We start from the raw sequence: 57,243 nt of genomic DNA on the forward strand, positions 1-57,243 counted from the left end.
ATGACTATGGCATCTACGTGCAGCCGATCAATTTCCCAACCGTTCCCCGCGGCACCGAACGCCTGCGATTTACCCCCTCTCCGGTGCATGGACCTGACGAAATGAACCGATTGGTACAGGCGATGGACGAACTTTGGTCACATTGTGCGCTAAATCGCGCCGAACTTGCCGGTTAACCTCACGCTAAAGTGTGCAACGAGTTTGCTGCGTGTTAGGCTTACGCTAACAAAAGAGACGGACGAATCATTTAGGGTTGATTCGACGTTGGCGCGTAACACGCGACGGGCAAAGATGGGGCAGCAGGAATGATTGGGCGCAGATCACAGCGCGATTCCGAAGAAGACATGGACGTCAGACCGAAAGGTTTTGATGACTATGAGGTACGGCTTGGCGATGTGATGCGCGGCGAACGCGCGACAATGGGCAAGTCGCTTCTGGATGTGCAGCGCGAACTGCGGATCAAGGCCAACTACATCGCCGCCATCGAAAACGCCGATCCCGACGCTTTTGACACACCCGGCTTCATAGCCGGGTATGTGCGTTCATATGCCCGCTATCTGGGCATGAACCCGGATGAGACCTTTGCAATCTTCTGTGAGGAAAGCGGCTTTGAAGTCGCGCATGGCATGTCGGCCGAGGCCTCGGTGGTTAAGAAGGCGCAAGGTGGTCTGCCTGCACGCGGGCCGATGGGGCGTGATCCCTTTGTCTCGCCGAACACACCTTATATTCCGGGCCGTCAATCTGTTGTCAGCCAGATCGAACCACGTGCGATTGGATCGACGCTGGTGCTGTTGGCCGTTATCGGCGGCATTGGATATGGTGGCTGGTCGGTATTGAATCGTATTCAGCAGGTTCAGGTCAGTCCGGTCGAGCAAGCGCCGGTTGTCCTGACCGATCTTGATCCCTTGGATGCAGCACGAGCGCGCTCGGATGAGACTGAACTGGCCAGCGTAGATGTGCCAAGTTCTGACGCTTTGGATCGTTTGTATCGTCCGCAGGCTTTGGATGTACCCGTACTAGTGGCGCGCGATGCACCGATTTCCACCCTTGATCCACGCAATGTCGGCGCATTCCGCGCGCCTGAACCTCCGCAGATCAAAGTGACCGAAGTTCATACGGTTGAACGCCCGGCTTTGCCGCAGGTGGTTGAAAAACTGGATACCACTCTGAAGATTGTGGCCGTGAATCCCGCTTGGATGCGTGTCACCGCAGCCGATGGCAGCGTGATCTTCGAAGGCACGTTGGGCACTGTTGAACAAGGCAATACATTCGAAGTTCCGCTGACCGAAGAACCCCCGCAACTGCGTGCTGGTGCTTCGGGTTCCGTATATTTCTCGATGAATGGCGAACATTTTGGTCCCGTCGGTGCTCCGGGTACCGTAGCCAAAGGTGTGGTCCTGTCTAAAGATTCAGTCGCAGAAAACTTCACGGTCGCCGATCTTGAAGCTGATCAGAACAGCGCGCTCAAGCAATTGGTGGCCGAGTTGCAGACACAGGCGGCAGAAGCGCCCGTCGAGTGATCTTGGCATTGCTCCTATTGGGTAGGCGAACTATCTAAGGGGCAACTCAGGCTGAACCGGACCAATCCTCATGTCCCTCAATCACGTGCGTCCGTGGCGCAACATCTATCGCCGTAAATCTCGCCAGATCATGGTCGGCAATGTGCCCGTCGGTGGCGACTCGCCGATTGCGGTTCAGACCATGACCAACACGCTGACCACTGACGTGGCCGCGACTGTTGCACAGGTGCAAGCGGCGGCAGAGGCGGGTGCGGATATCGTGCGGGTCTCGGTCCCGGATGAGGCGTCGTCAAAAGCGCTCAAAGAGGTCGTGCGCGAAAGCCCTGTGCCCATCGTGGCGGATATCCATTTCCACTATCGCCGTGGTATCGAATCCGCCGAGGCGGGTGCGGCCTGTCTGCGCATCAACCCGGGCAACATCGGTGATGAGAAACGGGTTCAAGAGGTCATCAAGGCGGCGCGGGACCACGATTGCTCGATCCGGATTGGGGTCAACGCGGGGTCTCTGGAGAAACATCTGCTGGAGAAATACGGCGAGCCTTGCCCCGAAGCGATGGTCGAAAGCGGGCTCGAACATATCCGGATTCTTGAGGATAACGACTTTCAAAACTTCAAGATCAGCGTGAAGGCCAGTGACGTGTTCCTGTCAGCCGCGGCATATCAGGGCATTGCTGAGGCGACGGATGCACCGATTCATCTGGGTATCACCGAGGCTGGAGGACTGGTCAGTGGCACCATCAAATCGGCCATCGGTCTGGGCAATCTGCTGTGGATGGGAATAGGCGACACGATCCGCGTCAGCCTGTCCGCCGATCCGGTCGAAGAGGTGAAAGTTGGCTATGAGATTCTGAAATCCTTGGGCCTGCGTCATCGCGGTGTGAACATCATCTCGTGCCCCTCCTGCGCGCGGCAGGGATTTGACGTGATCAAAACGGTTGAGGAATTGGAGCATCGACTGGAACACATCAAGACGCCCATGAGCTTGTCGATCATCGGCTGTGTGGTGAACGGTCCGGGTGAAGCGCTGATGACCGATGTTGGCTTTACCGGCGGCGGAGCAGGCTCGGGTATGGTCTATCTCGCGGGTAAGGCCAGCCACAAGATGTCGAACGATCAGATGATCGACCACATCGTTGAAGAGGTTGAGAAGAAGGCAGCGGAATTGGACGCCGCAGCTGAGGCTGCAGAATAAGTCGTCAGCAAAAATTCAGGTTAATTTGAAATGCGCCATGATGTAGCCTGATTTGTCGCCATAAGTGGCGTCAGAGGCAGGCATTTCTGGAGCAGGGAATTTTGAAAACCAAAGTATTTTTTGCGGGTTTCATGATGACGGTATTGGGGGCATGCAGCAGCACTTCGAGCGAATACGACAAACGGCCGGGCTTCATAAATGTCCCTGTTCCGCCAACTCAAGGGACCCAGCTTGGCTATTTATCTGTACACGTGACGGGCTTGAATAAAGACGGTACGACAACGAAAAGCGATGTGCGTATCAGTCCGGGTGGTCAGGGCAAGCCACGGGGAAAGACTCCAGTCATGTATTTTGACTCGCAACTGAGCTCGCGCGTTGCATTGTCTTTGCGCGATGGGCGAGATTCGGCTGCAGCATTCGCGTTTGCCCAGCAAGTTGCCCGCGCGACCTATTGCCCGTCAGGACCGATCACTAAAAACACCGGAATTCGAAAGTACTCCCGCCCTGAAGATTTGCGGGCCATTCTTGCCGAAAGCCAGCGGCAAGGTCGCGATGTTATTCCTGCAGGCGTCAAAGGCGAAGCAATTTCAGCTACCGATTTCAGAAGAGACGGCACCCCGACTTGGGTGGTGTCGATGAAATGTGACGCGCCTTTTCCGTATGATTGAGATAGTAGGCGGAAGTCAGATCGCACTTTGCCAATCATAAACGGAGAATTGTTCCTGTTCCGCGTAAACGCCTTCGCGGGTTCGCTGCATCAGCTTTACAATCCAGTACCTAGCAGTCCCCCATCCCCAGAGAAAGCCAGCGGAACAGCACGCGGGGGCAAACGGTATCGGTAGGGAAGTGGTATAGATCGCTAAGCTGGCGGTGAGTAAGCAAGTGCAGAAGCTAAAGAAATGAAGTTTCCATCGCGCACTTTATCCTTCGGTTTTGAAAGCAAAAAAACTAGAACTACTCACCGATCTTCGGATAAATAAAGCCGTTCACCGGGTAGTGGCTGCCATACTGCCCCGGCCGGCTTTCGACACGCACCAACGTCCAGTCGTTGTTTTTGGAGACGTCTCTGACACCCATTTTCAAAGACACCTTGTTGCGGTGCCAATTGGCGTGATTGATGATCACTTCGCGCTCGGTGACAATATCGGATACGACCGCCACATGGCCCAAGGGCATTCCGCCAGTTGCTCTAAATGACATGACTGCGCCAACAACGGGTTCATTGCCCCGGCCAAAGCTATTGCGCGCCTTGCCCCACCAATCCTTTGCATTGCCGCGAATTTGGATGCCGCTGAGGTCGCGTGCATAGGGTACGCACCATACGCGTTGACCCCGGGAATGCTTTCTTGAGACCTCTTGTAGCGCCATAGCCTGACGTTCGGGATCAAGGTCCGCGTCGTTCGGGTTTTGAGCGCAGGCAGAGACAAGCGTGAACAGCCCCAGCGCAATCGAAGCGCGGGCAAAGCCGGTCATGCGCGGCCAGATTGTATTCGCTTTGCTTGTGGTGGTGTGCAAGGAACTTTGTTGCCGGTTTGAGTGGTGTCAAACTTGTACGGCGATCTTATGCGCTCTGAAAAGAGTTCAATCGGCCGACGGCAAGATTTTGCCTGTTTCCTTCGACACAGAATGTTTGGAGGCCGGGCTTGAAACGCCCGGCACACTTACCAAAGCAATTTTTGGGGCGGCCATGCCGCCCCTCGTGCTTAGCCTTGTTCGGCCCGCACACCATTTGCGATCTGCAGCATCTGGTCGGCGGGCAGGTAACCGCGCAGCATTTCGGTGCCCAGAACGAAGGACGGAGTGCCGGAAATCTGCAGTTTTTGCGCCAGCTCGCGGGTTTTTGTGATCTCTTCCGTGACTTCATCGCTGCCCATCGCCGCGATGATCGCGTCGCTGTCCAGACTCAAACCATCTGAAATCCTGCGCAGAGTCACCTCAGAGGGTTCACCGCTGAACTCCAGCAGGGCGTCATGGACCTGCTTATATGCATCGTCTCCGGCAACCTGTTTGGTGGCGATGGCAAAGCGGGATGACACCAGCGAGGCATCACCCAGAATCGGCAATTCCTTGATCACAAGGCGGATGTTGCCGTCCTCGGCCAGCAGATTGGCCACTTCGGGCACGGCGCGACGGCAATAGCCGCAGCGATAGTCCATGAACTCGACCAGAGTGATGTCGCCGTCCGGGTTGCCACCGACCCAACTGTAGCCATCATTGAACAGGTCATCTGCATTGGCAGCGACCAGTTCCTTGTCGGCCAACGCCTCGGCTGCGGCATTGCGCTCTTCAAGGATATTGATTGCCTCGATGATCACTTCGGGATTTTGCAGAAGATACTCGCGCACCTGCGCGCCAAATTCTGCTTTTTCGGCATCGCTCATCGCGTTTAGATCCAGCGCGTGCGCCGGGGCGGTGATCAGGGAAAGACCCAAAAGGGCCGGTGCAGCATGTTTCAGGATCATTTCCGTTTCCTCTTTTTGTCTTTCTTTGCGCGCTCCGAGGCAATCAGCACATCCTGTGCCCTTTGCCAACCCGGAGAGCCTTCGGGAAGCTGTGCAACAGCCCGTTTGGCATGTATGCCCGCATCTTCAAGACGGCCCTGCAGGGCAAAGCGCTCAGCGGTTACTGCCGAAGCCATTCCGTTATTGCCCACCTGCGAATAGGCCGAGCCCAAATCCCGCATCAAGCGGGCGTTTCGGTAGTCACGCGCACGCGCCTTTTCAAGCACTTGCAGCGCTTTCTTCGTCTGCCCATCCGCCAGTAGTGCACGCCCATATCCCGCAAGGATCAGGGCATTATTGGGCGCCATGTCAACCGCTGCGCCATAGGCTTCGACAGCCTCGCGCACGCGCCGGTTTTCCAGTAGGATCTGGCCTTTCAACTCATAGTAATATGGATCGTCTGGCCGGATTTCCAGCGCGCCATCGATTGCAGCACGGGCGCGGGACAGATCGCGGTTCTGATGATGGGCCGAAGCTTCTCGCATCAAACGGATATCGCGGTCCTTCTCTTCGGCCGCCCGGCGCATCGTCCAGGTAGGCGATCGCAGAAAGGCCGAAAGCTTGCCCTTGATCCGCGCGAACCAATAGTCGGCATTTGCGTTTTGCTCGGCCTGGTCACCGAATTCGTCCAGAAAAGCCTCGGCCGCGCGCAGACGTTCGCGACTGGTGGGGTGCGAACGCATATAGGGATCTTGATTGATCGGGTTCAACAGCTCTTGCCCCGCGAATTTGCGGTGCAGGTTAACCATCCCACGTGGCGATATCCCTGCCCAACGCAAATAGCTGGCAGCACTTCGGTCGGCCGAAGATTCTTCGGCCCGCGTGTGGCCCAAAAAGCTGCGCAGGGCTGAGGCTCGTGTGCCTGCAGCGATCCCTGCAGCGGCCTCTCCGCCACCAGCGGCGGCGGCAGCCAGTGCCAGAAGGGTCCCGAGTTGAGCATTACGTTGCGCCGCGCGCAGGTTTTCCGAGCGCCGGGCAAGATGGCCGTTCGCGATATGAGCAGCCTCATGCGCGATTACCGCCTGCAACATCTCGGGTGTATCAACGCTCAGGATCAGGCCGTAGTTTACGTAGATGGTGTTGTAGTCGATCACGAAAGCATTGAACGTGCTGTCATTGACGACCAGAACCCGAACGCGGTTGGTGTTCAGGCCAGCGGCGCGCAGGATCGGAAAGGCTAGTTCTTGCAGTCCGTGTTCGATGTCAGGATCTCGGATCAGGCTTTGCGCGCTGGCCTGCATGGCGCTGATCAACCATGTCGCTGCCAACAGCAACACGGCCGGGATTGACGCCAGCCGGGATACGCGTTCAAAAGCCATGGCTGCAACATGGGAGATGGCCATGAGAAACTCAACCCGTTCCGGTGTCGATCCCTTCATCGTGATGGACGTGATGGAGGCCGCGCGCAAGGCGGAAGAGGGCGGACGGCATGTCGTACACATGGAGGTGGGGCAACCGGGAACCGGAGCGCCAAAGGGGGCAACCGCAGCTCTGGCAAAGGCTATGGAGCAAGGGCCCTTGGGGTACACTGTAGCATTGGGCCTTCCCGCACTTCGCCAGCGGATCGCGCAGATGTATGGCGAATGGTATGACGTTGATCTCAACCCAGAACGCGTGGTGATCACGCCGGGATCGTCGGGCGGATTTCTGCTGGCCTTTACTGCCTTGTTCGACAGCGGGGATCGCGTGGGGATCGGAGCACCAGGCTATCCCTCGTATCGGCAAATCCTGAAGGCGCTTGGGTTGGTTCCGGTTGATCTGCCGACAGCGCCGGAAAACCGTCTGCAGCCGGTGCCTTCTGATTTTGCGGGGCTTGATCTGCAGGGTTTGATGGTGGCCTCGCCTGCCAATCCCACCGGGACGATGCTGGACCATGCTGCGATGCGCGCGCTCATAGACGCAGCGCGTGGGCAAGGTGCCTCATTCATAAGTGACGAGATTTATCACGGGCTGGAATATGAAGCCAAAGCTGTCACTGCGCTGGAACTGACGGACGAGTGTTATGTGATCAACTCGTTCTCCAAGTATTTCTCGATGACCGGCTGGCGGGTTGGCTGGATGGTTGTGCCCGAAGATCAGGTGCGTGTGGTCGAGCGAATTGCCCAGAACATGTTCATCTGCGCGCCTCATGCCAGCCAGGTGGCCGCGTTGGCCGCGATGGATTGCGAGGATGAACTGCAGGCCAATCTGGATGTGTATCGCCGAAATCGTCTGTTGATGCTCGACGGGTTGCCCAAGGCCGGATTTACCAATATCGCACCACCAGATGGGGCGTTTTACGTCTATGCGGATGTCTCGGGCTTGACCGATGACAGCCGTGCGTTTGCGGACGAGATACTCGACAAGGCTGGGGTCGCGGTGACGCCGGGGTTGGATTTCGATCCGGAACGCGGGCACACGACGCTGCGGTTTTCCTATGCGCGTTCGACCGAAGACATACAGGATGGGTTGGATCGTCTGCAGCGTTTCATGGCTGAGCGTGGCGCGATCCCGCAAACGGCCTAAAGCGTTCACAAAGGCAGGGGATTGCTATAGGCTCTGCCTCAAACGATCTCGGGATAACTTGAGGCTATGAGCAGGATTTTCTACGCAATCGCCCTGATCTGGGCGCTGACTGGTGTTGCTATCGCGCAGGACTTCAGCGCGCTTGCACGCGCCCTTCCGGACCAGAGCCGCATTGTGGATGAGGGAAATACCGGCGTACGGGTCGATCTTGGCCTCAGCCAGGGTGTGCCTTACCGCGTGTTTACTCTGCGCGATCCCTACCGCATGGTGCTGGATTTTCAGGAGGTCGACTGGTCTGGATTGGATCGCGAGACCTTCCTGCAAAGCGACCGCATCAGCGGGGTGCAATATGGGGCTTACGTACCCGGTTGGTCGCGTTTGGTGTTAGAGCTGGGTGCGCCTCTGGCGGTGGAGACCGCTGATTTGCGAGTGGATCAAGTCACCGGTGCCGCTCATTTATCGCTGCACCTGAAGGGCACCGATTTTGACAGTTTTGCCGCCAGCGCAGGCGCCCCTCGGCAACCGGGTTGGGATTTGCCGGAACCCGCCGTCACACCGGCCCTGCCTCGGCGTGATGGGGCACGCGCTGTGAGGGTCATGCTGGACCCCGGTCATGGTGGCATTGATCCTGGCGCAGAAGTTTCTGAAACAAATGAGAAAACCCTGATGCTGGTCTTCGCGCGCGAACTGCGCGAGGCGCTGCTGCGGGCGGGTGGTTTCGAAGTCGTCATGACCCGTGTTGACGATCAGTTTGTCTCGCTAGAACGGCGTATCGCATTGGCGCATCGGGCCGGGGCCGACGTGTTCATCTCGCTGCACGCAGATTCGCTTTCCGAAGGGCTGGCGCATGGGGCTGTCGTCTACACGCTGTCAGAAGAGGCCTCGGACGTTGCCAGCCAAAAGCTGGCCGAACGGCATGATCGGGGTGATTTGATCGCGGGCCTTGATCTGAGCGGTGCCGACGATCAGGTCGCTGATGTGCTGCTTGATCTGGCCCGACAAGAGACCAAACCGCGCAGCAAGGCGCTGGCCCGTGCGTTGGTCGATGGCATGGCACAGCAGGGAGGCCCGATGAATCGTCGCCCCCTGCGATCCGCTTCATTCTCGGTGCTCAAGGCCGCGGATATCCCGTCGGTTCTGGTAGAGCTGGGGTTTTTGTCCAGCCCACGTGATTTCAAGAATATCTCTAACCCGGATTGGCGCGCTTCGATGGCGCAAGGTCTTGTGCAAGGGCTTGAGAACTGGAGGCAGGACGATTTGGTGAAACGATCCTTGATCGGACAATAACGCAGCGGCGCAAAACGGCCATTGTAGCCTTTCGTGTTTTGACCCTGCGAGGGGGCGACACTATATAGGCGTCACCGCGAGTAAAAGGCAGTAACGTGATCCGGTTCATTCTTTCGTTTTTCGGGGCGATCTTCAGCCTCGTTACCTTGGGTATCTTCATGGCCGCGCTGGTCGTCGGCGCGGTGTTCTGGATGTACGGGCGCGATCTGCCCAGCCATGAATCACTGGCTCAGTACAAGCCGCCGACTATCAGTCGGATTTATTCGGGCGAAGGTCAGTTGATCGACGAATTCGCACAGGAACGCCGCTTGTTCACACCGTCCGAGGAAATTCCCGATCTGGTGAAGCAGGCGTTTATCTCGGCGGAAGACAAGAATTTCTATACGCATCAGGGCTATGACCCGCGCGGGATTATTGCCGCTGGGGTTGAGGCGGTGCGGACTAAAGGTGAAACTGTCCGTGGTGCGTCAACCATCACGCAGCAGGTGATGAAAAACTTCCTGCTATCCGGCGACCGTCGCGCCGAGCGCAAGATCAAAGAGATCATCCTCGCCACGAGGCTTGAGGATACGCTCGACAAAGAACAAATCCTCGAGCTTTACATGAACGAGATTTTTCTGGGCCAGAACTCTTATGGTGTGACTGCTGCTGCCCAGACCTATTTCAACAAGACTCTGCAGGAACTGGCCCCGCATGAGGCCGCGATGCTGGCCGCCATGCCCAAGGCGCCGTCGGACTACCATCCAGTGCGGCAAAAAGAGCGCCTGCTGAACCGCCGCAACTATGTGCTGCGCGAAATGCAGCAGAACGGCTACATCGATCAGGCGACTTATGAGACGGAGGTCGATATGCCTCTGCGCTCGGTCCAGAATGGTGACTTCGAAAGCTTCCGCACTGCATTGCCGCCGCGTGACTATTTCACTGATGAAATCCGCCGCCAGCTGAGCGAAGATTTTGGCGAGGGCGAGTTCTTTACCGGCGGTTTCACCGTTCGGGCATCAGTCGATGAGGAAATGCAGGTCGAAGCGGCCAAGGCCCTGCGCACCGCATTGCAGAAATACGACCGATCACGCGGGCGTTGGCGCGGCACAGGTGAAGTGATCGCCGAAGAAAAGCTGGCCGACGAAGCGCAATGGCGTGAAGCTCTTGCCATCATGGAAATTCCCCGCGATGTGGTGCTGCCGACGCGATGGTATCCGGCTGTCGTTCTGAACGTGGCTGACCAATCGCTGACCGTCGGGATCGAGGATGGCCCTGCAGATGGCACCATCCCGCGCGCCGACATTAAATGGATGCAGGGTAACTTTCAGGACAATTTCAAACGCGGTGATGTCATTCTGGTAATGGCCGGGGAAGAGGGGCAATGGTCTGCCCGCCAGGTGCCCGAAGTGCAGGGCGGTTTTGTCGCGATGGATGTGAACTCGGGCCGCGTTCTGGCGATGCAGGGCGGGTTCTCGTATCAGGACACCGTATTCAACCGTGCCACACAGGCGCAGCGCCAGCCGGGGTCCAGCTTCAAACCCTTCGTTTACGCGGCCGCGCTGGACAGTGGTTACAGCCCGGCGACCATCGTTGTGGATGCGCCGATCGAGGTGAACACACCGCAGGGCCTGTGGCGGCCTAAGAATTCGACCAACAAGTTTTATGGCCCGACACCGTTGCGCACCGGGATCGAACAATCGCGGAACCTGATGACCATCCGTCTGGCGCAAGAGGTCACGATGCCCGTTGTCGCCGGCTATGCCGAGCGGTTCGGCGTTTATGACCGGATGGGCGCGTTCCTTGCAAACTCGCTGGGGTCGGAAGAGACGACGCTCTACAAGATGGTCGCGGCCTACGCGATGTTCGCCAATGGCGGCGAACGGGTCGAGCCGACGCTGGTCGACCGAATTCAGGACAGGTTCGGCAAAACGATCTATCGCCATGACGACCGCCAGTGTGTGGACTGTAACTCTAGCTGGCTTGAGCCCGATGAATCGCCCACGATCCTGACTGATCGCAGCCAGGTCATGGATGCCATTACGGCCTATCAGCTGACCTCGATGATGAAAGGCGTTGTAGATCGCGGCACCGCGTCAAGCGTTGTAAATCTGCCTGTGCCCACCGCAGGTAAGACCGGCACGACCAATGAATCCAAGGATGCGTGGTTCATCGGCTTTACCTCGAATATCGTTGCGGGCTGCTACATCGGCTATGATCGGCCTCGCCCGATGGGGCGGGGGGCTTATGGCGGCACTCTATGTGGCCCAGTGTTCCAGAGCTTCATGGAAACAGCCGTCGAGAAATACGGCGGTGGCCCTTTCGAAGTGCCCCCAGGCGGCCATTTCATCAAGATCGACCGCTTCAGCGGCGCGCGCCTGCCTGAAGATGCGAGTGGTGCATATGTGGTCGCCGAGTATTTCCGTGATGGCGTCGACGGCTTTATCGACCGTATCTATGACGGTGGCTTTGCAATGGGTTCGGATCTGCCTCTGTTTGAAGAAGCGAGCTCAGGCCGTCAGGTGACCACATCAACAGGTGACACGATCACGGTTGGCCCGAATGCCAGCCAGGGTGAACTGCAGGGTGGCGGGCTTTACTGACCGCCCAACTTCTCGATTTAGTCGTCTTGTGGTGGCCTGCACCTCTTGCTATCACGCAACCCTGATTGAGCAAGTTGGGACCTGACCATGCGCGCCGAAACCCAGAATATTGTGGCGGAAATCGAAAAGTCGCTGGAGCTGCTGGCGCAGCGCATGGACTATGAAACCGCACCGCACCGGTTGGAGGAATTCAACGCGCGTGTCGAGGATCCGAACCTGTGGGACAATCCTGAGAACGCGCAGAAACTGATGCGCGAACGGCAGTTGCTGGTCGATGCCATCGAGACCTACGAATCCATCAAGACCGATCTCAGCGACAATATCGAGCTGATTGAACTGGGCGAGATGGAAGAGGACGAAGAGGTCGTCACCGACGCCGAAGACGCGATCAAAAAGCTGCAGACCAAGGCCGCGAAGAAAGAGCTTGAGGCGCTGCTTGATGGCGAAGCGGACGGCAATGACACCTTCCTTGAAATCAACTCGGGCGCGGGCGGGACGGAAAGCTGCGACTGGGCCTCGATGCTGGCGCGGATGTATGTCCGCTGGGCCGAGAAAAAGGGCTATACGGTTGAGCTGCAATCCGAGACGGCGGGCGAAGAGGCAGGGATCAAATCCGCGGCCTACAAGATTTCAGGTCACAACGCCTATGGCTGGTTGAAATCCGAAAGCGGCGTGCATCGGCTGGTGCGTATCTCTCCGTTCGACTCGGCGGCCAAGCGGCATACTTCGTTCAGCTCGGTCTGGGTCTATCCGGTGGTGGACGACAATATCGAGATTGAGGTGAACCCCTCGGATATCCGCGTCGACACCTATCGCTCGTCCGGTGCGGGTGGTCAGCACGTGAACACGACGGACTCGGCTGTTCGGATCACGCACATTCCAACCGGGATCGTCGTGACCAGTTCCGAAAAGTCGCAGCACCAAAACCGCGACATTGCCATGAAGGCGCTGAAATCGCGTCTGTATCAGCAAGAGTTGGATCGCAGAAACGCCGAGATCAATGCCGCCCACGAAGCCAAGGGCGATGCGGGATGGGGCAACCAGATCCGGTCCTACGTGCTGCAGCCCTATCAGATGGTCAAGGACTTGAGGACCAATCACGAGACATCCGACACCAAGGGTGTGCTGGATGGCGATCTGGATGGTTTCATGGCGGCGACGCTGGCCCTGAATGTCTCAGGCAAAAGCCGGTCCGAGGCGCAGGGCGAGGGCTAATTGCGGCGGTCACTGACCTCGGCTGCGAACCTGATCAAGGGCCACTGGCAATTGATCGCAATCGTCGTGTTGGTATTTGTGTTCTGGAACACGTTTGTTGTTCTGCCGCTGAAGCTTCTGATCGTTTACCTGCACGAACTATCCCATGCGATTGCCATCATTCTGACTGGCGGCTCGGTCGAGAGCTTGTCGGTCTCGACACGGCAGGGCGGGCTGGTCATCGGGCGCGGCGGTAACCGGTTTATCAGCCTGACTGCTGGGTATTTGGGTTCGCTGCTGCTGGGTATGGGGCTGCTGTTGATCGCGCTGCGCACCAATGCCGATAAGGCGGTGCTTGGCGTGTTTGGCGGGGTCATGGTGTTGGTCACTCTGCTTTACGTGCGCGATCCCTTTGCCATAGCCTTTTGCGCGGGCACGGGTGCGGTGATGCTGGCGGTGGCCTGGTACCTCAGCCGTAATCTGTGCGATTTGATTTTGCGCGTCATCGGGCTGACGAGCATGATCTATGTCCCCTTCGACATCTTCGACGATACGATCCGACGCTCAGGGGTCCGCTCTGATGCTTACATGCTCGCCGAAGAGTTTGGCGGTACCACGATGATGTGGGGCGGGCTGTGGCTGGTGCTAAGTCTGCTTATGATCGGATTTGGCTTGAAGAACATGCTGGGCCGCGACAGCAATGTGCGGATTGATCTTAGGATCAAGTGATCCTGGGCTTCGGCCCATGTCCTTCTCAAGCATCGCAAAAAGATACATCTAAACAGTGGCTTTAAATGGCTCAGCCACGCCGCTAGGCTGATGAAACGCAGCCAAAGGACCAGCCCGAATGGATTTGACCAGAGCATCCGCAAAAGACATTCTTGATGCCTTGTCCAGCCGGCGGCTTTCAGCGGCAGAGCTGATGCGCGCGACGCTGGATCGGATTGCCCAGGTGAATGGTGAGGTCAACGCGATCGTGGCCTTGCAAGATCAGGATGCGCTGATGGCCGAGGCGCAGGCGGCGGATGCCACGTCTCCTGTAGGTCCGTTGCACGGACTACCCATCGCAGTGAAGGATCTGGTGAACGTTTCCGGGATTGTGTCGACCCAAGGCTCGCCCTTGTTCAAGGATCATGTCCCGAAATCCGATGATCTGCTGGCCGCACGGCTGCGCGCGGCTGGGGCGATCCTGATCGGCAAGACCAACACGCCAGAGTTCGGGCTGGGCTCGCACACGTTTAACCCTGTCTATGGTGCGACCCGCAATCCCTATGATCCGGCAAAGTCTTGCGGTGGTTCTTCCGGGGGCGCTGCCGTGGCGCTGGCGACCGGGATGCTGGCGCTGGCGGACGGCTCTGACATGATGGGCAGCCTGCGCAACCCGGCTGCGTGGAACAATGTCTATGGGTTCAGACCCACTTGGGGGCGGGTACCGTCGGAACCGGTGGGGGACAGCTATCTGCATCAGTTGTCGACCCTAGGACCCATGGCGCGCAGCCCCGAAGATATCGGGATTCTTCTAGACGCCATTTCCGGACCCGATCCAAGGATGCCTCTGAGCACAGAGGTTGAAACCGTATCGCCTGTACGGCCTGCGGATCTGCAAGGCCTGCGCATAGGCTGGCTGAGTGATTGGGGTGGGGCATTCCCTTGTGAGACAGGTGTGCTCGAACTTTGTCGAGATGCGTTGCGGGTTTTCGAGGATCAAGGCGCGAAGGTTGAGCCACTTGCACCGCCCTTTGATGCGGATCTAATCTGGGACAGTTGGATCACCTTGCGTTCGTGGAGCGTTGCAACGGGATTGCAGCCTCTGGCTGATAAGCACGCTCAGCTCAAGGACACAGCGAAATGGGAGCTAGAGCGTGGGCTGTCCTTCAGCGCAATGGATGTGCATCGTGCAAGCGTCATTCGGTCAGATTGGCACCGGCGCGCGGCAGAGGTTTTTGCCGACTATGATGCCTTGGTGTTGCCCGCCGCGCAGGTCTGGCCATTCAAGATCGAGATCCCATACCCAACTGAAATTAAGGGTTTAGTGATGGATACCTACCATCGCTGGATGCAGGTTGTGACACCGGTCAGTCTGCTGGGCCTTCCCTGTTTGGGGATGCCTGCCAGATTCGGAGCAGATGGATTACCGATGGGGCTGCAACTGTTTGGCCCGCGCGGATCGGATGCGAAAATCTTGTCGATGGGGTCTGCCTATCACGCCGAAACGCATTGGCCGCAGAAGCGACCCGCAATGTAGAAGAACCGCCTGGGAGGAGCGTACAAGGATGGACAAACCCTTTGGTGTGCCGACATTGAAACCGGTCGATACTGAGATGCTGAAAGAAGCGCTGAGCCGCGCTTGGCAGGACTATCGCCGCGCACCGCTCTTCGGGCTTTTCTTCGCCGGTTTTTATGTGTTGGCAGGTTGGCTTATGGCCTGGGTCACGCTGAAAACGGGAACCTCCTTCTGGCTTGTGCTGGCCGCAATCGGGTTCCCTCTGATCGGCCCGTTCGCCGCGGTGGGGTTGTACGAGGTTTCACACCGTCTGGAACAGGGTGAGCCGTTGAACCCCGGCGCGATATTTGGCGTTGTTGTTCAACAAAGCCGTAGGCAATTGCCTTCGATCTGCGCCATTATCGTGGTGATCTTCCTGTTCTGGTTTTTTTTGGGCCACATGATCTTTGCCCTGTTCATGGGGCTGTCAACGATGACCAATATCTCAACCTCCTTCGAGGTGTTCTTGACCCCCAATGGGTTAAGCATGTTGGCCTTGGGCACGCTGGTCGGGGCGGTATTTGCGATCATCCTGTATATGATCACTGTGCTTTCCATCCCGATGCTGCTGGATCGTGAGCTGGATTTCGTAACCGCCATGATCTCAAGCTTTGCTTATGTCAAAGCGAACATGCACGTCATGCTGGGTTGGGGGGCCTTTATCGCCATCGTTACTTTTCTGGCGATGATCCCATGGTTTCTGGGCCTGCTTGTGGTGCTGCCCTTGCTTGGGCACGCCAGTTGGCATCTATATCGTCTGATCGCAGCAGATGGCGTGGCAAAGGGTTCGCAGTCTGCATCTGCCTAACGCTGGCTGTTCAGCTTAGGGCGCTTCTTTGCATGGATTCTTCGGGGGCAACTTGTGTATGCCGCCTTACTTGCAGGGCGGCAGAAAGATCGTGCCCAAGATATCGCAGACTAAGCGGATTGGAACCCGACCTTGGTGTGCCGCCTTGTGCAATCCGATAAACATGACCTGACCAAGTCTGACCTGTCTGTTCAGAGGGCTCACTCAAGATCATCATCCGGCAATCCTGTGCGCCCGGTCGGGACATCAGGGCGCAAATCTGGCCACCAATATGGGAAACGATCCCCTGAATTTCGCGTGCTGAGGCCATGCAATTTGGCATATGCAAACGGGGTTCATAACTGCGCAACAACGTGCAATGTCGAATACGTCGGACAAACAGCAACCGGTGCCGTGCTGTTTCGTGCCCTTTAGGGGTGTCTTCGATCACATGATAGAATCCGGGGGAGAGAGTCTTTTCGGTCCCTGTGGCGAGAAACTTGTCGATGAATTCCGATGCAGGGTGGTGGGTATGCGGTTCTATTTCCTCCAGTGGTTTCAGGAGGATACGCGCGTCTACCCGGAAAAAGCGGCACATCCGGTCCAACACATCCGGCCTTGGAAAGCTTTCGCCTGCCAAATAGCGATTGAATTGAGTGCGGTTAATTCCCAACTGGCGGCAAAGTTCGGAAATTGATCGGTATTCACCTGCGAGCTGCTTGAGATTGGCACCGAACATGCTGCGCAATTCTGCAGGGCTGCGATTATTGTCGGTCACTTCGATCCAGATTTCCGTTTGTATTTTCAGAAAATAACAGCACAGGCGGCAGCACTCAGGCCGCAAGCCTTTGAAAAATCGCAAAGATGACCCCAACGGGCACCGCAAGGCGCTCCGCTACACGCCATACGCTAGTGCGATGACGTGCAAAATCAACAGTATTTTGGCTAATTTGCATGATCTTTTTCATGCTTTGGCTCATACATGAGCTGAGCCGAAACCGCAATTTATGCGTGCAGCGCTGCGGAAGGACGCTGAAACCGCCCCGAAATGACAAGCAATCCAGGGCGGGGCGCTATTACTTAGTCACCACGCAACAATGCGGCAACCCCGGTACGAGCAATCTCAATCAAACCAAGAGGGCGCATCAGATCGGCAAAGGCATCAATCTTGTCTGGGGCGCCGGTGATCTCAAAGATGAACGAGTTCAACGTGCTGTCGACAACATTGGCGCGGAAGATATCTGCCAAACGCAACGCTTCGACGCGTTTGTCGCCTTCACCCACAACCTTGATGATCGCCAACTCGCGTTCAACCGAAGAACCTTCGACCGTCAGATCGTGCACATCACGGACCGAAACGATACGACCGAGCTGAGCCTTGATCTGTTCGATCACCTGCGGCGTGCCGGTTGTGACGATGGTAATGCGGCTGAGGTGCCCAGTGTGGTCCACTTCGGCAACCGTAAGGCTTTCGATGTTGTAGCCCCGACCCGAAAACAGACCGATCACTCGCGCCAGCACCCCGGGTTCATTTTCCACCATAACAGCAATGGTGTGCTTTTCCTGAACGTCCGAGAATGTCGGGCGTAGGTTATATGCAGAATGACGGGTTGCACCTTTTTTGATATGCAGGGCAGACATTTATGTCCCTTCCATGATCTCGAGAAAGCCGGGCGCCATCCTGCGCCCGACAAAATTCGTCGAATTTCGTTAAACCAGAACCGATCCCTTGCTATCGATAACACCCTGCGTTTCGGCTTCGCCCAGCAGCATTTCGTTATGCGCCTTGCCCGAAGGGATCATCGGGAAGCAGTTCTCGTGCTTTTCGACCACGCAATCAAACAGAACAGGGCCGTCGTAGTTGATCATCTCCATGATCGCGTCGTCCAGATCTGCGGGGTCTGAACAGAGGATACCTTTGGCCCCGAACGCTTCGGCGAGTTTGACGAAATCGGGCAGGGCTTCTGACCAGGAGTGCGAATAGCGCTCGCCATGCAGCAATTCCTGCCACTGACGCACCATGCCAAGGCGCTCATTGTTCAGGATGAACTGCTTTACTGGCAGGCGGTACTGCGCGGCAGTGCCCATTTCCTGCATGTTCATCAACCAGGAGGCTTCGCCGGCCACGTTGATAACCAGCGCATCCGGGTGCGCCATCTGCACACCGATTGAAGCGGGGAAGCCGTAGCCCATCGTGCCCAGCCCGCCCGAAGTCATCCAGCGGTTAGGGTCTTCGAACCCAAGATATTGCGCCGCCCACATCTGGTGTTGGCCCACCTCGGTGGTGATGTAGCGGTCATGCTTTTTGGTCAACTCTTCGAGCCGTTGCAGCGCATATTGCGGCTTGATGGTTTTTTCGCTGTTGGTGAAGGCGAGACAGTTGACCTTGCGCCATTCGTTGATCTGGTCTTGCCACTGTTTGACATTCGCCGCGTCCGTTTTGCGTCCGCGGGCTTTCCAGACCTTCAGAATATCCTCAAGCACATGGGCAACGTCGCCGACAATCGGGATATCCACCCGGATCACCTTGTTGATCGAAGACGGATCGATATCCACATGCGCCTTGATCGAATTCGGCGAGAACGCGTCAATCCGGCCAGTGATGCGGTCGTCAAAGCGGGCACCGATATTGATCATCAAATCGCAGCCGTGCATGGCCATGTTGGCCTCGTATAGCCCGTGCATTCCCAGCATACCGATCCAGTTCTCACCTGAGGCTGGATAAGCCCCAAGCCCCATCAGAGTCGACGTGACTGGAAAACCAGTTGAATCCACCAACTCGCGCAGCAACTGGCTGGCTGCTGGGCCAGAGTTGATAACGCCACCGCCCGTGTAGAACACCGGTTTCTTCGCGGTCTCCATGGCCGCGACCAATTCCGTGATCTCTTCCAGATCGCCCTTCACCACGGGCTGATAATGTGATGTCGACGGCTTGGGGCCGCTATAGTCACCCGTGGCAAACTGAACGTCCTTGGGGATGTCGACCAGAACCGGGCCGGGGCGGCCCGAAGTCGCAACATGGAAGGCCTCGTGCAGGGTGCCCGACAACGAGTCGGTGTCCTTGACCAGCCAATTGTGCTTGGTGCACGGTCGTGTGATCCCAACGGTGTCGGCCTCTTGAAAGGCGTCCGAACCGATCATGAATGTGGGCACCTGTCCGGTCAGGACGATGATCGGGATGGAATCCATCAGCGCATCGGTCAGGCCGGTGACTGCGTTGGTGGCGCCGGGCCCCGAGGTCACAAGCGCAACACCCGGTTTGCCGGTTGAACGTGCATAGCCTTCGGCTGCGTGAACCGCACCTTGTTCATGCCGTACCAGAATGTGACGAATGTCGTTCTGCAGAAAGATCTCATCATAGATCGGTAGGACGGCGCCACCGGGGTATCCGAATACCGTGTCCACGCCCTGATCCTTGAGGGCCTGAACCACCATCTTTGCGCCGGTCATCTCACGTGTCATCTGCTTTGCTCCGTTCGCGACATGTGTCTTGCGTGTTGCCAAAAAAAAGCCCCCGAGATTTTCGGAGGCGCATGGGTTCGATTATGGTTTACCGTTACCGGCCCATGCGCGTGTTTCCTACGATTACGACTAGCGCTTTCATCGCCAGAGGCTCCTTCTTTGCGTGCAGGGACATTATGGTTGAGGGGAAGGGGCGTCAACAGGCAAAAACAAAAATTTTGTAAGCCTGGGGTCATAAGTTTTGTCATTTTGTTGCGCAAAATGACGCAGGCTGGGAAATATCCGCGAATTTTGATCGTAATTTGGGGTGTGATCCGGTGATTTCAGGTGGTCCGATTACGTCAGGCCCATGTCTGAAACAGACCAGAGCAGCGTTTGATGCTGAGGCAGGCTGATGAAAACAGCGCTACATCAGGAGGTCAGACATGCTGCACGATCTTGTGGATCTAGGTCGCTATCCGATCGACCGCGCTGACTCGTACGCCTACAGGCAACTGATCAATGACCTGCGGCGAGATCTGGATGCCGACGGATGCGCAGTTCTGCCCGGTTTTGTTCATGAAGTTGGTCTGGATAAGTTGATCGCCGAGGCTGACTCGGTCGCGCCCAAAGCACATCGGTCATTCAACCGCACAAACGCTTATTTCACGCAGGACGATCCGAGCTATGGCATCGGGCATCCGATCCGGCGCTTTTTTGACCGGTCGAACGCTTTTGTGCCCGCGGATAACTTTTCTGCCACAAGCCCGCTGCGGCGAATTTATGAGTATGACGGCTTCATGCCATTTATTCGCGATGCTCTGAACGAGTCTGAAGAGCGGTTCTTCCGATATGATGATCCGCTGGCGGATGTGATCATAAATGTGGTCGAAAAAGGCGGGGGTTTCCCCTGGCATTTTGACACCAACAACTACACCGTGACGTTGGCTATTCAGAACGGCGAAGCGGGTGGTACATTCGAATACGCGCCAAATCTGCGAACAAGTGAGGACGAGAACTTCAAAGCGGTCGCTGAAATCCTCGACGGGGGCATGGATCGCGTTCACCAACTGGAGTTAAAGCCGGGTGATCTGCAGATTTTCAAAGGGCGGTACGCGCTGCACCGGGTGGCGCCGGTCGAGGGCGAGCGGAAGCGCTATGTGGGCATTTTCTCATTTGTCGAAACCGAAGGGATGTGCGGCGGGATTGAGCGCACACGGCAGTTATATGGGCGTGTTCTACCGCATCATTACGAACGCGCCGGGCTGCGCGGGGATGATCTGTTGGACTAACGCAGTTAGACTGAAACCGTATCCACTTGGGAGTCGAAGCTTATGCCACAGATATTGCAACTTACGCCTTTTGTCTTGTGTTCGTCTCTGGATGATCAGATTGAGTTTTATTGCACCCGGCTTGGATTTAGCTGCACTTTCAAGCAAGAGAATTATGCCTTTTTGAGGCTGGGTTCGGTTGCCATACGTCTGTTGGAATGCCCGCCGAGATCAGATGGCAAACCGCTGGGAGACAACCAATCTTTTTACATTGATGTCGATGAGATCGATGCGCTTTATGAAGAGTTGAGCGCAGGGCTTGCCGATCTGCCCGAGGGACGTGTGCGCCCGCCATTTGATCAGCCCTATCAACAGCGCGAATTCCACGTGATTGACGAGGATGGGACGCTTATCTTCTACGGCCAAGACATTCGCCCGCGTTAGGAAGCGCTCCCGCCCGTCATCAACGCGCCTTGCGGCGCATCTCTTCCGGTTGGGCAGGGCAGCGCGTGCCGCACTGCCGTCAAAGCCCGGGGCTGGTGCCCTGCAGAACACCATGTTCCAGCGCGTAGCGGGTTAGGCCAGCAGTGGAAGAGATGCCAAGCTTGCGCTTGATATTCTTGCGGTGCGTCTCAACCGTGCGCACCGAGATATCCAGCGCCAGAGCGACTTCCTTGTTGGATTTACCCTGCGCGAGTTCCAGCAAGATCGTCTGTTCGCGCCCAGTCAGCGCCTCACGCGTGCTGCCGTCTTTCGGTTCCAGCGATCCGCTGGCGCCGGTACACAGATACCGTTCGCCGCGCATCACAGCGTCGATGGCTTGCTTGATCTCTTCGGTGGGAACGTCCTTGAGGACATATCCCTTGGCCCCATGGCTGAGCGCGGTTGAGATGTATTCGGGGCTGTCATGCATCGAAAGGATCAGAATGCGGGTTTCCGGCAGACGCTCAAGTATGATTTCGGTCGCGCTCAGCCCGCTGAGGCCGGGCATGTTGAGGTCCATCAGGATCACGTCAGGTTTCAGACGTGTTGCCTGTTCGACGGCCTCTTGTCCGTTTGACAGGGTTCCAACCACGTCGATTTCATCGAAGCTTTCCAGCAGTGATTGAATGCCCTCGGCGACCATTGGGTGATCGTCAACAATGAGGACCCGAATGATCGTATCGGACATCAGAAACCGGCCTTTCGTTTTGGCGTTGGATCTTCCTGTGGTGGCAGCATATGGCTGAGCGGCAGGCTGACTTCAATCGCTGTTCCACCTCGAGAGGACAGAATGCGAAGGGTACCGTCAAGCTGTTCGATCCGCTCTTGCATGTTGCGCAGCCCGATCCCGGCGCTGACATGGCCCGGTTCGCTGCGCAGGCCGTGACCATTATCGGTGACCCGCATTGTGGCGCCTTTCCTGTGACCCCGCAGGTCGATTGTAACACGGGTCGCGCCCGAGTGACGCTCGATATTCGTCAAAGCCTCTTGCGCGATACGGTAGAGCGCGATCTTGCTGTCCTGATCCAGACGATTGCGAAACACCACGGTTGAGAACTCGGTCTCGATCCCGGTGCGTTCGCGGAAATCATCGGTCAGCGCTTTGAGGGCAGGGCCCAGGCCCAGATCATCCAGCACACCGGGGCGCAGATCGCGGCTGATGCGGCGGACCTCGGTGATAGCGGTGCCCAGATTGTCGATACCTTTCTGCAGAGGCTCTTGCGCTGCTGCATTCTCACCACGCCCCAGCCGTCTCCGGGCGTTGTCCAGCGCATATCGGACGCCGACCAGAATCTGGCTGATACCGTCATGCAATTCCCGAGCCACGCGCCCGCGTTCTTCTTCCTGAGTGTCCAGCACACGCTGGGTCAGTTCTTTGAGCTTGGCGTCGGCCAGCCTGCGTTCGCGAAAATTCAGCAGCATTCCGGATGCGAAAACGACAAGCATGGCGGCCAGAACGATACCGCCGATATAGAGGAATGTCCGTTGCACGCGGGCTTCGACCTCGGCGCGGGCATTTGCGACGGTGGCGACGATATCGTCGATGAACACGCCTGTGCCCACGACCCAGCGCCAATCCTGCAGTCCAACGACATAGGCGATCATCTGTGCTTCTTCCCCTGTCGAAGGTTTCTGCCACATGAAACTGTGCCAACCTGCGCCCTGACGTGCGAGCGTTATGAACTCGTCCACGATAGGAGTGCCGTCACTGTCGGTCAGGTCTGCCCAGTTGCGATTGATGAATTCTGTCTGACGCGGGCTGACAAGGTTGTTGCCGTCATAGTCGTAGACAAAGAAAAACCCGTCCTTGCCATAGATCATCGCCGAAAGGATTTGGGTCACCAGAGTTTTTGCGACCTGATCATCAGGCGAGGCGCGACCGTATATGTAGGCAAACCCGTTGCGTGCCTGGGTCACGTAGTTCCGCAGCTCTTCTTTTTTGGCCTCGATCAGACGTTGTTCGAGGGCCTGTATTTCGCGCTCGGCCGTGGCGCGGGATTGATATGCCACCACTAAGGCAATCGCTGTTACGGCCGCAAGCAGCGGGATCGCCGCAACCAGCGACAGTTTCTGCGCATAGGTCAGCGAGATAAGGTTCCGGAATCCTCCCATGGTCGAATCGATACGCAAGCCGGGGGGAAATTGCAAAAAGATTGGGCGAAACCCGGTCTCAGGTCCCCAGTTTTGATGCTGAGCAGGTTGATTCAGCCTGATTTATGACCTGCAGCCCCGAAAAACCGACTCGGCTACGTAGTAGTAGGTATTCACATTCCTTTTGGTGGAACTAGGCTGTCGCGCACTGGAAACGATCGGCCCGGCATCACCCGGGTAATGAATATGAAGGGGAGGATCACTCATATGGATCGTCGTAAGTTTCTGAAAACGTCGGCAATGGGCGGCTCGGCTGCTGCAGCCACCACACTGGCAGCACCTGCATACGCACAGGGCAAGCGTACACTGACCATGGTGACATCGTGGGGCCGAGGCCTTGCAGGCGTTTTCGACAGCGCGCAGCGTTGTGCCGACAGCATCACCACCATGTCGGACGGCAACCTGAACGTGGAAATCAAAGCTGCCGGTGAATTGGTTGGCGCGTTCGAGGTATTCGACGCGGTATCGTCCGGTCAGGCTGATATGTATCACGCCGCTGACTATTACTTTGTCGGTCAGCACCCGGGCTATGCGTTCTTTACCGCTGTTCCGTTCGGTATGACCGCGCAAGAACTGGTGAACTGGTACTACCACGCCGGTGGTATGCAACTGCATGATGAACTGGGCGAAATCTTTGGCCTGAAATCCTTCCTGGCTGGTAACACCGGCGCGCAGGCGGGTGGCTGGTTCTCGAAAGAGATCAACAGCCCTGAGGATTTCAACGGTCTGAAGTTCCGTATGCCCGGTCTGGGTGGCGAAGCGCTGGGTAAACTGGGCGCATCGGTGCAGAACATTCCGGGATCCGAAGTTTATCAGGCGCTGTCGTCCGGTGCGATTGACGGAACCGAGTGGATCGGTCCGTGGGCTGACGAAAAAGCTGGCTTCCAGGAAATCACCAAGACCTACTACACCGCGGGCTTCCACGAGCCGGGCGCAGGTCTGTCACTGGCCACCAACCGCGAGGTTTATGACAGCCTATCGGCCGCACAGCAGAAGATCATCGAGATCGCAGCGGCAGAATGCCACCAGTGGAACCTGGCGCAATTCCTGGCCAATAACGGTGCCGCATTGGCGCGTCTGCAGGCCGCAGGCGTCAAGGTCATGGAATTCCCGCAGCCTGTTTGGGATGCCTTCGGTCAGGCCAGCCAGGAAGTTCTGGACCAGTACATGGGCGACGAGCTGTTCGCGCGCATCCACGACAGTGCGATGAAGTCGATGGCTGAATCCTCGGCCTGGAACAACCTGTCGTCGGGCGTCTACACTGCTGAGCGCGACCGCGTCCGCGGATAAGCAATTCCGCTTAATGCAAACGGTTCCCCCGCATGTCGGGGGAGCCTTTCCCGTTGCACAAAAGCGGCTAGGACATGCCGCAATAATCAAACGTGCAACCGATGCGACCTGGGGACAACATGCAGGACGAAAACGGTATCTCGTTCTTCGGCGCCCTGTGGAATGGACTGATCTGGTTCATTCAGAACATTGCCGAAGCCTTCTATAATTTCGGATACGCGATAACGCATCCGCAGCTCTGGCTGGACTGGTCGAACAAAGAAGCGATCATGCGCTTTATTTACTATGGCGGGTCTGTCGAGTTCTTCTTTGTGATCTTCGCGCTGTTTCTGGTGCTGACGGCCATTGGTCTTTACCACCGGAACTTCATGTGGGGGATGGTGCGCGGGCTTGAGGGCTTTGCCAACACGACGGGCCGTTTCTTTGCCTGGGCGGGTTTGCTGATGGTGATCCAACAGATCGTCATCGTCTTCATGCAGCGGGTCTTTACGCGTCCTGATATGTCCTTTGGCTTCGGTATCCCTTTTCAGATGGATATCAGTTGGTTCGCGGAAGAACTTAAACTGTACAACGCGATGGTTGTGTGCCTTTGCTGCACCTACACATTCGTGCAAGGCGGTCACGTCCGCGTTGACCTGATCTATGCGGGCATCAGCCACAAGGCCAAGCGCGTTGTTGATATGTGCGGGGCGGTTTTGTTCATGATGCCCATGGCCGTTCTGACTTGGATGTATGGTTGGTTCTTCATGTGGCGGCACCTGATCGTCCCGAAACCTTCGGCAAGTGATACCCTTGACCGTTTGGTGACCAAGTCCCGCGCGCTGCGCTGGAACGTGGAAACCATCGGGTTCAGTCCCAACGGGTTCAACGCCTATTTCCTGTTCAAAATCCTGCTGGTGGCCTTTGCCGCCATGGTGTTCCTGCATGCGATCGCGTTCCTGTACCGCTCGTACCTGGAATACGTGGAGGGACCGGACAGTGTTGGAAAATACCTCGACAAGGACAGCCTTGGTGAGGGTGAAGAAGCCTACGAAGGCGCGCATTAAGGACGGAGAACCAGACAATGCTATTCGGACTTGATGGCGTCGAGATAGGCCTCATTATCGTATTCTTCTGCCTCTTCGGAGGCATTCTATCAGGCTTTCCGGTGGCTTTCGCCATCGGCGGGGCCGGGGTGATCTCGTTCGGGATCATCGCCGCGCTGGACAGCGCCGGGCTGTTGATCCACCAGGCGATTGACACAGGCTCACAAGCCTATCGGGACGTGGTGAATTCGGGGGTCAAACCCGATGTCATATCCGTCTTCCGATACCCTGATCTACCGAGGATAGCCGAGCCGGTTTTCGTGCAAGGCTGGGAAACCGCGCTTGATCGGAATGTCTCGTTCATTGTTAACCGCATGAACGAACGTGTTCTGGCCGGGCAGTCTATCGAAACACTGCTGGCCGTGCTGATGTTTGTTCTTATGGGCATCACGCTGGAGCGATCCAAGATCGCGAACGATCTGCTGACCACAATGGCGCGCGTCTTTGGGCCGCTGCCCGGCGGTCTGGCCGTATCGATTGTGGTTGTGGGCGCGTTTCTGGCCGCTTCGACCGGGATCGTTGGCGCGACGGTGGTGACGATGGGCTTGCTGGCCCTGCCAACCATGCTACGCAACAACTATTCGCCGGAACTGGCGACGGGTGTGATTGCGGCCTCGGGCACGTTGGGTCAGATCATTCCGCCCTCCATCGTGATCGTCCTGCTGGGGACGCTGGCCGGTGATCTTTATTCCACCGCGCAGGAAACCCGCGCGGTTGAGGCAGGGTGTACCGACGCGTTGACCTATTTGGGTGAACCAGCGGTTGTCTCAGTCGGGACGTTGTTCCAAGCGGCTCTGCTGCCGGGGATCATGCTGGCGCTGCTCTATGCGCTTTACGCATTTGGCTATGCACTGCTGAATCCGCACAAGGCGCCGGCAGTTGAGCTGTCAGGTGGCACGGGTGAAACCATCACACGCTCAGAAGGCCTGACATGGCTGTTGGGCGCACCGGTTGCTCTGATCGCGGGTGCGATGCTTCTGGGCAGCGCGGGCGTGATCGGCAGCCAGAACATCTCGGTTTCAGCGTTTACAGATATCGGGCAGGGTGCTTCTCTGCGCACAAACGTGTCGCCGGAATGCCAAGCGTCGATGATCGAGCTGCACGGCCAGTCCGCTTGGGATCAGGCCGTAGCTGAGCAGGAAGCGATTGATGCCGCCGGTGGTGCAGCAGAATCGCAGCGCCTGAGCGAAGAGGAACTGGCTGCAGCACAAGAGGCCAAGATCGCCGCCGCCGCTCCAATTGGCAACGGCGTCGCCGTGATGGTCGTGCTGCTGGGTCTGACTCTGGTGCTGGGTCGCGGTATCGCGCCGTCGCGCGCACCACAGCCGCTGATCTTAGGCGCCATCGGTCTGCTGCTGATGCTGCTGGTCGATATACTGCTGATCGCACCGACAACCTCGTCAGGTGCGACGTTCCTGCTGTTGGCCATACCATTCGCAATTGCCATGTATGGCTGCAAAGAGGCGGCCGCGCGATGCGCCACCAATGATCTGATCCGCGTGGTCTTTCCGCCGCTGGTTCTGATCATCGCGGTGCTGGGGTCGATCCTTGGCGGTGTCACCAACCCAACGCCTGCAGCGGCGCTGGGGGCAGGTGGGGCCATCATGCTGGCAGCCTATCGCAAGCTTCAGGATCAGGGCCGGTCGGGTAAGGTGATCATCTGGTCAACCTTTGCCGTGATTATCTCGCTACTGATGGGCGTGAACTTTGATCTACGCGTTAATCAAGGCAATGTCTCGGTCGAAAGCTGGATCGCGTTCATCATCGCCTATTCGGCTTATCTGTACGCGCTGTTCGGGCTGATTTATGGCTGCTGGGTGCTGTTCTCAAGCGGAGTGCTGACGCCAGTGGTGCGCGAGACGGCCAAGGTGACCTCGATGGTCTTCACCATCTTGATCGGCTCGCAGTTGCTGAACCTGGTTGTAATCTCGTTCGGCGGTGAACACTATATCCAGCAGTTCCTACGCAGCTTTGACAACGAGTTCACGGTCTTCCTGATCGTGATGCTGGTGCTGTTCATTCTGGGCTTCGTGCTGGATTTCCTTGAGATCATTTACATCGTGATCCCAATCGTGGGGCCAGTGATCTATGGCGGATCGTTCGATCCGAAATGGGTGACCATCATGGTGGCGGTGAACCTGCAGACTTCGTTCCTGACGCCACCATTCGGCTTTGCTCTGTTCTACCTCAGGGGTGTTGCGCCGAAAGAGGTCACAACAGGCCACATCTATCGCGGCATCATACCGTTCGTTATCATTCAGGTGGTGGGCATCGCAATCCTGTGGTTCTTCCCGTCAATTGTGACCATCGTGCCGGACTTGATCCCGAATTGATCTGATCTGGATACGAAACAGATACGGAGGCCCAATCGGGCCTCCGTTTTTCGTTCAGGATTGTGCTTGCGGGTGCGTCAGCCTTGCAAATTCCTGCTCTGTGGCGTGATCGATTTCCAGATCGGCTGTCTCGATTACTCCGGCACCCGGATTGTCGAAAACAGCTTGGTCCAATTTGCCGACCTTTTGCCCGACAATTGTGGTCACCACCGCATCGCCTGTGACATTTACGACCGTCCGCATCATGTCGAGGATCCGGTCAACCGCCAGAATGATACCGATACCTTCCAGCGGCATACCCAACTGGTTCAGAACCATCGCGAGCATCACGATCCCCACGCCCGGTACACCCGCCGTGCCGATCGAAGCCAGAACCGAGATCGAGATCACGGTCAGATAACCGCTCAGCCCCAGATCAATGCCATAGGCGTTGGCCAGGAATACCGTCGCCACGCCATGCATGATCGCAGTGCCGTCCATGTTGATCGTCGCCCCTAAGGGGATGCCGAACGAGGCCACGGAACGGTCAACACCGACGCGCTGTGTCACACATTGCAGGCTGGCCGGGATCGTTGCATTCGAGCTTGAGGTCGAAAATGCAAACACTTGCGCCGAGCGCATTTTGCGCAGGAACATCCGCGGGCTGAGCCCTGTGGTGAAATACAGTAGCGCCATCAGCGTAACGCAGAGGTGGAAAACCAGCGTCAGGCTGATCGTGGTCAGATAGCCGATGACCGGACCAAATAGGCCGAACCCCTCCATCGCAAAGGTCTTGGCGATCAGGCTGAAAACGCCAATGGGGGCGAAGGCCATGACGATTGAGACGATTTTCATCGCCAGTTCATTCATGAACTCGCAACCTTGGACAAAAGCCTTGGCCCGGCTGCCCATCATCAGGACAGCGATGCCTACGACCATCACATAGAAGATGATCTGCAGCATCTCACCATTGGCCAGCGCGTTAATCGGGTTCTTGGGAATGATGTTCGCCAAAATCTCCCACGTGGTCTGCGGGTTGGTGACGCTCACGCCATCGCTGGCCAAATGCAGGCTCTGGAACCCGGTGCCCGGGCCAATCAGGCCCGCGAAGATTAAGGCGGTCGTCACGGCCAATGCGGTCGTGGCCAGATAGGTGACAAAGGTCAGCCCCCCGACGCGACCCAGCAGTTTGACATCACCAATGCCGACAACGCCGCACAGCAATGAGAATACGACCAGTGGCACAACGAGCATCTGAAGTGCGTTCAGAAACATCTGCCCCAGCATCGACAACACACCGTGCACGAGCGCAGTGTTGAGGGCAGCAATATCGAGATAGTTCAAAACCAGACCAAAGACCGAGCCCAGGGCCAGAGCGATTAATATCTGGGTCGTCAGCGAGGCCGAGACCAGACGGCGTGCGGCGTATTTCATTTCCCCCTCCTTCAGAACCTCAGCGACAGGGTGGGTGACCTGACGCGGCAACAAAAAAATACCAGCCCGGGCAGCGTATGTGTTGGCTGCGGGTCTCAGTTTTGGGCTGAGCGTTTAGAAGTTCGGCTTATTTGGTGACCTTACGTCAGCTTTCAATCGCTAAGGCCAAGATGGCTTCATTAAGATTGCTTAATAGTTAGGCAAAGTTTGAGCGATTTCACTGTAACAGCATGGAATATATGCCGTTACTCAGAATCTGTGCTTGCTGAAAATTCAATCAAATCCCAACGGTTGCCGAAGGGATCTCGCCATACGGCGACAATTCCATAGGGTTCATGGCGCGGGCGCTCCTCGAATCCAACACCAGCTTCCAACATTGCCGCATGGTCGCGAAAGAAGTCATCCGTTTCGAGAAAGAACCCGACCCGCCCCCCGGTTTGATTGCCCACCGAGGCGATCTGTTCCGGGCCATCGGCTTTGGCCAACAACAATGAGGCACCTACTGAGCCCGGAGGCGCGACCCGCACCCAGCGTTTGCCCTCACCCAAATCGATGTCCTGTACCAGCGTGAAATCCAGTGTGTTGGTGTAGAACGCGATCGCGTCGTCATAATCTGGGACGACCAGCGTCACCGCATGAATCCTCTGCCGCATGACGGATTAACCTTTGGTGGGATGGCGGTCGGGCAATTGGATATTGGCCACTTGCTCGGCAATGGGGGCTGAGGACAAGGGGTGATGAGCCGTCTGCGCATACTGCTCGGGATTTTCGATCCGCTGCCACTCACCTTGAATATAAACCTGCAAGCCGGCGAATTTGGCCTTGTACCCCATCTTGGGGCTGCCCGGCACCCAATAGCCCAGGTAGATATAGGGCAGCCCGGCCTCGCGCGCGATCTCGATATGGTCGAGGATCATATAGGTGCCTAAAGAGTTTTGCTGAAACTCCGGGTCATAGAATGAATAGACCATGCTCAGCCCGTCATCCAGAACATCGGTCAGGCTGACGGCGATCAATTCGCCGGTTTCGGGATCGGCATATTCAACCACGCGGCTGCGGATTGGGGTTTCCTCGATCATCGCGGCGAACTCGAACACGTCCATGTCGGCCATGCCACCATCCGCGTGACGCTCATCCAGATAGCGGCGGAACAGGTCAAACTGCTCATCCGTCGCCCAGGGCGAGGTGGCGCGCCGGGTCAGATAGGAATTACGCTTATAGGCACGTTTCTGGCTTTTGCTTGGTTGAAAGGCTGCGACTTCGATGCGGGCGGAAAGACAAGCGGCACAATCGGTGCAGGATGGACGGTAGAGCACGTTCTGCGAGCGGCGAAACCCTTGTTGCGACAGGCAATTGTTCAACTGGTCTGCGCCGTCACCCTGCAAGGCGGTAAACAGCTTACGCTCCATCCTGCCCTCAAGGTAAGGGCAGGGTTGGGGTGCCGTCACATAGAATTGTGGCGCAATTGGCAGCGTGTGTCGCATGAAGGTCCCGCATTTCCTCGGGACCGATGATAGCAACGGTTTTGGGCGCCGCCAAGTGCTTCACTCAGGCGTTTTTTAAGCGCGCTGGTTGATCATTACCGTGCCAAGGAAGGCATCGGTCAGGCCCTGGCAGCGGGCGCTGGTCATCATCATGATGACCGAGATGACTTGCAAAACAGGAAACGCCATGCTGACGAAATAGCCTGCCGTATGCGCGACCGCCTTGCCCGTATCCATCCGGGCACCAAATGCGTCGCGCAACTCGATCCCCATGAACCGCATCCCCAAAGTGGCCGAGCCGTTGGCGATGGTAACGACGCGGTACACAAAGCTGACCACGGCGTAGATCAAGGCCAGAATGAAGAAGCCCATGCCAAACGTTAGCAGAATCGCGACCGTGCAAAGCAGCGAGATAAAGGCGATATCAAACAGCCACGCGAAAAAGCGCTTGGTTGCCACGGATTGATAGAATTCGGGCTGGCTGTCGGGATCAGGCAGATGAGACATGTAGTTTAGTCCAGGTCGTGTGCGGGAACACCCTGTCCCGAAGATCGGGGCAGGGCAAGGGCTATCAGGCAGGCTTTTCGCCAGTATCGGTGTCGTCGCGATTGTCGCGTGCGCGTTCGTCCATGAACTCGTCGAACTCGGCCTTGTCCTTGGCTTCACGCAGGCGGTGCAGGAAGGCCTCAAAGTCCTTCTGCTCGCGCTCCAACCGGGCCAGGGTGTCGGCCTTATACGCATCAAACGCGCTGTTGCCCGAGGGTTTCATGGCACTCATGTGGCTGTTCCACGACGAACGACGGCTACAGGATTTGCTGAACATGCGTTTGCTCCAGATCATATAGGCAAGAAAGGCCAGGCCGATGGGCCAGAAGAAGATAAAGCCAAGGACCATTGCGGCGATCCAGGCGCCTTTGCCTTTGCTATCAAGCCAAGCTTCGCTTCGGTGCAGCCACCCCGGGTTTTGGGGAACGGCGTGGTCGGACAATGCGGTCATGTGCTCTCTCCAGTTAGGATGTAAATGCTTTTCACATTTCCTAGATGGGAGGGGTGCAAGGGTGATGCAAGGGGTAATGTGAAAAAGATTTACATTTTGGGAAAATCGGTCTTTTGAGCAATGTGAATATTGGTGAAGCAAGAATGCTTGACTAACCCGGGCAATTCGATTGGGCGGTGCAAGCGAGAAGTTAAGGGCCCGATTAAGATCTCTTAATAATCAACCCCTTCGCTAGCGGTCGGGGATTATGTGCATACATAAATCTGACTTTGGGCGGAAAGGGAGGCCGTGGAAATGAATGCCTTAAACATGTCGCAATGGTCATTTCGGCCAGAGGATGAATTCACCTTAGCGTTTGATGCGAGCAGTGGTTCGGACGCGGATTTAGATATCTTAACGGATGGAGCGATGGCGGTGCCTCAACCGGATCTGGGCGCCGTCGTCTCGGTCAGCACCGTTGCTGCGCTGGATCACAGTGCAAATTCGAGCAACCCTATTGAGCTTCCGTTTACGAACCTCGATCCCAGCGATCAGGAGGGCAAAGATGATCTGCCCGATATCGATCTTCACACGCTTTCAAATGGATCAATGGAGGCTGAAGTTGAAGTTTATAACTGGGCAGGCGGGCTTGAAGCAGAGTTCTACCTGGTAGCCACGAACCACCAGATGGAGTCTGGTGAAAGCGTCGCGCAGATTTCCGAGCTGTTCCACGTTCAGGAAATAGAGGTTGATACTGTGAACCTGAATGGAAGGGACCTGATCGTTTCTTACGAGACCAATTCCGCCTTTGGGTTTGAAGGCTCGTTTTATGGTCAGTCGGCTCAGTTTCATCATCTTTCGATCAACTCAGAGAGTGGTGAATCGTTCCGCGCAGACATGTTTCAAGCGAATGGCGATCCGGTATTGACGTCATATGGGTATTACGAAACCGTCGAGATCGCAGGTGAGCTCTATCAAAACGGGATTACTGATTTCACCCTCGGATTCGAGGTTTCTTACGAGCTCGAGATGGTTGGGTTCGGATCATATATGCTCGAGGCCACGGTCTCAATCTATGGCGAGATAAACTATGACAATGGGATAACCCGACCGGTTCAGTTTGAAGAATACTGGAGAACACCTTTCCCGGATCTTGAGAGTGTAGAGTTCGGCCATGTTCCGGATGGCCTGTCAGATCAACTCACGATGCTAAAGTTTAGTCTGGGCGACGCCTGGGACGAGTTAGCGAATTTGAACGATCTGCTGGAGGCAGCATTTGTTCAGTTTCGTGAGGATGGGCACTATGACGAATGGGATTTGGCTGAACAGGGGATTGAAAATCCGTTCACTTTCGATTTGCCGCCGGTGGATCAGTGGGTATAACGATTTGGTCAAACGGCCCTTTCTGCTGTTCCTACGGACAGGGCAAAGCCAAATCTGACCGATCATGTGCGCAGGTCGCATCTGATGTTCAGCTGTCACAAGTCAAAGGCAAATGGAAAACATCGATAACAGCAGCCCACCGTCACTCGATCAAATTCTCACGCTGGAAAAGCAGGTATGGACGGCGTTGGTCGAGGGCAATGCTGAGGCTGACCGGGCGCTGCTAAGCCCGGATTTTCTGGGCGTCTATCCGACCGGGTTCGCCAATCGGGATGATCATGTTGGCCAATTCGCCGATGCACCGACAATGTCGAACTATGAGCTGTCCGAGGTCAAGCTGCGGGTTCTGACGTCAGATATCGTGCTTTTAAGCTATCGGGCGGACTATACGCGTCCGGATGCACCTGATGCCGAGGCCATGCTGATTTCGTCGCTATGGGAGCGGCGCCATGACGTCTGGATCAACACCTTCAGTCAGGACACACCGCTGGAACGGTCATGAGCCAGCCTCTTGCCATCACACGCATGCCGCGTGCGTTTCATCCTGATCTGGGTCAGGAGACGCGATCTGCACTGCCCGATCTGACGGCCGAGCAGGGCGAGTTGATCGTTGGCACTGCCGGCTCCAGCCCCTACCTGAAAGGGTTGATTGATCAAGAAAAGTATTGGCTGCCGCATGCGCTGCAGCAACCGGATCAGGCACTAGCAGAGGTGATGGAGGTAGCGCGCGCGCTGCCGCCGGATCAGCTAAAGCCTGGTCTGCGGCAGGCGAAACGGCGAATGGCCTTGCTGACCGCGCTGGCAGATCTGGCAGGGGCGTGGCCGCTGGAAAAGGTTACCGGCGCGCTGACGGATTTTGGCGCGCTGGCTGCTGATGTGGCCGCAAAGGCCGAGATTGCAGCGTTGATCCGACGCGGGAAACTGCCGGGGATGACCCTGGATGACGTCGAAACTGCGGCTGGCATGGTCATTCTGGCCATGGGCAAGATGGGTGCGCATGAGCTGAATTATAGCTCGGATATCGATCTCATCGTGCTGTTTGACGAGACGCGTTTCGACCCGGATGATTTCTATGATGCCCGGCAGGGTATGGTGCGCGCTACACGGAATTTCTGTGCCACGCTCAGCGACAAGACCGCGGATGGCTATGTGTTTCGCACCGATCTGCGTCTGCGACCTGACCCGGCGGTCACGCCCGTCTGTCTGGCGATGGAGGCGGCTGAGCGGTACTACGAAAGCCTTGGGCGCACATGGGAACGCGCGGCTTACATCAAGGCGCGCCCCTGTGCGGGAGATATCGTGGCAGGGCAGCGGTTTCTCGATGCGTTGCGCCCGTTTGTCTGGCGGCGGCACTTGGATTTTGCTGCGATTCAAGACGCCCATGATATGCGTCTGCGCATTCGCGAGAATAAGGGAACGGGCGGCAGCCTTTCGATCCCCGGCCACGACATGAAGCTGGGGCAGGGTGGTATTCGCGAGATCGAATTCTTCACCCAAACACGCCAGCTGATCGCGGGCGGGCGTGATCCTGATCTGCGCGTGCGAGGCACTGTTCCTGGGCTGGCGGCGCTTGCGGCGAAGGGCTGGGTGCCCGAAGACGTGGCCGAGAAGCTAACCGATCACTACCGCGCCCATCGCGAGGTCGAGCATCGCATACAGATGGTGCATGACGCGCAGACCCATAAGATGCCGAACTCAGAAGACGGTATAGAACGGGTTGCCTGTCTGATGGGGGTCAGTAGCGCCGAACTGACCGCCGATCTCACCGAACGTTTGACCGAGGTCCATGAACTGACCGAGGGGTTCTTTGCCCCCGGGCCGGGCGCGGCACCTGCGCCAGGGGAAGAGGTTGAATTCGACAAGGGCGTACTGGCCCGTTGGCCTACTTATCCGGCGCTGCGATCGCAAAGGGGTGCCCGGATCTTTGAACGCCTCAGACCCGAGCTTTTATCGCGTCTGTCAAAGACCGCAAAACCCGAAGAAGCGTTGTTGGCGATGGACGGGTTTCTGGCGGGATTGCCGGCGGGGGTTCAGCTGTTTTCGTTGTTCGAGGCGAACCCGCACTTGATTGATCTGTTGGTCGATATCGTTGGAACGTCGCACGCACTTGCAACCCATCTGTCACGCAATGCCTCGGTCTTTGACGCGGTTATAGGTGGCAGTTTCTTCAGCGACTGGCCCGGGCTTACGTCCTTGCAGGCCGATCTGGCGCAGGCTTTGTCAGAAGAAAGCGACTATGAGACACAGCTCGATCTGGCGCGACGATGGTGCAAGGAATGGCACTTTCGCATCGGTGTACACCATCTGCGCGGACTGATCGACGGGGTGCAAGCGGGGCAGCAATATGCTGAACTGGCGCAAGCCGTCATTGCGGCCGTTTTGCCCCATGTTGTAGACCAATTTGCCCAAAAGCACGGGCCTGCGCCGGGTCGCGGGGCAGCAGTTCTGGGCATGGGCTCGCTTGGGGCAGGGCGGATCAACTCGCAATCCGATCTGGATATGATCGTTATATACGATCCGTTGGATCAGGATATGTCTGATGGCCCCCGTCCTCTGGCCACGCGAACCTATTTCGCCCGTTTCACCCAAGCCCTGATCACCGCGCTCAGCGCGCCGATGTCGCAGGGCAGACTTTACGAGGTCGACATGCGCCTGCGCCCCTCGGGCAATCAGGGGCCGGTGGCCACAAGTTGGGCAAGCTTCACCAACTACCAACAGAATGAAGCCTGGGTGTGGGAGCATCTGGCCCTGACACGCGCCCATGTGGTTGCAGGCGACGCCGGGCTGGCCGAGGATATCGAAGCCTTCCGTGCCGGGTTTCTGTCGCAACCGCGCGACCGCGATAAAGTGCTGAAGGAAGTCGCAGAGATGCGCGGACGGCTGGCCGCCGCCAAAGCCCCCGCTGGGGTTTGGGACGCCAAGAACGGGCCGGGCCGGATGATGGATATCGAACTGATCGCTGAAACTGGGGCGCTGCTGGCCGGACTGCCCCAACGCGATGTGCATTCGGGCCTGGATGGCGCGGTCGCTACTGGTCTGCTGGATGTCGCGCAGGCGCAAACCCTCAAGGACAGTTACGATCTATGCTGGTCGGTGCAATGTGCAGCGCGGTTGCTGTCGGGCAAGGTGATCGAGGCCGACAAGATTGGTGAGGGCGGCACCGCGTTTCTCTGCCGGGCGACTGGATTTGATCAGGTCGAACAGCTGCAATCTGCATTGCAAGACAGTTACAGCACCGCAGCCGATCTGATTGGCACGGTTGTCGGAGGGAATGAAAATGGCACGCAGTGATGATCCAAACGACCACAAGGGTCTGATCCGCGAGGCGTATCGCATCGAAGGTATCACTTTGCCTGAATGCCGCAGCATCTTTCTGGACTGGGCGCTGAGCCTGCCCGAAGACCGGGATCAGCAACAGGCCCTGAGCGCGCTGCACACGGGCTATTCCGCGCAGGCGGCGGATCATCCGATGACGCAGGTACTGGCCGAAGGTCTGCAGGCTGCCCAAGCCCCCAAACGGCGCGGCGGCTGGCGCAAGCGCAATCGTTAACGGGGCTTTCGCACCCGTTCATTCGCGATTATGAGGGCGCCATGACAGACCAATCCGACCGCCCCCGTATCCGATTGAAACCCAAGGCCAATGCGCGCGGCCTGCGCCATGGGTTTCCTTGGGTCTACGCCAATGACATCGTTACAGACCGTCGAACCCGCAAGATTTCGGCAGGGGCTTTGGCTGTGTTGGAGGATGACAAACGCGCCCCAATCGCTCTGGTCGCGGTGAATCCGGCCTCAAAAATCATGTGCCGGGTGCTAGACCGTGATATCAACGCGCAGTTGGATGCGGAATGGTTCGAAACTCGTCTGCACCGCGCGCTCGGGATGCGCGAGCGCCTGTTCGATGCGCCTTACTATCGTCTGATCCATGCTGAGGCGGATGGGTTTCCCGGCGTCATAATCGACCGGTTCGGGGAGGCCTGCGTGATCCAGCCCAACGCGGCCTGGGCCGAAGCGCATCTCGAAGCCTTGACCGATGCGCTGGTCAGGGTGACCGGCATAAGCACCGTGCTCAAGAACGCCACAGGCCGCACGCGCGGGCTGGAAGGGTTGGACGACGTCAATCTGACCTTGCGCGGCACCGCGCCAGATGAGCCTCTTCCTGTGCCAATGAATGGTGCCACATACATGGCTGACCTGACCGGAGGGCAGAAAACCGGATTGTTCTACGATCAACGCCCAAACCATGCCTTTGCTGCCCGGTTGGTTCATCCAAAGGCGCAGGTGCTGGATGTGTTCAGCCATGTCGGCGGCTTTGGTCTGGCCATGCTGGCAGGTGGCGCTGCACAAGCGTTGTCGGTTGATGGCTCGGCAGCGGCGTTGGGATTGGCTGCCCAAGGTGCAAAAGCCTCAGGATTTGCTGACCGTTTCCAAATCCGGCAGGGCGATGCCTTCGATGTGCTGACCAAACTCGGCGAAGAAGGCGCGACATTCGACGTCGTCATCTGTGATCCCCCAGCCTTTGCGCCTTCGAAACAGGCGCTGGACGCGGGTTTGCGTGCGTATGAACGCATCGCGCGTCTGGCGGCCCCGCTGGTCAAACCGGGTGGATATCTTGGCCTATGTTCCTGTTCTCATGCCGCTGATTTGGGACGGTTCCGCGATGCGTCTTCCCGCGGGATCGGGCGGGCAGGGCGGCAGAGCCAACTGATCCACACAGGCTTTGCTGGACCGGACCATCCGCAACTGCCACAACTGGCAGAAAGCGGTTACCTCAAAGCCGTGTTCTACCGGCTGTGAAAGCAGTTCTGGATACCTGCGTCATTTATCCGACAGTGATGCGAGAGATGTTGCTGGGCGCTGCTAAGCTTGGCCATTTCACCCCTGTCTGGTCAGCGCGCATCCTGGAAGAATGGGCCCGCGCCGCCCGCAAGCTCGGCCCCGAAGGGGAAGCACAGGCCCGCGCTGAGATAGCATTGGTTCAGGCCCAATGGCCAGGTGCTGAGCAACCGGCCAGCCACGGTACTGAACAGCGCCTTTGGCTGCCGGATACTACTGACATTCATGTTCTGGCAACGGCGGTCACCAGCTCGGCAGATGTCATTGTCACTGTCAATGCCAAGGACTTTCCCAAGAATATACTGGCCGAGGAGGGGCTTCATCGTCGCGATCCCGACGGGCTGCTGCATGAATTCTGGCTGTCGGAATCAGAGGGTCTGACGCAGATCGCCACCACTGTCCTTGCCGAAGCCAACCGCCTATCCGGCGATCAATGGACCCTGCGCAGCTTAATGAAAAAAGCGCGTCTGCCGCGCCTTGGCAAAGCTCTGAGCAGCTAATTCGGGATCCCATTCATCTGGCCAAAAATATCCCGGGGAGCGCGAGGGGCTGGCCCCTCGCTGCGATCCTAACCTCCTGCGCCCCACTTTTGCTCAAGAACTTCCAACGCCGCGATCCGCTCATCCGTTTTTGGATGGCTCATCAACCACGCGGGAACGACGCCTGCACGCTGCTGCGTCAAATCCTCAAGCTTGTGAAACAAAGATTTCTGCGGCCCAATCCCGATGCCGGCCTTGGTCAAAAGCGCGGCTGCATATTCGTCAGCTTCATATTCGTCGCTCCGCGACAAACGAGAGGCCAGCAGATGCGTCAACATATTGGCGATCCATGCACCGATGAAGGGGATGAAGCGGTTCAGAAGCATCATCAATGCGGCGCGCAGGGCGTTCTGACCTGAAAAATCAATCATTCGCCGACGCGCGTGGCCAAGGGCCACATGGCCTAGTTCATGTGCAATCACGCTCGCCATTTCCTCTGCCGAAACTTCGCCATTGCGGAATTTGCGATAAAACCCACGCGTGATGAATATCCGCCCGTCCGGCGCGGCCAGCCCGTTAACGGGATCGATTTCATAGATATAGACGGGGACCCGGTCAATTTCCAATGCCGCCGCCAGCCGGTCAGTCATGCGTTTTAGCGCAGGGTCGGCCAACTCGGTGGACTTTGCATCCAACTCACGATGTGTGCGCCAGACGGAAATCCGGTACATAACAACCGCATATGCGATGGCCAACAGAATGGGGGTTAGACGCAGCATGAGTTTGATATGGGCGACCAGCCCCTTTGAGGCAAGCGGTAACTAGATTCTTACGTCCGATCAGAACGCGCAGCTTACAACAAAACTACTTGCCAGGAGACGGCAGGTGCAGGTTCGAATGAAACTCGGAAAGCGATTGCTTGGTCAGAAACGAGCCCTTCGAAGCCTCAAAAAATGCGCGTTCAGCTTCTTTCTCGGCGACCAGAGTGTCCACTCTCAAGTCCTTAATTTCAGCCCTCAGATAGTCACGCGATTCTTCATAGGATTCTGCGTCACTGAGTTCATCCTCAAGTGCACTGAGATCGTCATCATAGTTCGGATCTGCGGGATCAAGCGCGGCGATATCGTCAGAAATGTCTTCACTACTGCGGCCATCGTAGCTCTCGTTCAGCTCGCGCAGTTCACCGCGCGCCTCATAGAGGTCTCCGCGCAAGTCATAATAAGCTTCTGCCGCAGCCTGATAGTTCGCAATCTTGCCGACATTGCTGTTGGGTGAAGCATTGCGGAACGCCGGTGCCGCTGCTTTGGACGCATTCAGGTTACGCAGTTTATCCGAGCCATAGGGATCGGTGATCGCCGCAACAAGTGGGTCGCGGTAAAAGCGGTAGCGCTTTTTCGTATGATCAGCAGTTAGCCTGTCATAACGCAGTTGAAAGCTGGTTTCTTCGTAGTTCTTTTTAACGTGCGAATAGTCGTAGTCATCGAGGTCGTAAGTCACCGGTTGTATCGTCGCCCCGTCCTTGTTCCGGTAGCGCGGCTGAGGAAGATCGAGATATCCGTGGAATTCGCCCAGGGTCCCCTTAGTCAGTGACCTCCCTTTTGACGCGTCAAAGAACGCGGATTCTGCATCCTGCAAAGCGTCGCGTGTTTCGTATCTCAGATCCCTTACTTCTTCGCGCAAATTGTCACGCGATTCTTCATAGGATTCTGCGTCACTGAGTTCATCCTCAAGTGCACTGAGATCGTCATCATAGTTCGGATCTGCGGGATCAAGCGCGGCGATATCGTCAGAAATGTCTTCACTACTGCGGCCATCGTAGCTCTCGTTCAGCTCGCGCAGTTCACCGCGCGCCTCATAGAGGTCTCCGCGCAAGTCATAATAAGCTTCTGCCGCAGCCTGATAGTTCGCAATCTTGCCGACATTGCTGTTGGGTGAAGCATTGCGGAACGCCGGTGCCGCTGCCTTGGACGCATTCAGGTTACGCAGTTTATCCGAGCCATAGGGATCGGTGATCGCCGCAACAAGTGGGTCGCGGTAGCGAGGCTTGCCAGGCTTCTTTTCGTCATAGCGCTTGTTGCTATAATCTGTCCGAGCAACGGGTCTTGGGGAATATTCAACCGGAGCAACCGACGCCTTGCGGTAGGTTTTCTTTACCCGGTTCGCGCTTGCCTTTGTTTTTACCCGTGAACGTTTGCCGAATAGCTGCTCGACATCGCGTTTAAATTCTCTTCCAATGCCCGCAAGTGTGGTTCTTTGGACTTTGCCTTTCCGCCCCTTGTTTTTAGCCGAGGTATAGGTCGACCGGTGGGACTTTGGCTTTTGCTTCTTGTTAAACCCGAATGCTTTCTCCGTACGTCGCGCATTGGACTTGGCCTTGCCGAAATCTTTGCCAGCGCTCTTGGCACCCTGACCTTTGCCGTATTTCCCTTTGTCGCTGCCTTTGTTGCCGTCGCTGCCCTTTCCGGACTTTCCCTTGCCTTTGTTGCCGTCGTTGCCTTTTCCAGAACTACCCTTGCCTCCGCCGCGACCCTTTCCATTCCCATTACTTTTGTCGTTCTTGGCATACGCCGCATCAGGGGCAAGTATCAAAGTTGCGGTGGCGCCCGATGCCACCACCAGCGCCGTAACGATCAAAACGGATGTCAGAATACTGCGAATTTTAGAATTGGTCATCTCGGCCCCCCAGCCTCAACTCACTCGTTGTATATCACGAAATCGAAAGAGGCGGGGAAATTTGCAGGGATTGTTTCCTGTGGGGCGAATTTAAGGCGCTTGCGGCTGCATGTTTGGCTGATTGTTTCCAAATATCGGCGTAGCCAGAGTTCATTCGACCCTTACCGCGTCAGTTCCTGCATTCCATGCTCCAGCCCGGCCAACGTCATCGGCACCATACGATCTTCGAAAATCTCACGGATCATGCCGATCGAGTGGGTGTATTCCCAATACTTCTCGGGCACCGGGTTGATCCACAAGTTTGACGTCCATTGCTCTCTTGCACGATCTAACCACACCTGGCCGGATTCAGAGTTCCAATGCTCATTTGCGCCACCGGGATAGGCGATCTCGTACGGGCTCATCGAAGCGTCGCCGACGAAGATACATTTGTAGTCCGGCCCGTATGTGCGCAGCACCTCATGCGTAGGCGTTTGCTGGTTCCAGCGGCGGCGGTTGTCGCGCCAAACGCCCTCGTACAGGCAATTGTGGAAGTAGTAATATTCCAGATGTTTGAACTCGGTCCGCGCGGCAGAGAACAGTTCTTCCACCACCTTTATGTGCGGGTCCATCGAGCCGCCGACATCCAGAAATAAAAGCACCTTGACGGCGTTATGCCGCTCGGGGCGAGTTTTGACGTCAAGATAGCCATGCTCGGCCGTGGCGCGGATTGTGCCATCCAGGTCCAACTCTTCCGCCGCACCTTCGCGCGCCCAGCGGCGCAGGCGTTTCAGCGCGACCTTGATGTTGCGAGTGCCGAGTTCAACCGTATCGTCGAGGTTCTTGAATTCGCGCTTATCCCAGACTTTGACGGCGCGCTGGTGGCGGCTTTCTTTCTGACCGATGCGCACGCCTTCGGGATTGTAGCCATAAGCCCCGAACGGAGAGGTTCCGGCGGTTCCAATCCATTTGTTGCCACCCTGGTGACGGCCTTGCTGATCCTTGAGCCGCTCGCGCAGCGTGTCCATCAACTTATCGAACCCGCCCAGTGCTTCGATCTCGGCCTTTTCTTCATCCGAGAGATGCTTTTCAGCCATCTTTGCCAACCATTCAGCGGGGATGTCGACAGCCTCGAGCACCTGATCGAAACTGATCTCGCCCAATCCTTCGAAACTGGCGGCAAAGGCGCGGTCGAACTTGTCGATGTTGCGTTCGTCTTTCACCATCGAAACGCGGGCGAGATAGTAGAACGCTTCGACATCGTAAGTGGCGAGGCCCTTCTTCATCCCCTCCAGAAAAGTCAGATATTCTCGTAAGGAAACAGGAATACCAGCTTTTCGAAGGTTCTCAAAAAAGGGCAGGAACATCTCGCTAAACCAGTCGAACCAAGACCAGTGAAATCACGAGACCGACCAGCGCAAAAGCAATCCCGTAACCGGCCGCGTATTGCGCCATATCCGCACCGCTGCCGTTACGTTTGCGCGCCGTCCTGACGCCCAGTAGAGCGCCCAGAAGAGCCATGCCCAAAACCACTACCATAAATCTTTATCCGCCCGTGTTTGTGGCGGTGGATTGCGCGATATCCTGAGTTACCGAGCGCGCCACCAAATCCGAGCCAAAGCCGTAACGCGCCCATCCGATACTGTCCAGACGAACGCTGCGTGCCTGATCGATTTGGCCTGACTGACGCAGGGCTTCGGATTTAAGCAACAGCAAGGTCGCGAGCAAGGCCGCGTTCTCGGATCGGGTCATGACATCAATTGCGTTGTTCAACTCGGGCAGCGCGTCCGAGCCCTTACCCTGCGCCAGCGCAAACGCGGCTGTCTGTGCTGTGATATGCGCGCGCTGCACCTCGGTTCCCGGAGTGGCCTTTAGGTACTGCATGGCGATATCATATTGTCGTTGCGCCGCTTCGGGGTCGTCGAACTGTCCCATCCGACCCATAAGGTAATGCGGATACGCGCGGCGATGGTCTGTCCAGCCTTGTTGCTGCCCGATCCGTGCAGCCTCTTTTGCTGCGTTGAGACGCTTGGCGGATCCCGCCCCGGCCCCCAGCGCCCGCTGAACCGCATTGATCCACGCGCGTGGCGTCTCGGATACCGGTTGCGATGCAACCCGATCGCCGCGCGGGTTCAGACGGCTGAGTACACCGGGCAGAACAGCTGCGACCTGTTCGCGGGTCATGCCGTTCTGCAACTCGGGGGCATAGGCCGTGCGCAGGATCAACATGTCGAACCCGGTCAGAACCGTGTGAAAATTGTCGTCATTGAACACTGAATCCGGCAGGCGGTAGAGGTCGTTCAGCGGCCCCAGCGCCTGTGCCAATTCTTCGTGCAGACAATCGCGGATTTCCTGCGGACTGGCGTCGTAGGGGATGAAAATTCCGATGCGTTCGCGGCTGCGCAACTCGGTCCAGTTGCTTTTGCTTTTGCGCCTGTCGCGACGGTATTCTTCCAGGCTGGAAGAGTTTGGCACCACGAAACAGGCTGCTTCTGGTAGGATACGGCGGATTTGCTTCTGGCTGACGGCCTCGATGGTGATATTCGCCTGACTTTCCGGAACCTGCCGAATGTCGATCCGCGCCTCGCGTTGCAGCCGGGTCAGCAATCGGCTGAGGTCGGTCTGCATCGTTGGAGGGGGCGTTCCGGTCAGACGCACCGTGATCGGTTCGTCAAACCGGGTGAAGACCGGCAGTTCCGCGCCGCTCTCCAGCGCAAAATGCAGCGACAGAAAATCTGCCGCGATGTTCTTGTTAGAGCGGGCAGGCGGGCTAGGACGGGCGGCTCCGAAGGTCTTGGAGGGGGGCAGAGAAGCTTCGATCATCTTGGTTCGGGTCGGAACCTCGACCCGGTCAACGGTGGTGCAGGCGGACAAAGCCGCCAGCGCAATGGCTGCCCCCAAACGCATCATGGGCGCTGATACTTCAGGAATGGCGACAACTTGCCGATGCGATCATAAAGTTTGCGCGCGGTATGGTTGTTTTCCTGTGTCAACCAATAGACCGAAGGGGCCTCTTGTCGGTCCGCTTCGTCATAGACTGCCTGAATCAGAGCACGGCCAACGCCGGTCCCACGTGCGTCAGGACGGGCATAGAGATCTTGCAGATAACAGACCCTCTCAACCTTCCAAGCGTGGCGGTGAAACAGATAATGCGTCAGCCCGATCAGGCGGTCTTCTGTTTCAGCCACAAAGCAAGAAAAGTCATTCGGATCATCACCTAAGAGGCGCGCAAAGGTACTCTCGAAGGTCGAATCCGGCACCTCAGTTTCATAAAATGCCAGATAATCGCACCACATTTCGGCCCATTGATCCCAGTCGTCTGGGCGCAAAGGGCGTATCGCTGGGGCGGTCGTCATGTGGTGGTTTCCTGCTCTTGTTGCCCGATTGATGCGGGGCTTTCATTGACGCAATGCTGACACCCGTTCGATGCGATGGCAAGCAGTGATCAGCGCTTACTGCGCGCCATAAAGGCCAAACGCTCAAACAGATGCACGTCCTGCTCATTTTTGAGCAGCGCGCCGTGCAATTTCGGCAAGGCATTGGCCCCATCGCGCTTGAGGTCCTCGGCGCTCAGATCCTCGGCCAAAAGCAGTTTCAACCAGTCCAGCACCTCAGAGGTCGAAGGCTTTTTCTTCAACCCCTGCGTTTCGCGGATTTCATAGAACTGGGTCAGCGCGGTGGTCAGCAAGGCGTCCTTGATGCCGGGATGATGCACTTCGACGATGCGACGCATCGTGGCCTCATCCGGAAAGCGGATATAGTGGAAGAAACAACGGCGCAAGAACGCGTCGGGCAGTTCTTTTTCGTTGTTTGACGTGATGATCACGATAGGGCGGTGTTTGGCACGGATGGTTTCGCCGGTCTCATAGACATGGAACTCCATCTTATCGAGTTCCTGCAACAGGTCGTTGGGAAACTCGATATCCGCCTTGTCGATTTCATCGATCAGCAGAACGACCTTTTCATCCGCGTCAAACGCCTGCCACAGCTTGCCCTTGCGGATATAGTTCGACACGTCGTGCACGCGCTCATCACCCAGCTGACTGTCACGCAGGCGGCTGACGGCGTCGTATTCGTACAGGCCCTGCTGCGCGCGTGTGGTGGATTTCACGTTCCACTCGATCATTGTCAGTCCCAACGCGCCTGCGACCTGTTTCGCAAGCTCGGTTTTGCCTGTTCCGGGCTCTCCCTTGACCAGCAACGGGCGCTCCAGCGTGACGGCGGCGTTCACGGCAATATTCAGATCGTCGGTGGCAACATACTCTGCGGTGCCTTGAAAACGTGCGGTCATGGGACCCCTCATGTGATGTTCGGGCTGGGCTTGCATTGCTCGGGTTACAGAGCGGCAACATTTTTTACAAGCCGGACCGCAGCGTCGCAAAGCAGAGAATTCATGCCAGTGTCTGGTCCATTCGGGCGATTCGCATAGGTCAGAATACCTTATGGGTTGAACGTGCCTGAAAATCGCCTTGTGTTAACCACAGAAAAACAAGGTTTTGTTGTTATAAGTCTCAATGTTAGAGCAGGCGGAGTGACGCGGCGGCGGGCGACACGTTTGTGTAGTGACAATCTTAGCGCCGTCAGATAAACGCTCCGCAGAAGGGGGTGCCGAATGTCAGGTAATACTACAGCGACCGACGTTTCAGGCCATACCGAGGGAGCAAATATGAAGCAGGAAGTTTTTCTGCCGGAAGATTATCGCCCGGCCGAAGATGAACCTTTCATGAATGATCGTCAGCTTGAATATTTTCGTCGCAAGCTGATGGATTGGAAGACAGAATTACTCGCAGGCAGCCGTGATACGATCGAAGGTCTGCAAGACAACACCCGTAACATTCCCGATGTCGCCGACCGCGCAAGCGAAGAGACCGACCGCGCGTTGGAACTGCGCACCCGGGATCGTCAGCGCAAGCTGGTGGCAAAGATCGACTCGGCCCTGCGCCGGATTGACGAGGGCGAATACGGGTATTGCGAAAAAACCGGTGATCCGATCTCGCTCAAGCGTCTGGATGCGCGCCCAATCGCGACGATGACGTTGGAGGCGCAAGAGCGTCACGAGCGCCGCGAAAAGGTCCACCGCGACGATTGATCGCTGGATTGACTGGAAAAACATAAACGCCGGGGCCTGTCGCCTCGGCGTTTTTGCGTTATGGCTGGGCCATGAAGATCAACGGTCTCAAATTCGGCGTCATCGGCGGCGGCATCGGCGGCATCGCGTCAGCGCTGGCATTGCGGCAGCGCGGGGCCGATGTAACTGTTTTTGAAAAGGCAAAAGAACTTACCGAAGTCGGCGCGGGTCTGCAGATCAGTGAAAACGGAATGGTTGTACTGCGCGCTCTGAACGTTGTGGACGAAACGCCGCAAGCTGGTTTGCGCTCCTACGGAACGCTACTACGCGATTATCGGGTAGGCAGGTCTGTCAGCGAGATACCGGCTCCGTCTGCTGGACCGACCTATTATTATCATCGTGCCGATTTACTGGGCTTGTTGCACAAAGCAGCGCTACTTGAGGGTGTCGAGTTTCGATTGGGTATGCGAGTTGCACAAGTAAGAAAGCACCCGTCCGAAGCCGAGATTGTTTTGACAGACGGCACCAGAATCCGCGTCGATTGCGTAATTGCCGCAGATGGCGGGCGAAGCGAAATCCGCAGCAAATTCAGCGGTCCCGAAACGCCAGAGTTCACGCATCAGGTTGCCTGGCGGGCAACAATCCCCTGGGCGCGCCGCGATCAAAAGCCATATGCTGTTCTGACCATGGGGCCAGGACGACATGTCGTAACATATCCTTTGCGCGACCATACGATGATGAACGTTGTTGCGATCGAAGAGCGGTCTGATTGGCAGGAAGAAGGTTGGCAACGGCGCGGCGACCCTGATGAATTACGAGCGCGATTTTCAGACTTTGGAGGGCTGGTTGGGGACATTCTCGGACAAGTTCAGGAAACAAATATCTGGGCATTGTTCCTTCGGCCTGTCGCGGGCAGCTGGCAAAACGGGCGCGTTGCTTTGCTGGGGGATGCTGCCCATCCAACGTTGCCATTTATGGCGCAAGGGGCTTGCCTCGCGCTGGAAGACGCATGGATGTTAGCTCGGTCATTCGATGAGCAGCCCGGCATTCAGCAAGCGCTTGCCGCTTATGAAACGCGCCGCAAGCCTCGTACCCGGAAGGTTGTTGCTGCCGCCGGAGCCAATGCTCGCAACTTCCACCTGCGCGGGCCTATGCGTTTGGCTGCGCAGGCTGCATTGATGGCGATTGGCCCGCACTTGGCGCGCAAGTATGAGTGGATCTATAGTTACGACGTGACGGCCTGAGGCCTCACAGATCAAGGTCAACCCAGACCGGCACATGGTCTGATGGTTTTTCATGTCCACGGATCTCGGAATCGATGCGACAATCCCGCATCAGATCAGCTGCTTGCGGGGTCAGCAGAAAGTGGTCAATGCGAATACCGTCATTCTTGTTCCAGGCCCCGGCTTGGTAATCCCAAAATGAATAATGCCCGGGTCCTTGCGTGCAGGCGCGGAACGCTTCGGTGAACCCGAGATTCAGGATTTTCCGAAATGCCGCGCGGCTCTCTGGTCGAAACAGCGCGTCCTCGCGCCATGCGTCAGGTCGCTTTGCATCTTCGGGTTGCGGAATGATATTGTAGTCCCCGGCCATAAGCGCAGGTTCTTCCGAAGCCATCAGATCACGTGCCCGATCATATAGACGCTCCATCCAGGCAAGCTTGTAGTCATATTTCGGCCCCGGTACCGGATTGCCGTTTGGCAGGTACAGCCCACAGATACGCAGTGCCTTCTTTCCAATGACAGTCGCTTCGATCCAGCGCGCCTGCTCGTCACTGTCGTCACCGGGTAGCCCGCGAGATACATCTTCAAGCGGCAGTTTTGAGAGGATCGCGACGCCGTTGAAGCTTTTTTGCCCGTGGGTTTCTACATTATACCCGCGCTCTTCAAACATCTCGCGCGGGAAGTTTTCGTCGATGGATTTGATTTCCTGAAGCATCACGACATCTGGTTGTGCCTCATCCAACCAGCGCGGAAGCGCTTCGGCCCGAGCCTTGATCCCGTTAATGTTGAACGTGGCGATTTTCATGCGCGATCCTCCGGTGCCTATGGCAACCTATCGCGCAGAATAAACGCGACGGCAAGCTGCTGGACATGTTAGCGAGGCTCTGCCTCGCGCTCCGGGATATTTTTGGCCAGATGAAGAAACGGATCATTAACCAAAAACGGTGAAATTGATTGAGCGGTACAGGCGGGGACGCCGATGACCGCGCCGGGTGAAGCTCTCTGATTTATGTGGTCAGAGAGCGGATCCCTCTTCATCTGGCTAAAAATATCCTGGGGGTGTGGGGGCAAAGCCCCCACTAGAACTACATCGAAAAAGACGTGCCGCAGCCGCAAGAAGATGTGGCGTTGGGATTTTCGATCACAAAGCGTGCGCCGATCAATTCTTGCGTGAAATCAATCACCGCGTTTTCCAGAAATGGCAATGAAATTGAATCGACAATGACTTTCTGTCCTTTGCCTTCCAAAACCAAATCATCGTCTTTCGGTTCATCCAGGGCGATTTCGTATTGAAATCCGGAACATCCGCCGCCTTCCACCGCAACCCTCAGGGCTTGCCCCTGATCAGCGGCGCCTATTTCGGCCAGACGATCAAAGGCGCGTTCTGTGACTGTTGGGGGCAGATTCATGCCAATCTCCAAAGGTTTATTTCCTTAGCGACGTACAATATATGAAACCTGAAGACAGGCGACAAGGACAAGACCTTTGGACAGAGCGGGTTTTGCCTCGGATCCAAGCCGCGCACGGGGGCGGCTGGTGCCAGAGGAGGAAAGCAGTTTCCGATCATGCTTTCAGCGCGACCGGGACAGGATCATTCACGCCAGCGCGTTTCGGCGGCTCAAGCACAAGACACAGGTGTTTGTGGAGCATGAGGGCGATAGTTATCGAACCCGTCTGACGCATTCGATCGAAGTCGCACAGGTGGCACGTACGATCGCTGGTGCTTTGGGTCTGAATGCCGAACTGACCGAAGCGGTTGCGCTGGCACATGACCTTGGTCATACACCGTTTGGGCATACGGGCGAAGATGCGCTGCACGCGTTGATGAAGCCCTATGGTGGATTTGACCACAATGCTCAGGCGATCCGGATCGTGACCAAGCTCGAACGTCATTATGCTGAGTTTGATGGCTGCAACCTGACCTGGGAATGCCTCGAAGGCATCGCCAAGCACAACGGGCCGGTAGAGGGTGAACTCCCTTGGGCCTTGGCCGAATGCAACGCGGGTTTCGATCTTGAGCTTTACACCCACGCCAGCGCCGAGGCGCAGGTGGCGGCATTGTCGGATGATATCGCTTATAACAACCATGATTTGTTGGATGGATTGCGCGCAGGTCTTTTCACCGATGAAGAAATACAGCAATTGCCCATTGTGGGTGACTGCTATGCAGAAGTGGATCGTAAGTATCCGGACCTCGATTTCTATCGCCGCAGGCATGAGGCGCTGAGGCGCGTATTCGGAGTGATGGTTTCAGATGTCATCGACACATCGCGCAGTTTGATCACGCATTCTGGGGCACAATCGGTCGAGGATATTCGCCATCTCGGGTATCCGGTGGTACAGTTCTCGGCTGAACTCTGGGCGCAACTCAAGGATATCAGGGCGTTTCTTTTCAACCAGATGTACCGCGCACCCAGTGTGATGAAAGTGCGTGCCGAGGTCGGTAAGGTGGTCGAAGACTTGTTCCCGATCTATCTAGCGGACCCAAAGCAAATGCCAAAGCGGTGGCACTCGGATATCGAGGCTGCAGACAGTGAAACCGCCTTGGCACGTATCGTGTCGGACTATATTGCCGGGATGACCGATCGGTTCGCTTTACAGGATCATGCGCGGCTGACCGGAGATCATTCGATCGCGATATAGGCGATGGCCCAGACCTGCTGACCGGACTGTTCTTGTGCAAGTTCGGGGTCATTGGTGGGCGGGAAAACGATCATGGTGGGGCCATATCCACCGATCCCCATCGGGGCGCCATCCGCACGGGTTGCGATGATTGGCCGATGTGTGGTGATGCTTTGCCACGGGATTTCAGCCTGATATCCATCCATCGCCATGGGCTTGGCGGTCTTGCCTTCGGCACCAGTCATCTGCATGACAGCTGACAGGCGCGGGCCCGAAAAACGAATGTCTCGCTGGTTACCCTCGGGGCCATAAGAGATCGTGATCTCGATTTGCTCCAGTGCATCCAGCATTGTGGCGTCGAATCCCGCTGCGCCGCTATGTTCGACCTCAAGGTAGCTCAAAAGCCCGCCATCATTCTCGCCGCGCGCGGGAAGATTGGTCTCGGTCACTGCACCGCCGAGAGTTACCAGCACATGCCCGACAGGCGCGGGCATATCCGCCCAGAGTGAAGAAGCGGTGGTCAGACACAGGGCAAGAGGCAGGGCAAGGCGCATAGGGGGACTCCGGTAGATCAATATGGCGACAGTATCCGGATGAGCGCGTAAACCAAGTGCAAACTTTAGGCGTCCATTGACCTTGGCGCTTTGCGTGGTAAACCGCCGGGCAAGCAAAAGGACATCCGAAATGAACCTGTTTTCCGAGATCCGTGGCCTCGTACTGGACGCGCTGGCACAGATGCAGTCCGAAGGCGCTCTGCCCGAAGGGCTGAGCTTTGACAACGTGGCGGTCGAACCGCCGCGCGATGCCGCACATGGTGACATGGCGACAAACGCGGCGATGGTGCTGGCGAAACCGGCCAAGATGAAGCCGCGCGACATCGCGGATGTGCTTGCCGGAAAGTTGGCGGCGGATGACCGGATCACCAGCGCCGAGGTGGCGGGGCCGGGTTTCCTGAACCTACGGCTGGCTTTACCGGTTTGGCAGGGCGTAATGGCCGCGGTGTTGGAGAAGGGCACCGATTATGGCCGGTCGACCATGGGGCAGGGGCAAAAGGTGAATGTCGAGTATGTCTCGGCCAACCCGACAGGCCCGCTTCATGTGGGTCACACGCGGGGCGCGGTGTTTGGCGATGCTTTGGCAAGCCTGCTGGCCTATTCAGGCCATGATGTGACCCGTGAATACTATATCAACGATGGTGGTGCGCAGGTGGATGTGCTGGCCCGGTCGGCCTACGAACGGTATCGCGAGGCCAATGGGCTGAGCCCCGAGATTGCCGAAGGCCTCTATCCAGGCGACTATCTGATCCCGATCGGTGAGGCGATCAAAGAGAAATATGGCGACAGCCTGATCGACAAGCCCGAGGCTGAGTGGCTGGAAGAGCTGCGCGAATTCTCGACGGACGCGATGATGGACCTGATCCGGGCCGATCTGAAGGCGCTGGGTGTCGAGATGGACGTGTTCTTCTCGGAGAAATCGCTCTACGGCACGGGCCGGATCGAGGCCGCACTGCAGTCTCTGACCGACAAAGGCCTGATCTATGAAGGGGTGTTGGAACCACCGAAAGGAAAAAAGCCCGAGGATTGGGAGCCGCGCGAGCAGACCCTGTTCAAGTCGACCGAGCATGGGGACGATGTTGACCGTCCGGTGAAGAAATCGGATGGCAGCTGGACCTATTTCGCCCCCGATATCGCTTATCACTATGACAAAGTGACCCGCGGCTTTGATGCGCTGATCGATGTGTTCGGTGCAGACCATGGCGGTTACGTCAAACGGATGAAGGCGGCGGTGTCGGCGCTGTCCGATGGCAAAGTGCCACTGGACATTAAGCTGACCCAATTGGTGAAGCTGTGGAAGAATGGTGAGCCGTTCAAGATGTCCAAGCGGGCAGGGAACTTTGTCACCCTGCGCGATGTGGTCGATCAGGTCGGGCCGGATGTAACCCGTTTTGTGATGCTGACCCGTAAGAACGACGCGCCGCTGGATTTCGATTTCGATAAAGTGCTGGAACAAAGCCGTGAGAACCCGGTGTTCTACGTGCAGTACGCCCATGCCCGCGTCATGAGCGTGCTGCGTCGCGCCGCTGAAGCTGGGATTGCAGCGGATGATGCAACGTTGGCCGGGGCAGATCTTGGCAAGAACGACCACGCCTCGGAACTGACGGTCGCCAAGAAACTGGCAGAATGGCCACGTCTGGTTGAGATCGCGGCACGGACGAATGAGCCTCACCGGGTCGCCTTCTATCTCTATGAATTGGCAGGAGATTTTCACGCGCTATGGAATAAGGGCAATGACGAAACCCAGTTGCGCTTTATCCAAGATGGCGATGTTGCCACAAGCCAGTCGAAAATCGCACTGGCCCGGGCTGTTTCTGTTGTGATTTCAGCGGGCTTGGGTATTCTTGGCGTTACCCCGGCGCAGGAGATGCGGTAACAAATATCGCCCGAACCGCCGGTCTGAGGCAGACAAGAAATGACCCGCGCGCCACTTTTTTACGGCGCAATCGGGCGGTGAGGCGGAAATGGCACGTTACGATTACTCGGGGCAGCACAGCCCCGAGCAGATGCATTACTCGAATCAAGCGCATCCTGAGGATGCGTATGATTATCCCGACGAAGGTTATGGCTATGATGAAGCCCCGCGCACAGGCGCAGGGCTGGGTCGTATTGTCAACGTATTGGGTGCGGTTGCGTCCTTGGCGCTGGTCGCCGGTGTTGGCGTCTGGGGCTATCAGTTGATCATGCGCGACGTCAGCGGCGTGCCAGTTGTACGCGCCGCCGAAGGACCCATGCGTGTCCAGCCCGATAATCCCGGCGGTACGCCTGCGGATCATCAGGGGCTGGCGGTGAATGCTGTTGCTGCGGTTGGGACTGCCGCGCCTCCGGCAGATCGCCTGATTTTGGCTCCGCGTCCCGTTTCGCTGACCGATGAAGACACACCGATGGCAGCACTCGAGGCGACGAATGCCGTACAAGTAGTTGAAGAGCCTTCCACTGACCAAGCCATCGTAAACGCTTTGGCTGAAGGTCTTGCCGCTGACCCTCAGTCCGATCAGACGTCCCAAGAGGGTGTACAATTGGCCTCTTTGGTCACGCCCGAGGAAGAGCCTGCGATTGATCCTGCAGATTATGCCGCGCAACAACCTGACCCGAAGATTGCCACGCTGCCGGGCGTGCGCCGGTCGCTGCGCCCGCAGGTGCGTCCGGCCCGCGCTACGCCCAGCTCCATCACGTCTAACAGCGCCACCGAAGCCGCGATAAACGCAGCCGTCAAGGCTGCCGTTGGTCTGGATGTGGACCCGGACACATTGGCCAAAGGGACACGGCTGGCGCAGCTTGGGGCCTATGAAAGCGCTGATGTCGCGCAGGCCGAATGGGCGCGATTAAATGGTCGTTTTGGCGAGTATATGGACGGAAAACAGCGCGTTATCCAGAAAACCTCAAGCGGTGGTCGGACCTTCTATCGCCTGCGCGTCATGGGGTTCGATGATCTGAGTGACTCGCGCCAGTTCTGCGCCGCCTTGGTCGCGCAGGGTGCAGACTGTATCCCGGTCGCCGTCCGGTGAGATTTGGCGCAGTCATTACCGATGCCGAAGGGCTGCGCCTGACGCCGGATGAGAAAGCTCTGTTCAAAGACATGAATCCGTTCGGGTTCATTTTGTTTGCTCGGAACATCGAAACTGCCGACCAGACCCGAGCGCTGTGCGATGATTTCCGCGAAGCCGTTGGCCGAAACTGCCTGATCACCGTAGATCAGGAAGGCGGCCGCGTGCAACGCCTGCGCGCACCCTTGGCACGGGAATGGTTGCCGCCGCTAGATCATGTCGTGCGTGCCGGGGATCAGGCTGAGCGTGCGATGTATTTACGCTATCGCCTAATCGCGGATGAATTGCTGAATCTGGGCATCGACAGCAACTGCGCGCCAATGGTTGATCTGGCCCGAGACGATACGCACAAGTTTCTAAAAAACCGCTGCTATGCCTCTGATCCAGAACAAGTTTCCGCAATCGGCCGGGCCGTTGCCAATGGCCATCTGGATGGCGGCGTGTTGCCGGTTGTGAAACACATGCCGGGCCATGGTCTTTCGACGCTCGATAGTCACCACGACCTGCCTCATGTGGACCTTTCGCTGGAAGCGTTGGAAGAGGCTGATTTTGCGCCATTCCGTGCGCTGAATGACTTGCCAATGGGGATGACAGCGCATCTGGTCTATGACCAGATTGACCCTCGGCCTGCGACAATTTCCGCTGGGATGATGACCCTTATTCGTGAGCGGATTGGGTTTGATGGTCTGATTATGACCGACGATATCACGATGAAGGCCTTGCAAGGCACGCCTGACGAATTGGCCCGTCAGGCGCTGGACGCCGGATGCGATGTGGCCTTGCACTGTAATGGTGCATTTGAAGAACGCGTACAGGTGCTTGAAGCTGCGGGCGAGATGTCGGATGCGGCACAAGCCCGCGCAGATCGGGCGTTGGCTCAACGCCAACCGCCGCGGGAACTTGACATCCAAGCCGCCGAAGCGGAACTATCTGCCCTAATGGGCGGGCAGGTATATGCAGGATAACCTTTTCAGTGAAGACCCGGTCTCGGTCGCGGATCGGCTTGCAGCCGAAGCGCTGATCGTTGACGTCGATGGGTTTGAAGGCCCGTTGGACGTGCTGCTAACCCTGTCGCGCACGCAAAAGGTGGATTTGCGCAAGATATCGGTTCTGGCGCTGGCGCAGCAATATCTGACATTTGTCGAAAAGGCGCGTCAGTTGAGGATCGAACTGGCGGCGGATTATTTGGTGATGGCGGCGTGGCTGGCCTTTCTGAAATCTCGCTTGTTGCTGCCGCCCGACCCGGATGACGAGGGCCCCTCGGGTGAGGAACTGGCCGCACACCTTGCTTTCCAGTTGGAACGCCTGCAAGCCATGCGCGATGCCGCCGCGCGGCTGATGGCGCGCGACCAGCTGGGCCGAGATTTCTTCAAGCGCGGGCAGGGTGAGGATGTAACGCGCATCCGCACCGTGACCTACTCCGCCACGCTGCTGGATCTGATGCAGGGCTATGCGCGCATCCGCACCCGCGACGAATTCCGACCCTTTGTCATGGACCGCGATGCCGTCTTCACGATGGAGCAGGCGCTGGAACGGATGCGGCCGCTGATCGGCTTTGCCGGTGCCTGGACAGACATGGAGACCTATTTGCCCGAGGGATGGGATGCCGATCCGGTGCGCCGCAGGTCGGCGACAGCGGCGACCTTTGCGGCCTCTCTGGAACTGGTGAAAGAAGGACATATGGAGATCAAGCAAAACGAAAATTTTGCTCCGATCCAATTGCGTAAGAGGACCGAAACCCGTGACTGACGCCCCAGAAGAGACCGGCACCCTGTTCGAAGCGCCGCCCCTGGCTGAACAGGAGCGGATGGTCGAGGCCGTTCTTTTTGCGAGCGCCGAACCAGTGACCATCGCTGATCTTGAAGCGCGGATGCCACATGGCAGCAACGCAGCGCAAGCCGTTGAATTACTGCAGAAACGATACGAAGGGCGCGGTGTGCGCGTGGTGCGTGTGGGTGAGGCCTGGGCGATCCGAACCGCCCCCGATCTTGGCTTCCTAATGCAGAAGGAAACGGTTGAGACCCGCAAGCTGAGCCGGGCCGCTATCGAAACGCTGGCGATTGTCGCCTATCACCAGCCTTGCACCCGCGCCGAGATTGAGGAAATCCGGGGCGTGTCCGTTTCACGCGGAACCATCGATCAGCTGTTGGAGATGGAATGGATCCGGCTGGGCCGCCGCCGTATGACTCCGGGCCGTCCTGTAACCTTTGTGGTGACACCCGAGTTTCTGGATCACTTCGGGCTGGAAAATGCCCGAGATTTGCCCGGCCTGAAAGAGCTGCGCGCGGCGGGATTGCTGGAAAACAGGCCGCCTCCGGGTGCGGTGCCTTTGGGTGAAGGGCCGGATCAGGACGAAGACGAAGATCAGACCGAGCTGTTCGAGGAAGAGTGATCGAACAGCCCTTTTGTTGCCGCAGAGCGTGCCTATTGTAGGAGCGCAGGAAACGGAGTTGAGCCAATGAATGCCAATCGGATCATAGACATGATCGTGCGACAGGTCATGCGCCGCCTAGTGAACCACGGTGTGGACAAGGGGATTGATATGGCGAGTCGGGTCGGTCGCAAGCCAGGTCAGCCTGAAACCCGAACTGGCCCCGAAGCAGACCGCCAAATGCGCGACACCGCCACACGCCAAAAACAAAGCGCCAAGCAAATGAAGCAGGTAACCCGGCAGATGCGCCGGTTCATGAAGTTCTGAAACTCAGCCCACAGCCTTGAAATGCTTGGACAGTTTCAGGCCCTGGCCCTGGTAGTTCGAGGCGATGCCCGCACCATACAGTTGCGTCGGCATCTCGGCCATCTTCTCATAAACCAAGCGCCCGACCACTTGCCCGTGTTCCAACACAAATGGCGCTTCGTGGCAGCGCACTTCCAGCACGCCCCGTGATCCAGCGCCGCCCGCTTCGGCATGACCGAAACCGGGGTCGAAGAAACCGGCATAGTGCACACGGAACTCGCCCACCATTGCAAGATAGGGGGCCATCTCGGCGGCATACATGGGCGGGATATGCACCGCCTCACGGCTAACGAGAATATAGAACGCTCCGGGATCAAGGATGATGCGCCCTTCCTTGGTGCGCACCTCTTCCCAGTATTCTTGTGGGTCGTACTCACCGATCCGATCCAGATCGATCACCCCGGTGTGGGGTTTGGCGCGATAGCCGACCAGATCAGTATCGGGCAGCTGCAGATCAACCGAAAAACCCAGTCCATCCTGAATGACGGCTGGCCCGTCGACCAAGGGGGTTTGCTCATGTAGCGTAGTCAGCTCGGCATCGCTGAGGACCGCTTGACCTTTGCGGAACCTGATCTGGTTCAGTCGCATACCGGGGCGCACCAGAACCGAGAACGATCGCGGGCAAATCTCTGCATACAGCGGGCCAGAATAGCCTGCCGGAACCCGATCAAACTCGGTTCCGCCATCGGTTATGGTGCGGGTCAGCAGGTCCAGCCGCCCGGTCGAACTTTTGGCATTGGCCACGGCGCTCACATCATCGGGCAGGGCGAGCGATTCCATCAGCGGCACAAGATAGACGCAGCCTTTTTCAAGAACGGCCCCGTCGGTGATGTCGATTCGGTGCATCTCGAATTCAATCAGACGTTCCGCGACAGTACGACCTTCAC

At 57.2% G+C, this 57,243-nt stretch carries 55 protein-coding genes and 1 pseudogene (1 of these 56 only partly in view); 31 read left to right on the forward strand and 25 right to left on the reverse strand.

From position 1 onward, the window contains the following. The 4 genes and pseudogenes from ACR0NN_RS00005 to ACR0NN_RS00020 form a co-directional block, all read left to right on the forward strand. Positions 1–176: pseudogene (locus ACR0NN_RS00005) on the forward strand (5-aminolevulinate synthase); the annotation flags it as partial. Positions 177–305: 129 nt separating this feature from the next. Then, a complete protein-coding gene (locus ACR0NN_RS00010) occupies positions 306–1,520 on the forward strand; it encodes a helix-turn-helix domain-containing protein (protein WP_170727908.1) in 1,215 nt (404 codons plus the stop codon). Positions 1,521–1,590: 70 nt separating this feature from the next. After that, positions 1,591–2,712 (forward strand): flavodoxin-dependent (E)-4-hydroxy-3-methylbut-2-enyl-diphosphate synthase, encoded by a 1,122-nt coding sequence (gene ispG, locus ACR0NN_RS00015; RefSeq protein ID WP_170727909.1) that lies wholly within the window; start codon positions 1,591–1,593, stop codon positions 2,710–2,712. Between the two features lie 101 nt (positions 2,713–2,813). Then, a complete protein-coding gene (locus ACR0NN_RS00020) occupies positions 2,814–3,380 on the forward strand; it encodes a hypothetical protein (RefSeq protein WP_170683510.1) in 567 nt (188 codons plus the stop codon). A gap of 286 nt (positions 3,381–3,666) precedes the next feature. On the opposite strand, the gene ACR0NN_RS00025 is transcribed toward ACR0NN_RS00020, so the two are convergent. The 3 genes from ACR0NN_RS00025 to ACR0NN_RS00035 form a co-directional block, all read right to left on the reverse strand. Beyond that, on the reverse strand, positions 3,667–4,227 hold the full coding sequence (locus tag ACR0NN_RS00025) for a CHAP domain-containing protein (RefSeq protein ID WP_480683662.1): 561 nt from the start codon (positions 4,225–4,227) through the stop codon (positions 3,667–3,669). A gap of 188 nt (positions 4,228–4,415) precedes the next feature. Next, entirely contained in the window at positions 4,416–5,174 is a 759-nt protein-coding gene (locus ACR0NN_RS00030) for a DsbA family protein (RefSeq protein WP_170727910.1), read from the reverse strand. Next, on the reverse strand, positions 5,171–6,556 hold the full coding sequence (locus ACR0NN_RS00035) for a M48 family metalloprotease (protein WP_170727911.1): 1,386 nt from the start codon (positions 6,554–6,556) through the stop codon (positions 5,171–5,173). The genes ACR0NN_RS00030 and ACR0NN_RS00035 overlap by 4 nt, the downstream gene beginning before the upstream one ends. Between ACR0NN_RS00035 and ACR0NN_RS00040 the strand changes: the two genes are divergently transcribed. The 7 genes from ACR0NN_RS00040 (at position 6,555) to ACR0NN_RS00070 (ending at position 15,852) form a co-directional block, all read left to right on the forward strand. Beyond that, positions 6,555–7,718, forward strand: a complete 1,164-nt coding sequence (locus tag ACR0NN_RS00040) for an aminotransferase class I/II-fold pyridoxal phosphate-dependent enzyme (protein WP_170727912.1) — start codon at positions 6,555–6,557, stop codon at positions 7,716–7,718. The genes ACR0NN_RS00035 and ACR0NN_RS00040 overlap by 2 nt on opposite strands. A gap of 66 nt (positions 7,719–7,784) precedes the next feature. Next, positions 7,785–9,005 (forward strand): N-acetylmuramoyl-L-alanine amidase, encoded by a 1,221-nt coding sequence (locus tag ACR0NN_RS00045; RefSeq protein ID WP_170727913.1) that lies wholly within the window; start codon positions 7,785–7,787, stop codon positions 9,003–9,005. Positions 9,006–9,100: 95 nt separating this feature from the next. After that, positions 9,101–11,587, forward strand: a complete 2,487-nt coding sequence (locus tag ACR0NN_RS00050) for a PBP1A family penicillin-binding protein (protein ID WP_170727914.1) — start codon at positions 9,101–9,103, stop codon at positions 11,585–11,587. Between the two features lie 87 nt (positions 11,588–11,674). After that, positions 11,675–12,802: a peptide chain release factor 2 gene (gene prfB, locus ACR0NN_RS00055; RefSeq protein WP_170727915.1), complete on the forward strand. Its 1,128-nt coding sequence runs from the start codon at positions 11,675–11,677 to the stop codon at positions 12,800–12,802. Then, positions 12,803–13,510, forward strand: coding sequence for a M50 family metallopeptidase (locus tag ACR0NN_RS00060; protein ID WP_170727916.1), 708 nt, complete (start codon positions 12,803–12,805; stop codon positions 13,508–13,510). A gap of 118 nt (positions 13,511–13,628) precedes the next feature. After that, positions 13,629–15,026: an amidase gene (locus ACR0NN_RS00065; protein ID WP_170727917.1), complete on the forward strand. Its 1,398-nt coding sequence runs from the start codon at positions 13,629–13,631 to the stop codon at positions 15,024–15,026. Positions 15,027–15,054: 28 nt separating this feature from the next. Beyond that, on the forward strand, positions 15,055–15,852 hold the full coding sequence (locus ACR0NN_RS00070) for a DUF2189 domain-containing protein (RefSeq protein ID WP_170727918.1): 798 nt from the start codon (positions 15,055–15,057) through the stop codon (positions 15,850–15,852). Positions 15,853–15,862: 10 nt separating this feature from the next. Here the strand turns inward: ACR0NN_RS00070 and ACR0NN_RS00075 are convergent, their stop codons facing one another. The 4 genes from ACR0NN_RS00075 to ACR0NN_RS00090 all read right to left on the reverse strand — a co-directional run bounded on the left by ACR0NN_RS00075 (position 15,863) and on the right by ACR0NN_RS00090 (position 19,293). Further along, complete coding sequence (locus ACR0NN_RS00075; RefSeq protein WP_170727936.1) at positions 15,863–16,570, reverse strand: XRE family transcriptional regulator; 708 nt, start codon at positions 16,568–16,570, stop codon at positions 15,863–15,865. A 94-nt stretch (positions 16,571–16,664) separates the two neighbouring features. Further along, positions 16,665–16,799: a hypothetical protein gene (locus ACR0NN_RS00080; RefSeq protein ID WP_480683666.1), complete on the reverse strand. Its 135-nt coding sequence runs from the start codon at positions 16,797–16,799 to the stop codon at positions 16,665–16,667. A gap of 112 nt (positions 16,800–16,911) precedes the next feature. Next, complete coding sequence (gene ilvN / locus ACR0NN_RS00085; protein ID WP_170727919.1) at positions 16,912–17,472, reverse strand: acetolactate synthase small subunit; 561 nt, start codon at positions 17,470–17,472, stop codon at positions 16,912–16,914. A 69-nt stretch (positions 17,473–17,541) separates the two neighbouring features. Beyond that, positions 17,542–19,293: an acetolactate synthase 3 large subunit gene (locus ACR0NN_RS00090; protein ID WP_170727920.1), complete on the reverse strand. Its 1,752-nt coding sequence runs from the start codon at positions 19,291–19,293 to the stop codon at positions 17,542–17,544. Between the two features lie 425 nt (positions 19,294–19,718). Between ACR0NN_RS00090 and ACR0NN_RS00095 the strand changes: the two genes are divergently transcribed. Together ACR0NN_RS00095 and ACR0NN_RS00100 are read left to right on the forward strand one after the other, a co-directional pair. Then, on the forward strand, positions 19,719–20,564 hold the full coding sequence (locus tag ACR0NN_RS00095; RefSeq protein WP_170727921.1) for a HalD/BesD family halogenase: 846 nt from the start codon (positions 19,719–19,721) through the stop codon (positions 20,562–20,564). Positions 20,565–20,606: 42 nt separating this feature from the next. After that, entirely contained in the window at positions 20,607–20,987 is a 381-nt protein-coding gene (locus ACR0NN_RS00100) for a bleomycin resistance protein (RefSeq protein WP_170727922.1), read from the forward strand. Positions 20,988–21,066: 79 nt separating this feature from the next. On the opposite strand, the gene ACR0NN_RS00105 is transcribed toward ACR0NN_RS00100, so the two are convergent. Both ACR0NN_RS00105 and ACR0NN_RS00110 read right to left on the reverse strand, forming a co-directional pair. Beyond that, on the reverse strand, positions 21,067–21,714 hold the full coding sequence (locus tag ACR0NN_RS00105) for a response regulator transcription factor (protein ID WP_170727923.1): 648 nt from the start codon (positions 21,712–21,714) through the stop codon (positions 21,067–21,069). Beyond that, entirely contained in the window at positions 21,714–23,138 is a 1,425-nt protein-coding gene (locus tag ACR0NN_RS00110) for a cache domain-containing protein (RefSeq protein WP_170727924.1), read from the reverse strand. Before ACR0NN_RS00110 ends, ACR0NN_RS00105 begins: the two co-directional genes overlap by 1 nt. Positions 23,139–23,384: 246 nt before the next feature. Here ACR0NN_RS00110 and ACR0NN_RS00115 point away from each other — a divergent pair, with 246 nt between their 5' ends. The 3 genes from ACR0NN_RS00115 to ACR0NN_RS00125 all read left to right on the forward strand — a co-directional run bounded on the left by ACR0NN_RS00115 (position 23,385) and on the right by ACR0NN_RS00125 (position 27,885). Further along, entirely contained in the window at positions 23,385–24,467 is a 1,083-nt protein-coding gene (locus ACR0NN_RS00115) for a TRAP transporter substrate-binding protein (protein ID WP_170683526.1), read from the forward strand. Positions 24,468–24,586: 119 nt separating this feature from the next. After that, positions 24,587–25,513, forward strand: coding sequence for a TRAP transporter small permease subunit (locus ACR0NN_RS00120; protein ID WP_170683527.1), 927 nt, complete (start codon positions 24,587–24,589; stop codon positions 25,511–25,513). A gap of 17 nt (positions 25,514–25,530) precedes the next feature. After that, on the forward strand, positions 25,531–27,885 hold the full coding sequence (locus tag ACR0NN_RS00125) for a TRAP transporter large permease subunit (protein WP_170727925.1): 2,355 nt from the start codon (positions 25,531–25,533) through the stop codon (positions 27,883–27,885). A 54-nt stretch (positions 27,886–27,939) separates the two neighbouring features. On the opposite strand, the gene ACR0NN_RS00130 is transcribed toward ACR0NN_RS00125, so the two are convergent. From ACR0NN_RS00130 to ACR0NN_RS00150, 5 genes are all read right to left on the reverse strand, one after another. Then, on the reverse strand, positions 27,940–29,298 hold the full coding sequence (locus tag ACR0NN_RS00130; RefSeq protein ID WP_170727926.1) for a dicarboxylate/amino acid:cation symporter: 1,359 nt from the start codon (positions 29,296–29,298) through the stop codon (positions 27,940–27,942). Positions 29,299–29,543: 245 nt separating this feature from the next. Continuing rightward, positions 29,544–29,951, reverse strand: coding sequence for a VOC family protein (locus ACR0NN_RS00135; protein WP_480683670.1), 408 nt, complete (start codon positions 29,949–29,951; stop codon positions 29,544–29,546). Positions 29,952–29,957: 6 nt separating this feature from the next. Continuing rightward, positions 29,958–30,782, reverse strand: a complete 825-nt coding sequence (locus ACR0NN_RS00140; protein WP_170683531.1) for an arginyltransferase — start codon at positions 30,780–30,782, stop codon at positions 29,958–29,960. Positions 30,783–30,857: 75 nt separating this feature from the next. Further along, positions 30,858–31,289, reverse strand: coding sequence for an RDD family protein (locus ACR0NN_RS00145; RefSeq protein WP_170683532.1), 432 nt, complete (start codon positions 31,287–31,289; stop codon positions 30,858–30,860). A gap of 64 nt (positions 31,290–31,353) precedes the next feature. After that, positions 31,354–31,779, reverse strand: a complete 426-nt coding sequence (locus ACR0NN_RS00150; protein WP_170683533.1) for a DUF2852 domain-containing protein — start codon at positions 31,777–31,779, stop codon at positions 31,354–31,356. 294 nt (positions 31,780–32,073) lie between these two features. Here ACR0NN_RS00150 and ACR0NN_RS00155 point away from each other — a divergent pair, with 294 nt between their 5' ends. The 6 genes from ACR0NN_RS00155 to ACR0NN_RS00180 all read left to right on the forward strand — a co-directional run bounded on the left by ACR0NN_RS00155 (position 32,074) and on the right by ACR0NN_RS00180 (position 38,474). Then, positions 32,074–33,141 carry a hypothetical protein gene (locus ACR0NN_RS00155; RefSeq protein ID WP_170727928.1) on the forward strand — a complete coding sequence of 356 codons (1,068 nt, stop codon included), beginning with the start codon at positions 32,074–32,076 and terminating at the stop codon, positions 33,139–33,141. Between the two features lie 112 nt (positions 33,142–33,253). Continuing rightward, positions 33,254–33,643 carry a nuclear transport factor 2 family protein gene (locus tag ACR0NN_RS00160; RefSeq protein WP_170727929.1) on the forward strand — a complete coding sequence of 130 codons (390 nt, stop codon included), beginning with the start codon at positions 33,254–33,256 and terminating at the stop codon, positions 33,641–33,643. Further along, positions 33,640–36,432, forward strand: coding sequence for a [protein-PII] uridylyltransferase family protein (locus ACR0NN_RS00165; RefSeq protein WP_170727930.1), 2,793 nt, complete (start codon positions 33,640–33,642; stop codon positions 36,430–36,432). The genes ACR0NN_RS00160 and ACR0NN_RS00165 overlap by 4 nt, the downstream gene beginning before the upstream one ends. Continuing rightward, the gene (locus ACR0NN_RS00170; protein WP_170727931.1) at positions 36,419–36,691 is read left to right on the forward strand and encodes a hypothetical protein; all 273 of its coding nucleotides are present in this window, start codon (positions 36,419–36,421) and stop codon (positions 36,689–36,691) included. The genes ACR0NN_RS00165 and ACR0NN_RS00170 overlap by 14 nt, the downstream gene beginning before the upstream one ends. A 41-nt stretch (positions 36,692–36,732) precedes the next feature. After that, a complete protein-coding gene (locus tag ACR0NN_RS00175) occupies positions 36,733–37,935 on the forward strand; it encodes an RSP_2647 family RNA methyltransferase (protein WP_170727932.1) in 1,203 nt (400 codons plus the stop codon). Then, positions 37,932–38,474, forward strand: coding sequence for an RSP_2648 family PIN domain-containing protein (locus ACR0NN_RS00180; RefSeq protein WP_170727933.1), 543 nt, complete (start codon positions 37,932–37,934; stop codon positions 38,472–38,474). Before ACR0NN_RS00175 ends, ACR0NN_RS00180 begins: the two co-directional genes overlap by 4 nt. Positions 38,475–38,542: 68 nt before the next feature. On the opposite strand, the gene ACR0NN_RS00185 is transcribed toward ACR0NN_RS00180, so the two are convergent. The 7 genes from ACR0NN_RS00185 to ACR0NN_RS00215 all read right to left on the reverse strand — a co-directional run bounded on the left by ACR0NN_RS00185 (position 38,543) and on the right by ACR0NN_RS00215 (position 45,396). Next, positions 38,543–39,232 carry a M48 family metallopeptidase gene (locus ACR0NN_RS00185; protein ID WP_170727934.1) on the reverse strand — a complete coding sequence of 230 codons (690 nt, stop codon included), beginning with the start codon at positions 39,230–39,232 and terminating at the stop codon, positions 38,543–38,545. 85 nt (positions 39,233–39,317) lie between these two features. Next, entirely contained in the window at positions 39,318–41,126 is a 1,809-nt protein-coding gene (locus ACR0NN_RS00190) for an AAA family ATPase (RefSeq protein ID WP_480683674.1), read from the reverse strand. A 161-nt stretch (positions 41,127–41,287) separates the two neighbouring features. Next, entirely contained in the window at positions 41,288–42,472 is a 1,185-nt protein-coding gene (locus ACR0NN_RS00195; protein WP_170718537.1) for a vWA domain-containing protein, read from the reverse strand. A 4-nt stretch (positions 42,473–42,476) separates the two neighbouring features. Next, positions 42,477–42,626, reverse strand: a complete 150-nt coding sequence (locus ACR0NN_RS00200; RefSeq protein WP_170718530.1) for a hypothetical protein — start codon at positions 42,624–42,626, stop codon at positions 42,477–42,479. Between the two features lie 24 nt (positions 42,627–42,650). Then, entirely contained in the window at positions 42,651–44,015 is a 1,365-nt protein-coding gene (locus ACR0NN_RS00205) for a DUF2927 domain-containing protein (protein ID WP_170718539.1), read from the reverse strand. Next, positions 44,012–44,461, reverse strand: a complete 450-nt coding sequence (locus ACR0NN_RS00210; RefSeq protein ID WP_170718541.1) for a GNAT family N-acetyltransferase — start codon at positions 44,459–44,461, stop codon at positions 44,012–44,014. Before ACR0NN_RS00210 ends, ACR0NN_RS00205 begins: the two co-directional genes overlap by 4 nt. Positions 44,462–44,550: 89 nt before the next feature. Continuing rightward, a complete protein-coding gene (locus tag ACR0NN_RS00215; RefSeq protein WP_170718544.1) occupies positions 44,551–45,396 on the reverse strand; it encodes an AAA family ATPase in 846 nt (281 codons plus the stop codon). Positions 45,397–45,771: 375 nt separating this feature from the next. Here ACR0NN_RS00215 and dksA point away from each other — a divergent pair, with 375 nt between their 5' ends. Together dksA and ACR0NN_RS00225 are read left to right on the forward strand one after the other, a co-directional pair. After that, entirely contained in the window at positions 45,772–46,194 is a 423-nt protein-coding gene (dksA, locus tag ACR0NN_RS00220) for an RNA polymerase-binding protein DksA (protein ID WP_039537084.1), read from the forward strand. A gap of 71 nt (positions 46,195–46,265) precedes the next feature. Beyond that, positions 46,266–47,417, forward strand: a complete 1,152-nt coding sequence (locus ACR0NN_RS00225) for an FAD-dependent monooxygenase (protein WP_170718547.1) — start codon at positions 46,266–46,268, stop codon at positions 47,415–47,417. Between the two features lie 4 nt (positions 47,418–47,421). Here the strand turns inward: ACR0NN_RS00225 and xth are convergent, their stop codons facing one another. Both xth and ACR0NN_RS00235 read right to left on the reverse strand, forming a co-directional pair. Beyond that, entirely contained in the window at positions 47,422–48,201 is a 780-nt protein-coding gene (gene xth / locus ACR0NN_RS00230) for an exodeoxyribonuclease III (RefSeq protein ID WP_170718549.1), read from the reverse strand. Between the two features lie 280 nt (positions 48,202–48,481). Further along, positions 48,482–48,805: a HesB/IscA family protein gene (locus tag ACR0NN_RS00235; RefSeq protein ID WP_170348987.1), complete on the reverse strand. Its 324-nt coding sequence runs from the start codon at positions 48,803–48,805 to the stop codon at positions 48,482–48,484. 76 nt (positions 48,806–48,881) lie between these two features. Here ACR0NN_RS00235 and ACR0NN_RS00240 point away from each other — a divergent pair, with 76 nt between their 5' ends. Further along, on the forward strand, positions 48,882–50,039 hold the full coding sequence (locus ACR0NN_RS00240) for a deoxyguanosinetriphosphate triphosphohydrolase (protein ID WP_170718551.1): 1,158 nt from the start codon (positions 48,882–48,884) through the stop codon (positions 50,037–50,039). Here ACR0NN_RS00240 and ACR0NN_RS00245 read toward each other — a convergent pair. After that, on the reverse strand, positions 50,021–50,572 hold the full coding sequence (locus tag ACR0NN_RS00245; protein ID WP_170718561.1) for a molybdopterin-binding protein: 552 nt from the start codon (positions 50,570–50,572) through the stop codon (positions 50,021–50,023). The genes ACR0NN_RS00240 and ACR0NN_RS00245 overlap by 19 nt on opposite strands. A gap of 130 nt (positions 50,573–50,702) precedes the next feature. Between ACR0NN_RS00245 and argS the strand changes: the two genes are divergently transcribed. The 6 genes from argS (at position 50,703) to ACR0NN_RS00275 (ending at position 56,317) form a co-directional block, all read left to right on the forward strand. Further along, entirely contained in the window at positions 50,703–52,448 is a 1,746-nt protein-coding gene (argS, locus tag ACR0NN_RS00250; protein WP_170718563.1) for an arginine--tRNA ligase, read from the forward strand. Positions 52,449–52,536: 88 nt separating this feature from the next. Next, positions 52,537–53,580 carry an SPOR domain-containing protein gene (locus ACR0NN_RS00255; RefSeq protein ID WP_170718566.1) on the forward strand — a complete coding sequence of 348 codons (1,044 nt, stop codon included), beginning with the start codon at positions 52,537–52,539 and terminating at the stop codon, positions 53,578–53,580. Continuing rightward, positions 53,577–54,584, forward strand: coding sequence for a beta-N-acetylhexosaminidase (gene nagZ / locus ACR0NN_RS00260; protein WP_170718568.1), 1,008 nt, complete (start codon positions 53,577–53,579; stop codon positions 54,582–54,584). The genes ACR0NN_RS00255 and nagZ overlap by 4 nt, the downstream gene beginning before the upstream one ends. Continuing rightward, the gene (locus tag ACR0NN_RS00265) at positions 54,574–55,368 is read left to right on the forward strand and encodes a segregation and condensation protein A (RefSeq protein ID WP_170683557.1); all 795 of its coding nucleotides are present in this window, start codon (positions 54,574–54,576) and stop codon (positions 55,366–55,368) included. Before nagZ ends, ACR0NN_RS00265 begins: the two co-directional genes overlap by 11 nt. After that, the gene (scpB, locus tag ACR0NN_RS00270) at positions 55,361–56,011 is read left to right on the forward strand and encodes an SMC-Scp complex subunit ScpB (RefSeq protein ID WP_170718570.1); all 651 of its coding nucleotides are present in this window, start codon (positions 55,361–55,363) and stop codon (positions 56,009–56,011) included. The genes ACR0NN_RS00265 and scpB overlap by 8 nt, the downstream gene beginning before the upstream one ends. Before the next feature lie 66 nt (positions 56,012–56,077). After that, positions 56,078–56,317: a hypothetical protein gene (locus ACR0NN_RS00275; protein ID WP_170683559.1), complete on the forward strand. Its 240-nt coding sequence runs from the start codon at positions 56,078–56,080 to the stop codon at positions 56,315–56,317. Positions 56,318–56,320: 3 nt separating this feature from the next. On the opposite strand, the gene ACR0NN_RS00280 is transcribed toward ACR0NN_RS00275, so the two are convergent. Further along, on the reverse strand, positions 56,321–57,243 hold the 3' portion of the coding sequence (locus ACR0NN_RS00280) for a 2'-deoxycytidine 5'-triphosphate deaminase (RefSeq protein WP_170718574.1). 157 nt of this gene lie beyond the right edge of the window; only the last 923 of its 1,080 coding nucleotides appear in the window; the start codon falls outside the window, past its right edge; its stop codon occupies positions 56,321–56,323.

The sequence above is a fragment of the Ruegeria sp. BA2 genome (assembly GCF_056539605.1).

Coding starts and splice junctions, on each gene's coding strand:
- ACR0NN_RS00010 (WP_170727908.1), top strand. CDS start 306: ATGATTGGGCGCAGATCACAGCGCGATTCCGAAGAAGACATGGACGTC.
- ispG (WP_170727909.1), top strand. CDS start 1,591: ATGTCCCTCAATCACGTGCGTCCGTGGCGCAACATCTATCGCCGTAAA.
- ACR0NN_RS00030 (WP_170727910.1), bottom strand. CDS start 5,174: ATGATCCTGAAACATGCTGCACCGGCCCTTTTGGGTCTTTCCCTGATC.
- ACR0NN_RS00040 (WP_170727912.1), top strand. CDS start 6,555: ATGAGAAACTCAACCCGTTCCGGTGTCGATCCCTTCATCGTGATGGAC.
- ACR0NN_RS00035 (WP_170727911.1), bottom strand. CDS start 6,556: ATGGCCATCTCCCATGTTGCAGCCATGGCTTTTGAACGCGTATCCCGG.
- ACR0NN_RS00045 (WP_170727913.1), top strand. CDS start 7,785: ATGAGCAGGATTTTCTACGCAATCGCCCTGATCTGGGCGCTGACTGGT.
- prfB (WP_170727915.1), top strand. CDS start 11,675: ATGCGCGCCGAAACCCAGAATATTGTGGCGGAAATCGAAAAGTCGCTG.
- ACR0NN_RS00065 (WP_170727917.1), top strand. CDS start 13,629: ATGGATTTGACCAGAGCATCCGCAAAAGACATTCTTGATGCCTTGTCC.
- ACR0NN_RS00070 (WP_170727918.1), top strand. CDS start 15,055: ATGGACAAACCCTTTGGTGTGCCGACATTGAAACCGGTCGATACTGAG.
- ACR0NN_RS00075 (WP_170727936.1), bottom strand. CDS start 16,570: ATGTTCGGTGCCAATCTCAAGCAGCTCGCAGGTGAATACCGATCAATT.
- ACR0NN_RS00080 (WP_480683666.1), bottom strand. CDS start 16,799: ATGAAAAAGATCATGCAAATTAGCCAAAATACTGTTGATTTTGCACGT.
- ilvN (WP_170727919.1), bottom strand. CDS start 17,472: ATGTCTGCCCTGCATATCAAAAAAGGTGCAACCCGTCATTCTGCATAT.
- ACR0NN_RS00090 (WP_170727920.1), bottom strand. CDS start 19,293: ATGACACGTGAGATGACCGGCGCAAAGATGGTGGTTCAGGCCCTCAAG.
- ACR0NN_RS00095 (WP_170727921.1), top strand. CDS start 19,719: ATGCTGCACGATCTTGTGGATCTAGGTCGCTATCCGATCGACCGCGCT.
- ACR0NN_RS00100 (WP_170727922.1), top strand. CDS start 20,607: ATGCCACAGATATTGCAACTTACGCCTTTTGTCTTGTGTTCGTCTCTG.
- ACR0NN_RS00105 (WP_170727923.1), bottom strand. CDS start 21,714: ATGTCCGATACGATCATTCGGGTCCTCATTGTTGACGATCACCCAATG.
- ACR0NN_RS00110 (WP_170727924.1), bottom strand. CDS start 23,138: ATGGGAGGATTCCGGAACCTTATCTCGCTGACCTATGCGCAGAAACTG.
- ACR0NN_RS00115 (WP_170683526.1), top strand. CDS start 23,385: ATGGATCGTCGTAAGTTTCTGAAAACGTCGGCAATGGGCGGCTCGGCT.
- ACR0NN_RS00120 (WP_170683527.1), top strand. CDS start 24,587: ATGCAGGACGAAAACGGTATCTCGTTCTTCGGCGCCCTGTGGAATGGA.
- ACR0NN_RS00125 (WP_170727925.1), top strand. CDS start 25,531: ATGCTATTCGGACTTGATGGCGTCGAGATAGGCCTCATTATCGTATTC.
- ACR0NN_RS00130 (WP_170727926.1), bottom strand. CDS start 29,298: ATGAAATACGCCGCACGCCGTCTGGTCTCGGCCTCGCTGACGACCCAG.
- ACR0NN_RS00135 (WP_480683670.1), bottom strand. CDS start 29,951: ATGCGGCAGAGGATTCATGCGGTGACGCTGGTCGTCCCAGATTATGAC.
- ACR0NN_RS00140 (WP_170683531.1), bottom strand. CDS start 30,782: ATGCGACACACGCTGCCAATTGCGCCACAATTCTATGTGACGGCACCC.
- ACR0NN_RS00145 (WP_170683532.1), bottom strand. CDS start 31,289: ATGTCTCATCTGCCTGATCCCGACAGCCAGCCCGAATTCTATCAATCC.
- ACR0NN_RS00150 (WP_170683533.1), bottom strand. CDS start 31,779: ATGACCGCATTGTCCGACCACGCCGTTCCCCAAAACCCGGGGTGGCTG.
- ACR0NN_RS00155 (WP_170727928.1), top strand. CDS start 32,074: ATGAATGCCTTAAACATGTCGCAATGGTCATTTCGGCCAGAGGATGAA.
- ACR0NN_RS00160 (WP_170727929.1), top strand. CDS start 33,254: ATGGAAAACATCGATAACAGCAGCCCACCGTCACTCGATCAAATTCTC.
- ACR0NN_RS00165 (WP_170727930.1), top strand. CDS start 33,640: ATGAGCCAGCCTCTTGCCATCACACGCATGCCGCGTGCGTTTCATCCT.
- ACR0NN_RS00170 (WP_170727931.1), top strand. CDS start 36,419: ATGGCACGCAGTGATGATCCAAACGACCACAAGGGTCTGATCCGCGAG.
- ACR0NN_RS00175 (WP_170727932.1), top strand. CDS start 36,733: ATGACAGACCAATCCGACCGCCCCCGTATCCGATTGAAACCCAAGGCC.
- ACR0NN_RS00185 (WP_170727934.1), bottom strand. CDS start 39,232: ATGCTGCGTCTAACCCCCATTCTGTTGGCCATCGCATATGCGGTTGTT.
- ACR0NN_RS00190 (WP_480683674.1), bottom strand. CDS start 41,126: ATGACCAATTCTAAAATTCGCAGTATTCTGACATCCGTTTTGATCGTT.
- ACR0NN_RS00195 (WP_170718537.1), bottom strand. CDS start 42,472: ATGTTCCTGCCCTTTTTTGAGAACCTTCGAAAAGCTGGTATTCCTGTT.
- ACR0NN_RS00200 (WP_170718530.1), bottom strand. CDS start 42,626: ATGGCTCTTCTGGGCGCTCTACTGGGCGTCAGGACGGCGCGCAAACGT.
- ACR0NN_RS00205 (WP_170718539.1), bottom strand. CDS start 44,015: ATGATGCGTTTGGGGGCAGCCATTGCGCTGGCGGCTTTGTCCGCCTGC.
- ACR0NN_RS00210 (WP_170718541.1), bottom strand. CDS start 44,461: ATGACGACCGCCCCAGCGATACGCCCTTTGCGCCCAGACGACTGGGAT.
- ACR0NN_RS00215 (WP_170718544.1), bottom strand. CDS start 45,396: ATGACCGCACGTTTTCAAGGCACCGCAGAGTATGTTGCCACCGACGAT.
- dksA (WP_039537084.1), top strand. CDS start 45,772: ATGAAGCAGGAAGTTTTTCTGCCGGAAGATTATCGCCCGGCCGAAGAT.
- ACR0NN_RS00225 (WP_170718547.1), top strand. CDS start 46,266: ATGAAGATCAACGGTCTCAAATTCGGCGTCATCGGCGGCGGCATCGGC.
- xth (WP_170718549.1), bottom strand. CDS start 48,201: ATGAAAATCGCCACGTTCAACATTAACGGGATCAAGGCTCGGGCCGAA.
- ACR0NN_RS00235 (WP_170348987.1), bottom strand. CDS start 48,805: ATGAATCTGCCCCCAACAGTCACAGAACGCGCCTTTGATCGTCTGGCC.
- ACR0NN_RS00245 (WP_170718561.1), bottom strand. CDS start 50,572: ATGCGCCTTGCCCTGCCTCTTGCCCTGTGTCTGACCACCGCTTCTTCA.
- argS (WP_170718563.1), top strand. CDS start 50,703: ATGAACCTGTTTTCCGAGATCCGTGGCCTCGTACTGGACGCGCTGGCA.
- ACR0NN_RS00255 (WP_170718566.1), top strand. CDS start 52,537: ATGGCACGTTACGATTACTCGGGGCAGCACAGCCCCGAGCAGATGCAT.
- ACR0NN_RS00265 (WP_170683557.1), top strand. CDS start 54,574: ATGCAGGATAACCTTTTCAGTGAAGACCCGGTCTCGGTCGCGGATCGG.
- ACR0NN_RS00275 (WP_170683559.1), top strand. CDS start 56,078: ATGAATGCCAATCGGATCATAGACATGATCGTGCGACAGGTCATGCGC.